We start from the raw sequence: 51,844 nt of genomic DNA, 5'->3' as shown, positions 1-51,844 counted from the left end.
CACGCCCCACAGACACAAGGTCGGCGCGCCGATCTCGCCATGCCTCTCGACCAGCATGGTCGTATGGTTGGTGTTGAGGCTGCTGGCATTGCGGATGATGGAGATCTTGCCTTCTTCGTCGCTGTACGGCGCGACGATGCCTGCCCTGAACTCCGGCGTCAGGCGATCCTTGTTGTACAGTCCATCGGGTAGGCCGGACGCGAGAAAGTCGGCAACCTCCTTTGGCAACTTGCTGCGCCAGTTGGGATTGCCGAGGGCGATCATGTCGTCGATTGGCCAGGAATCGTAGGCGACCACGTTGGTCAGCACGAGGCGGCCGACGCGCTCGGGATGATTGATGGCCATGATCAGGGCGACGCCGCCGCCGGTGTCGTGACCGACGAAGTCCGCGCGCTCGATGCCGAGATGATCCATCAGCCTGATGACCATGCCGGTTTGCGCGAGCAACGAGCGGTCGAAAAAATCGCGCCGATCTGAATAGCCGTGGCCGAGGAAATCCGGCGCGATGACGCGGGCCGTCTCGGCGAGCGGCGGTATTACCTCGTTATAGAGAAACGACCAGGTGGGAATTCCGTGCAAAAGGATGACCGGCGCGCCGTCACCGAGGTCGGTCCAAGCGACCCGAAGCGGTTTATAGCTCAGACCGTCCAGCTCGACCGATCTCTGCCTCTGCCGGAAAGCGTCATGGGTGAGAGGCGCCGGCGCGTGACCCGTCGGCATATGCAAGCTCCTCCCTTTTCGCGGAGGTCAGTATTGCTCTGACTTCTCCGAGACCTCCTGGTACCAGCGGCTCCTGGTGCCGATCTTCGAGCGCATCTTCCAGCCGATCGTTTTTGGCGCCGCCTCGATGGCTCCCAGCAGCCTTGTGATGCGGTCGCCAATGACGCCGCGTTGATCCTCGCGGATCGAGGTGAACTCGCTGAAATGTTCCGGCACTCGCTTCAGGTTGGTGGTGAAAGTGTAATAGAAGCCCCAATCCTGGCGCATCATGTCGATGATGTAATCGACATCGATCGACTTTGATCCAGGTTGCTCGCTCGAGAGCGGATGCTCGAGCATGAGCACGACCGTGTCCTTGAAGTCCTTAAGGTTGATCTCGACGATCTGCATCTTCTCGAGCAGCAGGTCGGTCGTGCAGATGGTCGGGCTATCGAGGTCGAGCCGGTCCTTGAACGGAATCCGGTGACAGAAATACAGCTCGTCGGCGAACACGTCGACGTTGAGACCTGTCTGGCGATGCAGATAGGCATGGCGCGCACCTTCCGACGCCATGTAGATCCCCTCGTCCGGGACGTAGTCGCGCGCCACGAGGAATTCGCGGATGGCGCGGTTCTGCTTCTTCTCGGCTCCGAAGTCGACGTCGGTCAGCACGCGCTTGGTATCCTGAAACAGGTGCAGATTGTTTGGGCATTGCAGCCGATAGGCGATCGAGCCCAGGATTCGGAGGCGAATGCCCTTGGCTTCAGCATCGCGAACGAGATTGAGCGCCTCGTCGACGAATTCGAGATTGAGACCTGGATCGGCAGGCATTTCAGTCAAGCAGGCCTCCTCGGTCCGCGTATGCGTTCGTTTGGCGTGTGTGGGATTGCCTCGAAGGCGCACGCCGGATGAAGAGACAGGAGATCATTCTCGGCCTGACCGCTCCATCCGGCATTCGGACGCAGCATTCATTCGATCGGGATTTCCTTGAATGCCAGCGTCACGTCAATTCCTTGCGATCGGCGGATCATCTTCATGATGTAGTAGAAGGCAAATCCGAGCACGAACACGCCCGCGACGATCATCACTTGGGTTGGATCGTGACCGGCGGCGTTCGGGTCGAAGAACAGCGTCCAGAAGTAGAACATAGCCGCGATGAAACCAAGGAAGCACGCCACTGTCATGATCGGCAGCCCAAAAACCGTTTTGCCGGCGATTGGAGACTTTTCATAAAGCTCCGGCCGGAGATAGGGGAAGAACATTCCGGCGGCAAGCACCACCGCCCATGCGAGCACGGCAGCCTCGATCAGGATGACGATCTTCGAGAACCACGGAGTGAACACGAAGAGCGCCATGAAGATCAGGTTTACGATCGTCGTAACCGTGATCGCCACGATCGGCGTATGATATTTTTCCGAGATGGTTGCGAGCGGAGCCGGAGCCACCTGATCGAACGCCCAAGCGACGACGGCACGGACGCCAAATGTATGCATCGCCGGAATCCACATCCACATCCACAGCGCCAAACCGAGCGAGGTGAGCACCGTAATCAGCGGCGATTTGGTGAGAATGCCGGTCAGCAGCGCGATGGACGGGTCGGTCGGCGTGGTCAGGCCGCCGTTGGCGGTAAGAGTGTTAAACACGGCGGTCCCGAGGAACTCGAACCCGAACACCCTGTAGGCCAGCCACACCGTGATCACGAAGGCCAAGGTGGCGACGAACACTGCGCCGAGCATGCCCACGGTCTGCGATTTTTGCACGGACTTGATTTCGCCGCCGATGGCGATGGAAAAGGCTGCGCCAATCAGCGGCAGGAACGGCCAGTTGGACATCAATATTGTCTGCCAGAGATCGAATCCAGCCTCTCCCCAGCCCTTTTCCTTGCCGCTGGCTATGATGGCGTTATAGGCGTCGGGCACGCCAAGCGAAGGGCCGATCAGCTCGTTCAGATTGGCGACGAACTGCTCGCGCGTCGACATGGCGAGCACCACGATGAGGAACACCGTGCTGGCCATGGCCAGGATGAAAACCCACTTGTTGAGAGTGAGATAGAACCGCATCCCATAGGAAAGCACGACCTGAGACAGGAGCAGGATCGCTGCGCCGATCAAGAACGTCGCCCACGGCTCGAGCATGGTTTTCGAGATGGTGAGGAACGTTTCGTTGCCGGTGAGCAGGTTGAGTCCGGCGAACATCGGGGCCAAGGCCAGGATGACGATCCAATAGGCGGCGATGGCGCAGTAGAACAGCCAGGCGGTAATCTCCACCAAGCTCATGGTCAGCGCGAGTGCCGGCGGCAGGATGCGAGATCCGAACACGTAGATGCCGCCCGACCGCGGCAAGGTGATGGTCCAGGTAATGAACCCGAAGGAGATCATGGCCATCGCCACGCCGGCGATGATCGAAGCCCAAACGAGATCGCCTTGCGGGTAGAAGGCCGGGCCGTAATACAACATCGAGCCGACGCCGAGCCCGATACTGACGACACCGAGATTGTAGATAAACGTGTCGGCTAGGCCGGCGGTCCTGATCAGCCCGGACGCCTTGCGTAGGAATATTCGCTTGTCAGCCCCTATGTCAGTGACGGACATGTTGCCCTCCCTCTCTGGAGATCAGTCTCGCATTTACCAAACTGCTTCCGTTACCCTTGCATGAGATTTGCCTGCGTAACCTGGCCGTCCCGAAGCGTGATCAGGGCGCCCTGTAGAATCCCTTCGGGGTAGACGCTCCCCGGATTGATGCAGATCGTCTTGCCGATATTGATCTTGGCGCGACCTTCGTGGACGTGCCCGTGCAGGCCGAGCAGCGGCTGATGCTCCTTGATGATGTCGATCAGCGTCTGACAGCCGGCGTGAACCTGCGCTGGGAGCCCCATCTCGTAGACGACCTTCAAATTCTTATCGAGCTTGGGGCAAGCATCGAGCGCCGTGCCGAATGGCGGTACGTGCACATTGAAGATGCAGCGGCTCATATCTGTGACCTGGGGAAGAAGCTCAGCGAAGCGCGCGACGTACTGCTGCTCGGTGTACTCGCGCTCGGTATCCCAGGGCGTCGGCGTCGAGCCTCCGCAATAGAGCATCTGATAGCCGCCCCTGAATGCGCACACCTGCATTTCGTGGAAATCGAATACCGGCGCTTGGGTCAGGATCTCGTCGATTTCGACGAAGTCGTCGTTGCCGGGAACGGTGACTAGCAGGACATCGGTTCCTTTCAGCTTTTGCGCGGCGAAGCCGGCCCATTCCCGCACGCGCTCCAGAACGAGCTTTTTGAACAGCGCCTGCTGCGCGTCCGGATCAGCCCTCAGGCGCTGGTACTCAGACTCAGACATGATCGCCGGATAGAAGCCCATGTTGCCTTGCCGCTTGACGAAGTCGTCGAGTTCGTCCTTGCCGGCAATCTGCACCGCCTCTCCATGCTGCAGCGCCACAAACGTCCCGTCCTCTTGCTCGGCGATCGGAATGACGGCCTTGCCGGTCAAATCGCCGCCGAGGACAAGCACGTCCACGCCGTAGAATTTGGCGCTGTTGACGAATTTCTTGAAGCAGACATTCGAGCCGTGGAGGTCTGAGGCGAAGAACATCTTCACCTCCCCGTTTGCGTCCTTGCCCTTCTTGCGCCAGAACACGACGGCACCCTCGGCTCAGAACTTGGTCAAATACTCGTCGATTTCCCATTGCGAGATTGAGTTGTGGTAGGACCACCACTCCGACGTCTTCAGATCGATGTAAGACCGGTAAAGCTCATCCCCCATGACGCGGCGGCCGAGATCGTCGGCCTCGAAGGCCGTCACGGCTTCCAGTAGCGTCCGCGGCAATTGCCTGATGCCGCGCGTCTCGAGTTCCTCTTCGGAGAGCTCATACATGTTGACAAGCTGCGGATCGCCCGGATCGAGATCTTGCTCGATGCCGTCGAGCCCGGCGCCGAGGAACATGGCCGCAGCCAGATAGGGATTGGTCGACGGATCGACGGCACGGCATTCCCACCGCGCGCTGGAGAGGTAGACGTGACCTGGGTTGTGATCGCTGCCTTCGATATGCGGCCGGAGCAGCGGAACGCGGAACATATGGGTCCGGTTGTTGCCGCCATAGGAAATGAAGATCGGCGCCCAGGTGTATCCGGTCATCGAGCCGGTCTTGATCAGGCGCTTATAGGAATTGACGGTCGGACAACTCACCGCGACGATCGCCGCTGCGTGCTTCCGCAAGCCGCCGAGGAACTGGTAGGCGCGTTTTGACAGGCCGCAGCCGCGTTTGTCGCTTCCATCGCCTGAGACGTTCTTGCCGGTGTTGACGTCGGCGAGCGACATGTTGAAGTGCGCGCCCGATCCGGTTCGGTCGGCGTAGGGCTTGGCCATCATGGTGGCTTCAAACCCGTGCTTGCGCGCCAACTCCTTCATCATCAAGCGCCAGACGACGAAGCGGTCAGCCATGGTCATGGCGTCGGCATAGGCAAAGTCGAACTCGAACTGGCCGTTGGCGTCTTCATGATCGAAGGAATGCACCTCCCAGCCGAGCTTGTTCATCGACGTCACGATGTCGTTGAGGAGCTCGAGGTTGAGCAGGGTGAGGCTCGCGTCGTACGCCGCCTTGGCAATCGTATCCCTGGGATCGTTCGGCGCGATGCCGTTATGCGCCGACGGATCGCGCCTCACGATATAAGTCTCGCATTCGATGCCGATGTTGAATTTGAGCCCGAGCTTGGCGGCGCGCTCTATTTGCTTTGCCAGCACCGTGCGTGAGCACATCGGGTACGGCTGCTCGTGATAGGTGAGCTGCCCCGGGATCACGGCGACGTTGGGCCGCCAGGGGAGCTGCATCGCCGCGCGCGGATCCGGCAGCACCGCCAGCTCGTCGTCATGCGGCCCCTGGCCGAGACCGTCGAGGGCTGCGCCGGTAAACAGCTCCGAGCCGCGCATCATCCGTTCGAAATGACCGACCGGCACGGTCTTGGTCTTGGCGATGCCGTGCACATCGACGTAGAGCGGCATCAAATACTCGACGCCCTTGTCGATCAGGCGTTGCATCGTCTCGCGGTCGGAATTCTCCGCTGACCCTTCGATCCTCGCTCCGGCCGATATCTCGTTCATGGGCAGATCGTCTCCTCAGAGGCTTGTGGAAGCCGGGGCGCGTGCATTGATCTTTGCTGAGGTGAGTTCAAAGTCACGCCGTAATCCCCGTTCGCTTCGTGCCGTTTCCCCCGTCACTTTCGCCCAAGTTGAATAATGGCCGTTCCGTGACGGGGCTCACTCTGCGCGTGTCTAATTAAACAGTCAATTAGATTTCTGTAACGGCATTGTTGCGGGCAATTGAATGTATTGGGATGGGCAATGCATAGGCAGTCTTTGCCTAGCACGTAGTCGAAGCGGCTTAAATTTGCTCAGATGCGAAGTGTACGAGCGCAGGCCCTGTGCGCACCACAGCGCCGGCCGGCGAATATCAGCCGAAGTTCGAAAGGGGCTTTGTAGGTTCAGCGCCGCTGCGACTTGCCGCGCGTCTTTCCCGAATAGCCAAGCATCTCCAGCACGCGCTGATGCAGATCGCGAACCGCGCCTTTCAGATCGAACTCGGGCAGGATCACCGAGCGCACCATGCAACCGTCGAGATAGGTGGAGATGAACTGCGCCATACGGTTGGGGTCGACCGGCTTGAACATGCCCTGCCGGATGCCCTCGCGAATGACCCGCGACAGCAGCTTGCGCTCCTCGATGTAGAAGCTTTCGATCGTGCTGGCGATGTCCGGATCGGCCTCGTGCGAGCCCCTGAAATCGAGGGCGATCTTCACAAAGCGATGGATTTCGGCGAATTTGTTCACGTGGTTGGCGAGCCAGGCAGCGATGATGGCGGGAGGATCGGCGCTCTTGTCGTCCAGCGCGCGCACGTTCTCGAAGGCCCCGGCTACGGCGTACTCGATCGTCGCCCGGAACAGATCGGTCTTGCTATCGAAGTAGTAGTAGATGAGCGCGGTGTTGACGTTGAGCGCCTTGGCGATGTCCTTGATTGTCACCGAGGCGAAATTGCGCTCGGCGAAAAGGTCCAGAGACACGCGGAGGAATTTGTTGACGCGGCTGGCGCTGTGTTCCTCGCGCGCCGGGGCCGCTGGAGCAGCCCTGCGCACGGTCCTGTCGCCGCGCTTCTTGCGCTCGATATCCCTGTTCAGCTCGTGGGTCATCCGCCCCTTCTCAGACTTCATCCATCGGTCCGGCGCAAGCGCCGCATGCGGAGGCTTGGCCGCCATGACCACATCCCCTGCCACATTAACGCCGAACCCCGAGGGGCACCTGCACCATCTCTGGCGACGCTGTCCGACGCATTTCTACCGGACACATATCGACCTTAAGTCCGGTTGCGAGTGCGATGCAATCAACATAACACGTACTTGCATTAGCGCGGCGGTTAAGGCAACACTCTTTTGCCGCTAATTAATCGACCAATTAGGAATAGGGGGTATGCGGGATGCAGTTTGCCCCAGACCGACGGGTTGAGGCCAACAAGCTTGCCTTCGAGCGACTCACCAAGTCGGACCCCGTGCTGGTTGATGTGCGTCCGGCCGGCAAATTCATCCCTGGCTTCACCCGCAACATCATCCTCACCTCAGGTCCGCCGACGCCGTGGTCCGACTATACGGGCGGCCAGCGCGACGCCATCATCGGCGGCGCCCTGTTCGAGAACCTTGCCATGGATCGTGCTGAAGCCGTCGCCAAGCTCGATGCCGGCGAGATCAAGGTCGGGGGCTGCCACGATTTCGGTTGCGTCGGATCTTTGGCCGGAATCTACACCGCATCGATGCCGGTGTTCGTGGTGGAGAACCGGGCATTCGGCAATGTTGCCTGCTGCAACATCTACGAGGGGAGCAATCCGCGCCGACTGAATTACGGTGTGTATGACGAGGGCGTCAGGGAGAGGCTCCTGCTTGTGCAGAACGAGATCGTCCCGGTGATCGCCGAGGCGCTCCGCCAAAGTTCGGGCATTCCGCTGAAGCCCATCATCAAGCGCGCGCTCGGTATGGGCGATGAAATGCATTCGCGGAACAGCGCGGCGGCACTATTGTTCCTGCGCGAGCTCGTGCCGAGTTTCCTCGGACTCGCTTCATCCGGCAGCGACCGGATCGTGCGGGCCGTCCAGGCCATGGTTGACGACCAGTATTTCTTCCTGCGCCTGTCCATGGCGGCCGCCAAAGCCACCGCCGATGCGGCACGCGGCATCGAGGGCTCGAGCGTCGTCACCGCCATGGCGTTCAACTGCCGCGGCTTCGCTTTGCGCGTAAGCGGTCTCGGCGATACCTGGTTCAAGGGGCCGCACGCCTCGGTGGAAGCCAAGCTGTTCGAGGGTCACAGCGAAGACGAGATCACCTGGATGGGTGGCGAGAGCATCATCGCCGAGACCATCGGGCTTGGCGGATTTGCCCAAGCCTCCGCTCCGTCGCTCCAGGCCTACCAAGGCGGCTCTTACGAGACCATGATCGCCCGCAACAAGGAGCTTTACGCCATCACCGTCGGGGAGAACTCCGATTACCTGGTTCCGGCCCTCGGCTTCCGCGGCACGCCGACCGGCATCGACATCTTCAAGGTGGTCGAGAGCAAGGTGCTTCCCGTCCTCGACGTCGGCATCGCCGGAAAAGGCGGCGGCCAGATCGGCGCCGGCGTGGTGCGGCCGCCGCTTGCCTGCTTCGAGACCGCGGCCGAGGCGTATCGTCAGCGTTATGGCTGATGCCGGGATCGAGCATCCGACAGGGCGGCGATGGACATCGCCGATGACAGGTCATAAGACCTACGCGCTCGGCGATTTGCGCCTCCAATCAGGCGCAGTGCTGAAGAACGCCAAGCTCGCCTATGCGACCTATGGCACGCTCAACGCTACTGCCGACAACGCTGTCCTGCTGCCGACCTTCTATACCGGCACCCATCTCCGCAACGAAGCTCTGTTCGGGCCTGGACGCGCCATCGATCCCGCACGCCATTTCGTCATTTCGGTCAATCTGTTCGGCAACGGCTACTCGTCATCGCCGAGCAATTCGAGCGCGCCGCAGGACGGTCCGCGCTTTCCCGAAATGACGCTGTTCGACAATGTCGCCTGCCAGCACCGCCTGCTCACCGGACATCTGGGCGTCCGGCGCATGGCGCTCGTTCTCGGCTGGTCGATGGCGGCGATGCAGGCCTATCAATGGGCCGTACAATATCCAGACATGGTCGCGGCCATCCTTCCTTATGGCGGCGCTGCGCGCTGCTCCCCCATAAACTACGTGTTTCTCGACGGCCCGAAGGCCGCGCTTCAGGCCGATGCCGCCTGGAACCGGGGCAACTATCCAAGCCCGCCGGAAAAAGGCTTGCGCGCCTTCGGCCGCATCTACATGGCCTGGGCCTACTCGCACGACTTTTTTCGCGATGGCCTCTATCGCCAGCTCGGCTTCGCCACCTTGGAGGATTTCGTGCGCGATTGGGAGGAAGATCACCTGAAATGGGACGCGAACGACCTTCTCGCCAAGATCTGGACCTGGCAGCACGGCGATATCAGCGACAATCAGGTCTATCGCGGCGATTTCAGCCGCGCCTTGCAGTCCATCGAGGCGCGGGCGATCGTCATGCCCTGCTCGAGCGACATGTATTTTGCACCGTCTGACAACGAAGCTGAAGTCGCTGCCATGCGGCGCGCCGAGCTCCGCGTGTTCACTTCGCCCTGGGGCCACTGCGTGGCTTCGCCGGGCCGCGTGCCTGAGTTTCAGCGGGCGCTCGATGAGGCCGCTGCCGAATTGTTGAGAGGATGAGACATGAAGGCTCTGGTGCTGTCATCGAGTCCGCGCCGCAACGGCAACTCTGCGCTGCTGGCGGAGGCCGTCAGCCAAGGGCTGGCGGAAGCCGGCCACGAGGCTGAGCTTCTGTTTGCCGACGACTTCTTGCACGCCTTCCTCAGGGATTGCCGCAAATGCCGGAAGCCCGATGGCGAGTGCTCGATCGAGGACGGCTTTCGCTCCGTTTTCCTCGACCGCTATTTGCCGGCCGATGGTTTCATCGCGGCAACGCCCATCTATTGGTACGGCAGCTCGGCCCAGCTCAAGGCCTTCCTCGATCGCACCTTCTGTTATTACGCCGCCTCTTATCCCGGCTCAGAGGAGGTGATCAGAGGCATGCAGGGAAAGCGCATCGGGCTCGTGCTGAGCTCGGAGGAGACCTTCCCCATGGTCTCCGGCGCGGTAATCTGCCAGATCCAGGAATTCTCCCGCTACACGCGCTCGGACTTCGTCGGCGTCGTGCATGGCTACGGCAATGCCCGCGGCGACGTGTTGCGCGATCCTGGCGAGCCGATGAAGGCGGCACGCCGCTTCGGCAAGGAGTTCTTTACGAGGCACACAAGTGACTATCAGATCGACACGGTACGCTCCGGACGCGTCTGGGGCTGAAAGTTCAAGTCGCGCTCAGCACTACAGTGCCGCCGGCGATCAGCGCGATCGCCGCCCATTGCATCTTGCTCACCGGCTCATGGACGATCAACCGTGCCAACAGAACCGCGACCACGCTGAACGCGGACGCAACGACCATGGTGATGTAGGGCGCGGCACTGTTGGACCCAACGAGGAAAGCGATATAGCCGAGCGTGTCGAGGCCGGCCTGGAGGCCGACAAAGGGGACCCACTCGGCGGGGATGCGCAGCGGCACCCGCTGCACGAGAAGCACGCCGGCGATGAAAACGAGGCCCGCCCAGCGGCCGATCCACATGGTTTGCGCCGCGCCTATCAGCGGCGTGGCGGCTTGGCCCGTCAGCACGATGGCGACGTAGGCGATACAGGCGGCGATGGCGATGAGCACCGTGATCCGATTGCTCTTGGCTTCGGGGGCATCCGGTTCGGCCACTGCGCTCCGCGCAATGAAGACGCCGCCGGCGATGATGGTGGCCATGGCTGCCCATTGCGCCACGCTTGGCCGCACGCCCATCAGCACGTTCACGACGAGCACCAAAGCCGGATGAGCCGCGACGATCGGCACCACGACGGCGATGGGCCCGCGCGCGATTCCCATGTAGAGCAGGATGCACATGACCGCCACGGCGATGCCGTGGGCAACGGCGATTGTATAGCCAAGCGGCGACCACACGAGCTCGGTGCCAGCCGCCAGCAGCCAGATCGTCGTCGCAAGCGCCCCGATCAGCAGCACCGCGGCATAGTTCAACGGTGCGCCGAGCGCCCGGGCGCTGAAGCGCGCCATGAAGTCTGCCGCGCCGAGACCGAGTGCACTCCCAAGTCCGAGAAGGGCGGAGATCATGCGGCCTTCGCCCTGTAGAGTCTTTGCGAATTTCGCAAAGTCGTAGTTGAATTGGCGCCAGGCTTTTTCTCTCGCGCCACACACACCAGCAGAGGTGTCTGCCAATGCTTCGTGTCAGCCCCAACTTCTCGCGCAACGTCGATTGGAATCTCCTGAAGACGTTCCACGAAATCGCCGAGGCCGGCGGCGTCAGCCGCGCCGGGCGCGCGCTCAGGCGCAAGCAGCCCGCGCTCAGTCTCGCGCTGAAGCGGCTCGAGGCCGAGCTCGGCGTGACGTTGTGCCGGCGCGGACCGCGCGGCTTCGAGCTGACCGATGAAGGCATGCTGGTCGCCGAGACCTGCAGGTCGCTCAACTCTCTCGTGCGCAATGTTCCGAAGCGGCTCGGCAACCTCACCGAGGAGGTGCGCGGGCGGATCTCGATCCAGGTCATTTCCAGCCTGGTGTGCGAACGCTTCGATGCCGCGATCTCGCGCTTCCACGGCCGGCATCCCAAGGTCGAGATCCTGATCGACATCACTACGTGGGATTCGGTCGCCGCCGCGCTGCTCCGCGACGAGATCGATATCGGCGTCGCTTCGGCGCAGACGCTCCGCTCCGATCTCACCTACGATTTCCTGTTCGATGAGGCGCACGGCGCCTATTGCGGCCAGTCGCATCCGCTTTACGGCAAGACGTTCGATGACCCTTCCGCGCTCGCTGGCCAGGCCTTCGTGCTCACCGGCGCCGATGAACCAGACGAGCTCACTGCCTATCGCACGCGTCATGGCCTCGGCCTCGAGGTGGCGGGCCTCTCCGAGCATCTCGACGAAGCAAAGCGGCTCACCATGCTCGGCGTCGGCATTTGTTTCCTCCCCGAAGCCTTCGCCGCGCCCGATGTCGAGGCCGGCAGGTTGTCGCCGCTGCTCCGGCATGAGGATCAGCCCTGCATGCCCGTCTTCGTGATCACCAACCCGCGTGCGCCCGGTAAGCTTGCCCGCCAGTTGCTGCTTGCCGAGATCGCCGTCCCTGGAGGCACGAAGTGAAGCGCCAAATTTCATTATGCGGGCGCACGATTTCGGCGCGTTTTGCGCCGGCAGCATTGATTTGATCAATGCTGGTCAATTGAAGGAATTTGCCTTTTTCCGGGTCTTACCCGGACGCTAAGGTCGTCATTGGCTGGGAAGCGAGGGCTTGGATCATGGCCGGAGGAAAGAAGGTGGGAGCTAAGGGTAAGGGTCGCGCGCGCCGTCCCACCCATGGCGTGAAGCGCTCGGAGACCTATGGCGCCAAAACTATTGAGACGCTCTCGCGCATCTCGCAGAAGAAGCAGGACGAGGAGGTCAAGAGGTCGCTCAAGCTTGGGCTCGAGGCGGCGGACTCGGTCATCGACCGCAACATCTCTCTGTTCAGCCGCGGCCATCAGCCCGCCTTCGCCGGCATCAACACTTTCATGAAGGCGCCCTATTGCGAGGACATCCGCAAGGTCGGCGACTTCGAAGCGGCCTTCGTCGGCGCGCCCTTCGATTCGGCGACCACCTACCGGCCAGGAACGCGCTTCGGCCCGCAGGCGGTGCGGCGCATCTCGGCGCTCTATGACGGCTATTGGTTCGATGGCGGCGTCGACATCTTTGAGGAGCTCGATCTCTGCGACGCCGGCGACATCTTCGTCATCCCCGGCAACATCGAGAAGACCTTCGACCAGGTGACCAAGGCCGTTTCGCATATCTATACCGCAGGCGTGTTCCCCATCATCTGCGGCGGCGACCACAGCCTCGGCTTCCCCAATGTGCGCGGGATCGCGCCGCATATCGATGGCAATGTCGGCATCATCCATATCGACCGCCACATCGATATCCAGGAGAAGGACATGGATGAGCGGATGCACACGACGCCGTGGTTCTGGACCACGCATGAGGGCACCGTCACCACGCATCGCGACCACAGTCATATGCACGACATTGGGCTCCCCAACTGCCATCCCAAGAACCTGGTGCAGGTCGGCATCGGCGGCTGGTACGGCAACCGCCCCGGCACCGCGGTCGCCAAGCGGCGCGGCACGAGCGTGCTCACCATGCAGGACATCGAGAAGCATGGGGCCAAGAAGGCGGCCGAGATCGCGCTCGACATGGCCTGGGAAGGCTGCAAGGCGGTTTACCTCTCCTTCGACATCGATTCGATCGATCCAGGCTTCGCGCCGGGAACTGGATCGCCTGAGCCCGGCGGACTCCTGCCGCGCGAGGCCTTGCAGATGATCCACACCATCGCTGCCGAAGGCCTGTGCGGCATGGAAGTGGTCGAAGTCTCCCCGCCTTACGACGTCAACGATAACACCGCGCAGCTCGCCGCCCGCGTCATCCTCGACGTTCTCGGCACCCTCGTGGCGCACGGCCATCTCGGCCACCGCAACAAGGTGATGAGCTGAGGAGGGGGATGGTAATTCGTCTCCATTCACCTCCATCGCGCCTCGCGTAAGGGGTTCTTGATGGTGTCAAAGCGGCCTCTCGTCGGCGTCAGCTGTTGCACGCGCCTGCCGGAGGATCCGGTGCAGGCCGTCGCCGAACGCTATCTGCGCACGGCCCCGTTCATGGGCGCCGATGTCGTATTGGTGCCTGCTATGAGCGACATCATAGACATCGGGTCGATTGTCGGCCGTTTGGATGGCGTACTGCTGACAGGCAGCCCCTCCAATGTTTCGCCGGACCTCTACCGCGGCAGTGATCCTGGCATCGGTCCCTTCGATCCGGCGCGCGACGAGACCACGCTGCGGCTCATCACGGCGGCAGTGGAACAGGATCGGCCCGTCCTTGGCATTTGCCGGGGATTTCAGGAGGTCGCCGTAGCCTATGGCGCCACGCTCAGACGTGATCTCGGGGAACCCGAGCGCGAACAAATACACCACACGCCGCCCGGCCTGCCCTTGGAGGAGATGTTTGCGCTTGAGCATCGCGTCGCTCTCTCCCCAGGGGGGATCTTGGAGCGCGCCATGGGTGCATCATCGATCACAGTCGTCTCGGCGCATTTTCAGGGCATCGCCGAAACCAGCGCGAAGCTCATGGTCGAGGCCACGAGCTCGGACGGCGTCATTGAAGGCGTTCGTCCCGAGAGCGGCGAGCGCGTGCTTGCCGTGCAGTGGCATCCTGAGTGGCGTGTCGCCGAGGATGCGAATTCACAGAGGCTGTTTGCCTGGTTCGGAATGCTGCTCCGGGGCGCACGCCTCGAGGAAGCCGCCGATCGCGTTGCCGAGCTTGCGTCATGAACCCCCAACGGACATTCGCTGCGGTCTGCTTCGATTGCGACAGCACTCTAAGCCGGATCGAGGGGATCGATGAGCTCGCCTCGCGCCGCGGTCGCAGGCAAGAGGTTTCGCGCCTGACCGAGGCGGCCATGAGCGGATCGCTCGCCATCGACGCTGTCTACGCCGAGCGCCTCTCCATCGTCTCCCCCGACCAAGCTGCGATGGCCTGGCTTGGCGAGCTCTACGTGCGGGAGCTGGTGCCTGGCGCGAGAGAGACCGTGCAAGCGCTGCACAGCCTGGGCAAGGTCGTCTACCTCGTCAGCGGGGGGCTCTTGCCGGCGGTACGGCATCTCAGCCGGGCGCTCGCGATTCCCGACACGCACGTCTTTGCGGTGGCCGTCGATTTCGATGGGGCAGGGGCCTATCGGGGGTTCGACTCAACCTCTCCGCTCGCGCGCGCTGACGGCAAGGCGGTCGTGTGCAGGCGCCTCGCTGCCCGCCACGGCTCTATCGCCATGGTCGGTGACGGAATGACGGATATTGCCGCGCGTGCGGGAGGCGCTTACGTCGTCGGCTTCGGCGGCGTGGCTTATCGCGAGCAGGTGGCCAAGAGCGCCGACTGCTACATCGCCGGCCTCGAGCTCACGGCGACACTTGAGGCGCTGTTAACGGATGCGGAACGCGAAGCTCTGGCGCTCGCGTAAGTTCGCCAATTGGCCGCCGTGTCCGCGAATTTAGCCCGCCTACAAGCAGAATAGGCGCTCCCCGTCCTACTCTAGAAGCAGAGACGGTGAGCGCGCGTCACATGAGGCAAGGTTTTGATCGTGTCCAGTACACCATCAGGAATTGGCCCGTCGACTTCCAACAGCGCGATCGCCTTCTCCCCTGGAGCGGAACGGCCAAGACTGAAAGTCGCAATATTCACCTGGGCCGCGCCGAGTGCCGTACCAAGCGCTCCGATGTAGCCAGGCTTGTCGGCATTTTCCGTGTAAAGCATATGCGGGCCGAGCTCCGCCTCCATATCGATGTTTCCAACCTGCACGATCCTGGGCTTGCCGTCGGAGAACACCGTGCCCGCCACCGATCGCCCGTCGAACTCGGTTCCCACCCGAAGTCTTATATATGTCTCGTAAGCCCCCTCCTGGCCGCGGGTCACCTCCTCCACCATGATGCCGCGCTCCTTGGCGAGCGAGGGCGCGGAAATCATGTTCGCTTGCTCGAGGAACGGCGTAAGCACCCCCGACAAAGCCGCGGCGGTGAGCGCCTTCGTGTTCAGGTCGGCCACAGCGCCGGCATACTCGATGCGCACGGATTTGAGCCCGGTCTCGATAGTCTGGCCGGCGAACGAGCCGAGTTGCTCGGCAAGCTTGAGGAACGGCATCAGCTTTGGCCTTTCCTCGGCCGAGATGGACGGAAAATTGAGCGCATTGGTAATGGCGCCGTCGAGCAGGAAGTCAGAGATCTGCTCGGCGATCTGCATGGCGACATTCTCCTGCGCTTCGCGCGTCGAGGCGCCGAGATGCGGCGTGCAGATCACATTGTTCGACGCGAACAGGATGTTGTCGGTGGCTGGTTCCACTTCATAGACGTCGATCGCCGCGCCTGCGACCTTGCCCACTTGCAGGGCGTCGAACAGGGCCTTCTCGTCGATCAGTCCGCCTCGCGCGCAATTGATGATGCGCACGCCGTCGCGCATCGTGCGGATGGCGTCGGCGTTGATGATCTTGCGCGTCTTGTCGGTGAGCGGCGTGTGCAGGGTGATGAAATCGGCCCGCCGGAGCAGGGCATCGAGCTCGACCTTCTCGACGCCGAGGTCGGTCGCCCGCTCAGGCGACAGATACGGGTCGAAGGCCACGACCTTCATCTTCAACCCTCTAGCGCGGTCGGCCACGATGGCGCCGATATTGCCGCAGCCGATGATGCCGAGACACTTGCCGGTGATCTCGACGCCGATCAGCTGCGACTTCGCCCATTTGCCGGCCCTGGTGGTGAGGTCGGCCAAAGGAACCTGACGCGCCAGCGCCAGCATCAAGGCGATGGCGTGCTCAGCCGTGGTAATGGAGTTGCCGTACGGCGTGTTCATGACGACGATGCCGCCCGCCGTGGCGGCCTTGAGGTCGACATTGTCCACCCCGATGCCGGCCCGCCCGATCACCTTGAGGCGGTCCGCGGCGGCGACGACCTTCTCGGTCACTTTGGTGGCCGAGCGCACCGCGAGCCCGTCATAATCGGGGATGATCTCGATCAGCTCGTCGCGCGAAAGATCGGTCTTGACCTGAGCATCGATCCCGCGCCTGGCGAAGATATCGAGAGCCAGTCGGCTGAGTTTGTCGGCAACAAGCACCTTAGGCGCCATCGTTTTTCTCCTTTTGCGCCGGGATTGCTGAAGCGAAGGTCAGGCTGCTTGCGTGGAGCTTTCGAGCTCCTTACGCAGCGTGGCGAAAGCCCAGTCGAGCCAGGGCAGCAGCGCCTCGAGGTCGCCGGTCTCGACAGTAGCGCCGCACCAGAGCCGCAAGCCTGGCGGCGCGTCGCGATAGGCGCCGATGTCGAACGCCACCCCTTCCTTCTCGAGCAGTTTGACAATCTTGCCGGCGAACGCCGCCTGCTCTTGCTGACCGCGCGACGAAATCGCGGCGTCAACCACCCGCAGGCAAACCGAGGTGTTTGAGCGTGTCTCGGGACCCCCAGCGAGAAATTCGATCCATGGCGTGCGTTCCACCCAATCGCTCACCGCTCGCGCATTACGGTCGGAGCGTGCGATCAGCGCATCGAGGCCGCCAACGCTCTCCGCCCAGGCAAGAGTGTCCAGATAATCCTCCACGCACAACATCGAGGGCGTGTTGATGGTCGCCCCCTCGAAGATCTCCCGGTTGAGCCTACCGCCTTTGGTCAGCCGGAAGATCTTTGGCACCGGCCATTTCGGCGTGTGGCTCTCCAAGCGCTCGACCGCGCGCGGAGACAGGATGAGCATGCCATGCGCCGCCTCGCCGCCGAGAACCTTCTGCCAGGAATAGGTGATCACATCGAGCTTCGCCCAATCCAGGCTTTGCGCGAAAATGCCGGAGGTCGCGTCGCAAATGGTGAGGCCCTGCCGGTCCGCCGCGATCCAGTCGGCATTCGGCACCCGCACACCTGATGTGGTTCCGTTCCAGGTGAAGATGACGTCGCGAGCAAAGTCGACCTTGGTGAGATCGGGCAATTGACCGTAAGCGGCCTCCATGACGCGGACGTCGCCGAGCTTCAACTGCGCGACGACATCGACCACCCAATCCTTGCCGAAGGATTCCCAAGCCAGGATGTCGACGCCGCGCGCGCCCAACAGCGACCAGAGTGCCATCTCCACCGCACCGGTATCCGAGCCCGGAACGATGGCCACCAGGTAATCGTCAGGCAGCTTGAGCAGAGCGCGGGTTCTGTCGATGGCAAGCTTGAGCCTGGCCTTGCCTGCAGCCGAGCGGTGCGAACGGCCGAGCATCGCGTTCTTGAGGCAATCGAGAGACCAGCCTGGGCGTTTTGCGCAAGGGCCGGAGGAGAAGAAAGGATTTTGCGGCCGCGTCGCGGGCCGCTCGAGTACGGTCATCTTCGTCTACCCTTCCAGATAGACGCCCCTCGGTGGGGAGGGGTGTCCCGTCTATCCGGGTATGAAGGAATCGCGGCGAAGTCAAGGGAGCCGGCCCCGGCGAAATGCCGCTTCGGCCGAAAGTACAATTCCTGGCGATGATGGTCTGTGAAAAAAACATGAAGTCAGTTCGCTCAGGGACTCCCGCGCAAAAACCAGTGGCGCGGGAGCACGGAGCGAAGACGAAACAGGGGGAAGAAAATGGATCGGAGACACAAAGGCGCGAACAGGCCGACCGACCCAGGACCTAGAGGTGGCGATCTTCGAGGCTCCTTAGGCCGGCATCGCGGGTCAGCCGCCAACATTGTGCTTGGCGTAATAGGCTCTCACCCCAGGCTCGTTCTTTATCCGCTCATAATGCTCGGCGAGCTTGGGAGCGATGCGTTCCGGCAAATCTGTCGGCACATGGTCCAGCATGCCAGACTTGAGGTGGCGGATCAGCACGAAGACCTTGAGATCGGCAACGGAAAGGCTGTCTCCGGCGAAGTACCGGCCGCCATGCGCTTCGAGCCGCTGCTGCAACCTCCCGAGATAGAACGGAATCGGGCCTTCCACCAGCGCCTTGCGCTGCTCCTTCTTTTGCTCGTCGCCAAGAAACATGGTCGCCGCGATCTTGGTGCCGAGGTCCTCCACGGCCTCCATCGTCTCGTCGCACAGCGCAGCCTGCCAAGGGTCTGACGGATAGAGGTTCGCGAGCCGGCCGACATAGCGATTGATCGCGTTCGACTGCGCGAGGATCTCCCCGTCTTTCTCAAGCAGGGGCAATGCGCCGTACGGCGTGTCGGGCTTGAGGCGCTCCCAATCGGTTCCCTTGACCCGGACGTCCTCGAACGGGATACCGCCAATGGACAGAGCGAGCCTCGCCGGTTCTCCGCGCCCTCCGTGAAAGTCGAAATAGGTGAGTTTTAGCTTGGCCATGCGGCTTGCTCCTTGTTCGATCGTTGCTCGCGGGTCACCGGAAAAAGCATCCCATGCCGGTCCCGGCGCGGCAATTCACGAACGCGTTCCGAAACATTCGCCCTATTCTGTGGGCAACATGAGGTGCTCGTACGGCGTTCCGGGCCACATGACGTAGGGCTTGGTCGGGCGTCGCGTGGATAGGTCTCAAGCGTCTCTTTGGCGGGACCCACGATCCTACTTTAGTCCTAAAGGAAGGCTCGCTGATTGAGCAATCGACCGATGGGCATGTAGAACACCAAAAGGCCCAGGGCCTTATACTGAAACCATGACGTGCCGCACGACGCACTCGCCTCGGTCCGGCGAAGCCGACGATGTCTCGCGCGTTCTTGCAAGGAATAGACATGAGCGATTTCAAAGCGCTGGTCATTGAGAAAAACGACGGTGCGCAGAGCATAAGCCTCAAGAGCCTAGGCGACAGCGATCTGATGGATGGCGACGTTACCGTTCACGTCAGCCACTCGACGGTGAATTATAAGGACGGATTGGCCATCACGGGAAAAGCGCCTGTGGTGCGCCGGTTTCCCATGATCCCTGGCATCGATCTCGCCGGCGTCGTCGAGTCATCGAGCCATCCTGACTACAAGCCCGGCGACAGCGTGGTCCTCAACGGATGGGGTCTCGGCGAAACCCATTTCGGCGGCTACTCCGAGAAGGCCCGCGTCAAGGGCGACTGGCTCGTGCCGCTGCCGCAAGGATTGCGCGCCGATGAGGCAATGGCCGTCGGCACCGCGGGCTACACGGCAATGCTCTGCGTCCTGGCTCTCGAGGCGCACGGCTTGGAGCCGTCGATGGGCCCTGCGGTGGTGACGGGTGCCGCGGGCGGCGTCGGGTCCATAGCCGTGGCACTTCTCGCCAAGCTCGGTTGGCAGGTGATTGCGGTCACGGGGCGAACCGGCGAAAAAGACTATCTTGAGGGCCTCGGCGCTTCCGAGATCATCGATCGCAGCGAGCTCTCGGGACCAGGAAAGCCGCTCGGCAAGGAACGCTGGATTGCAGGAGTCGACGCGGTCGGTTCGCAAACGCTCGCTAATCTTCTCAGCATGACCCGATACGGCGGCGCCATCGCGGCCTGCGGTTTGGCGCAAGGCATGGATCTGCCGGCGTCGGTCGCGCCGTTTATCTTGCGCGGCGTGTCGTTGCTCGGGATCGACAGCGTCATGTGCCCGCGGCGGCGGCGGCTCGTAGCCTGGCAGCGCCTCGCTCGCGATTTGGATCGCGACAAGCTCGACGCGACGCGCACCGACATCAAGCTGGCGGATGTTCCGGCTACGGCGCAGGCGATCATCGAGGGACGGGTGCGCGGCAGGATGGTCGTGAACATTCCAGGGTGAGCGATGCTCATGAGTCGGGATAACAGGTCTCGAGCGACACGGCCAAGCGCCTAGGAAAGAGACAGATTCGCGACCAAGATAGCGCAAAGTGGGGAGGGGTTGGACGAAGAGAAACGTCCATGCTAATTGGCGTGGGTGCCAGAAGAGGTGCAAGAACGATGACAACGATCAGAACTTATCTTGCAGCGGCGGCCTTGCTGCTCGGCGGAGCCACGCTCGCCGCAGCGGCGACGCCCGGTGAGTTCGATAGCGAATGTGTGATGGGACTTGCTCTCGGCAAGGATATCGAGACCGACTGCTCCGTGAATACGGTGTTTAACGGCAAGACCTATTGCTTTGGCAACGAGCAGGCCAAGACCATCTTCCTCAAGAAGCCCGAGGAGTTTCTGACCAAGGCTCAGGTCTACTACTCGAGCAAGGGCCAATAGGCGCAGAGCGCGTGACATATCTGCCTGTTCGTTGGACTCGCCGCGCCGCGAACTGATTCTTGTACGCGGTTCGCGGCGACCGCCGGCTAGAAGCGGCACGATCGAGGACTTTCCTCCCCCCGCGGACGCGGCGGACGCCAATCGATGCGCTTGATCAAGACCGCTCGAAACCGCGCTTCAGCTCCCAGTCGGTGATGCGGCGGTCATATTCGAACTGCTCCCACTCCGCGTTATGCACGTAGTGGTCGATGACCGCATCGCCGAAGGCTGCGCGCAGCATTTTCGAGCCGCGCATCAGATCGGTGGCCTCGCGCAGCGTCTTCGGCACCTCGCGCAGAGCCTTGTCTTGATAGGCGTCGCCCACGTAAGCCGGCTCAAGCTCCAGCTTTTGCTCGATGCCGGCAAGCCCCGCGGCGACCAGCGCGGCGAAGGCAAGGTAAGGATTGAGATCGGCGCCGCCGATGCGGCACTCGATGCGAATGGCCTTGCTGTCGGCGCCGCACAGCCGGAAGCCTGCGGTGCGATTGTCCAGCGACCAGATCGCCCTGGTCGGCGCGAAGGTGCCGACCTGGAAGCGCTTATAGGAATTGATGTAGGGCGCGAGGAACCAGGTGATCTGCCGCGCATAAGCGAGCTGCCCAGCCACAAACTGGCGCATCAAGGGAGACATGCCGTGCTCGCCGTTATGATCGAGGAACAGCGGCGTCTTACCTGAAGCATCCCATAGCGAGGCGTGGATATGGCTCGACGAGCCGGCAAGGTCATAGCGCCATTTGGCCATGAAGGTCACCGCCTTGCCGAGGCCGTAGGCGATCTCCTTGCAGCCGTTTTTGAGGATGACGTGCCAATCGGCCATGGTTAGGGGATCGGCGTAGCGGACGTTGACCTCCTCCTGGCCTGGTCCCCATTCGCCTTTTGAATTCTCCACCGGAATGCCCGCGCCCTGCAGCCCGTTGCGGATGGCCCGCATCACGCTCTCTTCCTTGGTGGTCTGTAGGATATGGTAGTCCTGAATATAGCTGCCGGCGGTCTTGAGATCGCGCCAGCCCTTGGCGTCCACCGATTCATAGGTCTCGTCGAACAGATAGAACTCGAGCTCGGAGGCGAAATAGGACGCCATGCCGAGCGCGTCGAGCCGCGCGATCTGAGTGCGCAACATGGTGCGCGGGGCGTGGGCAAGCGGCTCGTGGGTGTGATGATCGAGGATGTCGCAAAGCACCAGCGCCGTCGCCGGCAGCCACGGAATGCGCCTGAGTGTGGCGAGGTCCGGCTTCATCACGAAATCGCCGTAGCCCTTTTCCCAATTGGCGACCGCGTAGCCAGGAACCGGCTCCATATCGATGTCGTTGGCGAGCAGATAGTCGCAGCCATGCGTCTCCTCGTGGGCGCCGCCGAGGAAGAACTCAGCCTGGAAGCGCTTGCCGACGAGCCGTCCCTGCATGTCGGGGAAGCAGGCGATCACCGTGTCGATCTCGCCCGCGCCCACAGCCTGCTGCAATTCCTTGAAGGTCAACATGCCGGGCATGATGATGAGGCCTTGCTGTTAAAGGGATGCCGGCCCGTTCGAAAACGGGCCGGCTTTGTTGAAGTTCTGCTTCGCGCGCCGCTATACCTTGACGGCACCTTCGCGGTGCTTCACCGCGAACTCCTCCTCTGGCGAGAAGACGAGCGTTTTCCGTCCATAGGCCGCGAAGTAGAGGATGGCAAGCGCGTACCAGATCGCCACCCCAATGACGCCGGTGCGGTAGACCGGGTCGGCGAGTTGGAAGCCAATGGTCACAAGCGCGATGATCACCGTCAGCGAAGCGCCGATGATGCCGAACGGGCTGCGATAAGGCCGCTCGATATTCGGGAAATCCCGGCGCAGTTTGATGAAGGTGAGCGCTTGCAACAGGTACGAGAACATGGCTCCGAACACGGCCATATTCAGCAGCGTGCCACCAATGAACGAGCCGGCCGCCTCGCCGCCCATGGCGAACCATACGATCAGCATCACCGCCAACCCCAGCACTCCGCCGGCAATCAACGCCGTGTTGGGGGTCTTGTGGGTGCCGTGGGTGACCGATAGGAAATGCGGGAAATAGCCCGCTCGCGACAGCGAGAAGATCTGCCGGCCATAGGCAAAGATGATCGCGTGAAAGCTTGCGATCAGTCCAGCCACGGCGATGAGCGCCAGCACCTTCGCCCAGCTCGATCCGAAGATCGCGCGGAAGCCGTCAAGGATCGGTTCGCCCGACGTGCCAAGAGCAAAGGCGCCCGTGGCAGTCGTCGTGGCGCCCGCGGCATCGGCGATTTCACGCGTGATCGGGATTGCCGGGTTGAGGATGAGAACCAGGAACCCCAGTGCGATCAGCGTGAACATGCCGAGCATAATACCTTTCGGCATGTCGCGTTTCGGATCGGCCGCCTCTTCTGCCGCGAGCGGAATCTGTTCGATAGCAAGGTAGAGCCAAACCGCAAATGGCAGCGCGGCGAGGACGCCATGGATGCCGAAAGGCAGGAACGGACCATTGCCCTCAGGCAGTTCCACGGCCGCTCCCGTCACCGGATCGGCTCCGATATTCATCGCGTACTTGCCGAAATCCACGAGCGGAATCGCGCTCACGAAGAAGACAATCAGGATCGCGATGGCGAGCAGAGTGACGATGACGGTCACCGTGAACGACAGCTCCACACCCCGTGCGTTCAAGCCCACAAAGATGATGTAGCCAAGGACCCACCAGATCGGCTGGAAACTCGCGGGCGTCTCAAAAATCCCTGTGAGATAGCTGCCGATGAAGAACATGATCACCGCCGGCGTCAGCACATATTCAATGTTCTCGGCAATGCCGGTGATGAAACCGCCCCAAGGCCCGAAGGCGGTGCGGGCGAAGGAATAGGCGCCGCCGGTATGCGGCAAGGCGGGGCTCATCTCGGCGATGGAATAGGTGAGGCCGAGATACATGATGGTGATGACGACGGTGGCAACGAACATGCCGCCCCAGCCACCGACATTGAATCCGAGGTTCCAACCCGAGAAATCTCCGGAGATAACCGCGCCGACGCCAAGAGCCCAAAGCGCGAAGACACCGGCATGGCGTTTCAGCTGGCGTTTTTCGAAATAGTCCTTGCCGGGGATATGATACGAAACCCCGCCTTCATGTCGCTTCTCAGCCATTTTCCAACCCCCTCTGTCATTGTCACCGTTCTAACGGCAAGGTTCACACCATGGCATGACTAGATTCGAACAGCGCCGGTGTTGCTGCAAAAAGAATACTGGCCAGCCGGTAGGCCCAGTCTCGTTGACCTGCCTCATCGCCGATCTCGTCGTTGCGAATTTCGATCATCGCCGAGGGAAGGTGCTGCGGTTGGGCATGGCGGCCGAGCGTGTAATAGACGCCGTCGGCCGGGGAATAGGGTTGGTTGATGCCGACGGTAAGCGCCGGATCGGTCTCAAACCCACTGATCAGGAGATCGGCTAGTCGGCGATCGTCGTCGAACAGGATGCCCACCTGCCAGGGGCGGGCCTTGCCGAAATAGATCGGGGTGAAGGAGTGGATGGCGATCAGCGCCGTTGGCCGTCCATCGGCCATGCGGCGCTTAAGGCAGCCGTCGATCGCATCATGATAGGGGGCGTGGATGCGGCCGAGCCGTCGCGAGCGCTCTTCCTCGCTTAAGTCGCGATTGGCGGTCACCGGCCGCCCCTCGCTTTCGGTGACGATCAGGCTGCCCGCGTCGGCTGCGCGATTGCAGTCGATGATGAGGCGTGAGGCGTCGGGCCAGAACAGCGGCGCGTCCAGCTTTGCCGAAAGGAGCCGCGCCACCGCGAGCGCGCCTGGATCCCAGGCGATGTGCGTCTGCAACGCGTCCTCGGCAAAGCCAAACGACTGATAGGGTTCAGGGATACGATTGGAGGCGTGATCGCAGAGGATCACGAACGCTCCTCGACCTTTAGGATTCTCCGCAACGACCAGGCTGCGATCGGAGTCCTTCATCCGCCCCCGCCTCATTCCGGACCCGCGAGTGGACGTCCTGCTCCACCATGGCTCGGAGCGATATTTATAACACCCCCACAGATTTGACGAGAGTGTCAATCGGCGTCCCAAGAGGTCGAAATTCGGCCTAATTGCGCGATGCTTCGCGACGAATCCATCGACGCACTGTCATAAATCTCCAAGGCCCGCGCTAGGCTTGGAAATTTAGGGGATGATGGAAGGCGCGAAATATGGAAAATGGCGAAGGTGAAGCCGGGGGCTTCTCTTTCTGAATCATGACGCCAACCACGCCGATGACGCCAGCCGAGCAACCTATTCTACAGGTCCGCGATCTGGTTCGCGCCTTTGGCGGCATTGTGGCCGTCGATAATTTCAGCCTTGACGTGTATCCGGGCACCATTCACGGCCTGATCGGTCCGAACGGCGCAGGCAAGACCACCACCTTCAACGTCATCAGCGGCTTCTATGCGCCGTCGAGCGGCAAGGTCATCTATCTTGGAGAGGACATTTCCGGCCGGGATACCAGCGCGCTGGCCGAACTTGGGCTGATACGGACCTTTCAGGGCACCACCCTTTTTCATCAGTTGAGCGTGCTCGATAATGTCCGCCTTGGGTGTCACCGCAGCGCCAAGGCCGGTGTGGTCAGCCGTATTCTCGGCCGCGACCGCGCCACGGAAGACGCCGCCGACGAGAAGGCGAGCGGCATCCTCCAGTTCTTCGCCTTGCAGCATCTGGCCGAGGAACTCGCTGCCAATCTGCCCCATGGTTATCAGCGGGCGCTGGGCATGGCCGTGGCGCTCGCCGCCGATCCGAAGCTGATGCTGCTCGATGAGCCTTTCACCGGCATGAATCCGGAAGAGACCAAGCGGATGGCCAAGCTGGTGCGCCGCCTGCGCGACGAGCAGGGCGTGACCGTCATGCTGATCGAGCACGACATGCAAGCTGTGATGGGCCTGTGCGAGATCATCACGGTGATGAATTTTGGCACGCGGCTCGCGGAAGGAACGCCTGACGAAGTGCGCGCCAATCCCGCTGTCATCGAGGCTTATCTGGGAAGCGCGGTCGATGCTGCTTGAGATCGACAACGTCCATGTCCACTACCACAAGGTGGCGGCTCTGAAGGGCATCGACATGGCCGTGCCAGAGGACGGCATCGTCACCATCATCGGCGCCAACGGCGCCGGCAAGAGCACGACCTTGCGCTCCATTTCCGGGCTGGTGCGGATCAGCAAGGGTGAGATCAGGTTCGCCGGAAAACGCATCGACGGGCTGCCGCCGGAGAAGATCGTGGCGCTCGGCATTGCCCACGTGCCCGAAGGCCGCCGCGTGTTTCCCAACCTGACGGTCGAGGAAAATCTGCGTACCGGCGCCTTCCTGCGCTCCGACAAGGCGGGCATCGACAAAGATCTCGACGAGGTGTTCCAGCACTTCCCGCGGCTGAAGGAGCGCCGCAAGCAATGGGCGCGGTCTCTCTCAGGCGGCGAGCAGCAGATGCTCGCCATCGGCAGGGCGCTCATGTCGCGGCCGAAGATGCTGGTTCTCGACGAGCCGACCATGGGCCTGTCGCCGGTTTTGGTGCAGGAAATTGCCCGCATCATCCGCGACATCGTCGCCCGCGGCGTGCCGGTGGTGCTGGTGGAGCAGAATGCCGAGCTCGCGCTCAAGCTCGCGCGGTTCGCCTATGTGCTCGAGACCGGCCGCATCGCACTGCAGGGCTCGGCGCACGAGCTGCATGACAACGAGCATGTGAGGCGCGCTTATCTTGGTGGCTGAGACCTGGAGCGCCCGAGAGCTCCTCAACGCCGGCTGGAGCGAAGCCGATCTCGCCTGGGAGGCCGCTTCCGAGCGGGCGGCCGAGGCGATCGCCAAAGAGGACTATGCACGCGCGAAGGATGAGGCGGGCAACGCGCTGCAACTCGCCCGGACCGGCTTCGAGCCGATCGACCCTCGCCTCGGCACAAGCCTCGCCAATTACGGCCTATGCCTCAGCCTGTCCGGTCACAGCGGGGCGGTCGCGCCCTTGTTCCGGGAGGCGCTCGACGTGTGGCGGCGCGCCGACCCGTGGATCGCCCGCATGGACGCGCCGCGGGTCGCGCGCAGCTCGCTCTTCCACATGCGCATGGAGGCGCTCCACCGCGACACCTACCGGGCGAGGTGGCAGCAACGCTGGCACGAGATGGCGGGCGAGGCCAAGGCGCGCATCAAGGCGCGCATCGAGGGCTTGAGCGCGGGCAACGGCGCCGCCGGCGCGACCGGGGCCGAGGCACTGGCGCGGTGGCGGCGCGAACGTCCCGCCATGCTCAACGACACGCGCAAATTGATGGCGGCCGCCTTCCTGCTTCTCGCGCCTCCGGCGCCAAAGGCGGACGACGCAGCATAGGCGCCCTTAGGCAGAGTCCAGCCTATTCCGCCGGCTGTTCCGCTTCCGCCGTCGGCTCAACCGCTTGCTTGCGCTTTCGTCCGGCAATCCACGCTTTGATCTTGGGCACCAGGCTCTCGAGCCCGTTCGGCAGGAACAGAATGAACAGGATGAGGATGGCGCCGTAGAACATCGGCCGCATCACGTCGACGCCGAGCGCGCGCAACACCACTTCATTGAGAATCGTCAGGGTCACCACGCCGAGGATCGGGCCGTAAAACGTCGCGGTTCCGCCGACGATGGCCCAGATCAGGACGTAGGTCATCTCCTCCACGCTGAACCGGTTCGGATTCACCGTGCCGACATAGTGGGCATAGAGCGCACCGGCCAGCCCGGCGAAGAACGACGAGATGACGAAGGCGAGCGTGCGGTAGCGGAACGTGTCGACGCCGACGGATTCGGCGAGCTTGTCCTGCCAGTGGATGGCGTGGAAGGTGAGGCCGATACGCGAGCGCTCGACCCGGTAGAGAATGACGAGCGAGATCGCCACTACGATGAGGCAGAGATAGTAGTAGTTCACCGGATCGTAGAAATCGATGTCGAGCGAGAACAGCTTGATGTTGGGGAAGGGGGGAATGAGCTTGATGCCCTTCGGGCCGCCGAACAGCCAAGTCATCTCGCTCCACTTCCACACGAGCCTGATGACCTCGCCTGCGGCGAAGGAGCCGATCAAAAAGTAGAAACCCTTCATGCGGAACAGGGGGAAGCTCAACAGAAAGGCGACGAGTGCCGCGATCGATGACCCCGCCAGCATTGCAAGCGGGACCGGCCAGCTCAGCTCTTTGGTGATGAGCGCCGAGCCGTAGGCGCCGACGCCCATGATGACCACATGGGCAAGCGACCATTCACCGGTGAGCGTCAACAGCCGGTAGCTCGTAACCAACAGCACGTTGATCACGAGCAGGACCAGGATCTCCTTCTGCGACAGGGACACCAGATGCGGCAGCACGATCAACGCCGCGAGCAGGACAAGTCCGAGCGCGAAAGACAGTCCGTTGCTCATGCCGCGCTCAGGCACGTTCCTTGGCTCCGAACAGGCCGGTCGGTTTCACGATCAAGACGATGAGCATCAACAACAGTCCCACGATGTTGGCGAGCGTCCCGTCATAGATGGTGGTGACGAAGGTGCTCACGAAGCCATAGAGAATGGCGGCGAGCACCGCGCCTTCCAGAGATCCGACGCCGCCGACAATGATGATGATGAACGCGGTGATGATGACCGGATGCCCCATTTGCGGCGTCGGCGCGACGAGCGGCGCGGTAAGGGCGCCGGCGACGCCAGCAAGTGCCGCGCCGATGAACATGGCGAGCCTCGCGGTGTCGTTGATCGAGATGCCCTGAAGGGCCGCCGCCTCGCGGTCCTGGGCGCAGGCGCGGAGCGCCCAGCCGAACTTGCTCTTGCGCAAGAAGAGCCACAGCGCCGATAGCAGCACCACCGTAGCGACGATGACGTAGAGCCGCTGATAGGTGAGCACCACGCCGTCCGAGAACACGATCTTGCCTTGCGTCGAGGGCGGCACATGTTCCATCTGGACGCCGAAGCCGAGCACGGCAATGGTCTGCAAGATAAGGAGAAATCCGATCGAGGCGATCAGCCCTCCGAGCGGATTGTCGCGCAGAGGCCTGAACAGGCCGTATTCCATGAGAAGCCCGAGCAGACCGACAAAGATGAGGCCAAGGGCGACGGTGACGAAGAACGGAATGCCGAGGTCGGCGTAAAGGGCGACGACCGCATAGCTGCCGGCCATGTAAAGCTCGCCATGGGCGAAGTTGATGACCCCCATCACGCCGAAAATGAGGACCAGGCCCACGGCAATCAGCGCCATGTAGCTCGCGGCATAGGTCGCGTTCACGACGGTCTGGAGGAACAGCTCAGTTGTCATCGCCAAGTCCCGCGATCCGCCCGGCCTCGGACGCTGTCCGGACATTCTTATGACAGGCTGGCGCGAAGCGCGGCATTCTTCAAGTCATCCATGCGCCTCGGCGCGGGGTGCGGCAAGATGTGGCCGCGCGGCGGCATCACGCCACCGCGCTTGAAGAGCCACGAGCTTACTTGCGCTGGAAGTACATCTGGTTCAGCGCCGTCATGTGCTTGATCATCAGATCCTTGTTCTTGGCCCACCACTCGGGGATGGATTTATATTGCTGGATCCTGGCCTTGCCGTCCTTGATGACGACCACCGGCCAGTTGCCGACCAGCGCGTTGTCGATGCCGAACAGCTCCTTGCCCCACCACTCGGCCTCGCCGAAGATGTGCTTGCCCTTGCCGTCGTCCTTCATGGCCGTGAGCACTGGCTCCGGATCGGCGGTGCCGGCCTTTTGCGCGGCGTCCGACCACAAATTCATGATCGAGGAATATTCCCACGACACGGCGCTCCATTCGCCTTCGCCGTAGCGCTTCTTGTATTCCTCGTAGAATCCGTTCGGGTCCTTGAAGTTGATCTGCGGCTCGTTCAGCGCTGGATCGTCGAAATCTGGGAACTGGAAGATAAATCCCTCCATGAATTCCTTGGAGGTCTTGTCGATCATCTTGCCGTAGAAATCGGCAGTGCACGAGATAATCTGGCCCTTGAAGCCCTGCTGGAACGCCTGCTCGGTGAGAGGATGCACATAGTCGGCGTAGCAGGTGTCGAGACAGAGGATGTCGGGCTTCTCGGCCAGCATCTTCGACATGATCGGGGCAAAGTCGGTGGTCGCCGGATCGAAGAAGATCGGATCGCCGAGAACCTTGATGCCGGCCGCCTCGAACGCCGCGAGATAGGTCGCCACCGATGGCTTGCCGAGGGAGTCGTCCTGGGCGCAGATGACCGCGGTCTTGAGGTCTGGCTTGTTCTCTTTCAGCCACTCGACGCCCGTGACGTTGTAGATCGGATGCACTTCGCAAGGGGCGACCAGCATGGTGGTGTCGGGAGTCAAGTCGCTCGGCAGGAGCGTTGAAACCAGCATCTTTTCCTTGGACGCGACCGGGAAGACGCCGGGCCAAGGATCGCCTCCGAGCATCATGATAAATTTGACGCCGTCTTCCTTGATGAGCTTCACCGCTCCGGTGCGCGCCTTGCCCGGATCGTACTCATCGTCGTATTCGACGAACTGGACCTTGTAATTTTCTCCGCCGATGGGAATGCCGCCATCGGCATTGACCCGATCAGCCCAGATGTGAAGGCCGTCAAGGCCTGGTTTGCCCCATGCCGCGACCGCGCCGGTCAGCGGAGCAAGGAAGCCGATCTTCACCACCTTGTCGGCCGCGAAGGCGATCTTCGGCATGGAAACGCCGGCCATCAGGGCGGCTGCGGCCGTGGTCGAGAGAAATTGGCGGCGGTCGATTGCACTCGTAGAAAATTTGGTCGTCATTTGGTCCCTCCAACAGGATTGGGGGTACGACCGCAGGAACGGGCGACCCGCCTTACGCTCCATGCCCCGGGAACAGATTCCCGCCGCTTTGAGGGCAATGCAGAGGGAAGCTTAGACCTGTTGCCGATCGCTGGACAAGACCAATCCGCTTTCTTTTTGACAAATTGGTCCCAGATTGGGCTAGAATGGCCCGAATTGGCCAGGTGTTGGAGTGACCAGTCGAGCCGCTAGCGACAATGATGTAGTGTTACGGGGTTAGAGGTTGAACTAGGCGAGGGAGCGAAGTCATGACCGGTCGTGTCGCCGTTATCGGAACGGGGCCCTGCGGGCTCGGCCAATTACGCGCATTTCAGCAGGCGAAAGCCAAGGGAGCTGAGATCCCCGACATTGTCTGCTTCGAGAAGCAGAGCGATTGGGGCGGCTTATGGAACTACACCTGGCGCGCGGGCCTCGACCAGCACGGTGAGCCGGTCCATTGCAGCATGTACCGTTATCTGTGGTCGAATGGACCCAAGGAAGTCTTGGAGTTCGCCGATTACACCTTCGATCACCATTTCAAGCAGCCGATACCGTCCTTCCCACCGCGCGAGGTGCTCTACGACTACATTACCGGGCGCGCCAAGGATGCCGGCGTGAGGCCTTGGATCCAATTCAACACCGCCGTGCGCCACGTCGGCTACGACAAGAACTCAGGCAAATTCTCGGTGACCGTGGAACACCTTCCCGACCACAAGCTCAGTGCCGACACTTTCGATTGGGTGGTCGTAGCCACCGGCCATTTCTCAACGCCGAACGTGCCGCACTTCCCCGGCATCGAGTCGTTCCCCGGACGTGTCATGCACGCGCACGACTTCCGCAGCGCCGACGAATTCAAGGGCAAGAATGTGCTGATCGTCGGCGCCAGCTACTCGGCGGAGGATATCGGCCTGCAATGCCACAAATACGGAGCGAAATCCGTCACCCTCTGCTGGCGCACGGTACCCATGGGCTTCCATTGGCCGGAGACGATGGACGAGCGGCCGCTACTGACCAAGATTGAAGGCAAGAAGGTTTCCTTCAAGGACGGCTCGAGCAAGGAGTTCGACGCCATCATTCTGTGCACCGGCTATCAGCATCACTTCCCGTTCCTCGACGACGAGCTGAAGCTCCGCACGCATAATCGCATGCATCCGCCGCATCTCTACAAGGGCATCTTCTGGCTCGACAATCCGAAGCTCATCTATCTCGGCATGCAGGACCAGTTCTACACCTTCTCAATGTTCGACGCGCAGGCCTGGTACGCCCGGGACGCGATCCTAGGCCGCATCAAGCTGCCGTCGAAGGCTGAGATGCAGAAGGACGACGACGCCTGGGTGAAGCGCGAAGAGGCGCTCAAGGATGCGTTCGAGAAGATCGACTTCCAGGCCGATTATGTGCGCGAGCTATGCGACGCGACCGACTATCCGAAATTCGACATCGACATGACGGTGGATGAGTTCAGGGAGTGGGAGCACGACAAGGAACACTCCATCCTCGGCTACCGCAACAAGGCGTTCAAATCGCCCTGCACCGGAACCATGGCGCCGGTCCACCACACGCCCTGGCTCGAGGCGCTGGACGATTCCATGAAGGCGTTCCTTGCGGTGAAGGGCGGTAAGGCCGCGGCGGAATAGGGATCCCGCTTAGAGAAAACGCGAAAGGGCCGCCCAATGAGGCGGCCTTTTCCTTAGAAGCGGCGCTCCAGGATCCAGCGCGCTGCCGCGGCGAGATCCTCAACAACGCCGCTCGGGGGCGGATCCGCTCTCCTCTCGTCTCCCGGCCGGTACTTGCCGGTGCGGACCAGAAGCGCGCTGCGAATGCCGGCCAATAGCGCGCCGGCGATGTCGGCCTCAGCATCATCACCGACCATGACCGCCTCCTTGACCTCGCAGGCGGTGCTGGCGAGCGCGGCCTTGAAGAAATCGGGAGCTGGCTTGCCGAGCAAGACCGCCTCGCGTTGAGTGGCATATTCCAGCGCGGCCACGAATGCGCCGGCGTCAAGGCTGAGCTCGCCATCCTCGTCCTTGAAACTGCGATTGCGCGCGAGCGCCAGAAATTCGGCGCCTGCCAGCAGCTTGCGGAACGCTTCGTTGAGCGCGGCGTAGGTGAAGCCGTGAGCGGCGTCGCCGACCACGACGGCTTCACCCTCTGAGCCGCTAAGCCCAGCAAAGTCCTCGGCAAGCGCGGGATGGATCAGGAGGTACGGCGAAAGCTTCCTGGCCGCAAGCCACGCCCTCGCTGCTTGTGCCGGCGTGAACAGCTCCTCGTCAACGAGTCTGATGCCCATGTCGTTCAGACGCGAGTGCAGCGCCCGTCTCGGCATCCTGGTGGTATTGGTGAGAAAGCGCAGGCGCAACCCCGCCTGGCGCAAGCCAGCGACCGCATCGACCGCGCCCGGCAGCGGCACCTCGCCCTGGTAAACGACGCCGGCGAGATCGAGCAGAACTGCGCGTATCATCCCAATTACGCACGCACGCGCGTCTTCTCCGGATCGTAATGCGGGAAGCGCACGACGCGCGCAGGCAGACGCTTCTGGTGGCCGTCAAGCTTGCCGACCTCGACCTCGGTGCCGATCCCGGCGTGGCTGACATCGAGGCGTGCGAGCGCGATCGTCTTCTTCAGGATCGGCGAGCGGGTGGCGCTGGTGACTACGCCAATCTGGGCGCGGCCGATATGGATGCAGTCGCCGTGTCCCACCGTTTCGTCGCCCTCCATCTCGAGCCCGACCAGCACCTTTTGCGGGTGCTCCTTCCGCCTAAGCAGCGCCTTGCGGCCGATAAAGTCCTCGTTCTTCGCCGCAAGCGGCACGGTGAAGCCGATGCCTGCTTCGAACGGATCCGTCTGGTCGCAGAATTCATAGCCCGCAAAGGCAAGACCGGCCTCGATGCGCACCATGTCGAGCGCTTGCAAGCCTAGCGGCATCAGCCCGTGCGGTTCGCCGGCCTGCCAGATCGCGTCGAATACGGTGAGTGCATCCCTGGGATGACAGAACACCTCGTAGCCGAGTTCGCCGGTATAGCCGGTGCGCGACACTACGACCGGCACGCCCTCGTAGCCGCCGATGCGCCCGATGGTGAAGCGGAACCAGCCGAGCTCGCCGACGGTGGGCTGGGTCGACGGCGTCCAGACGATCTCGCGCAGGATATCGCCGCTCTTCGGCCCCTGCACGGCGACGTTGTGCAACTGATCAGTCGATGAGCGCACCCACGCCTTCAGCCCAAGCTTCTCGGCCTGCTCGCGCAGCCAGACGCCGCCATAGTCGTCGCCGCCGATCCAACGGAAATTGTTGTCGCCGAGGCGGAACAGCGTGCCGTCGTCGATCATACCGCCATGCTCGTAGCACATGGCGGTATAGACCACCTGGCCGACGGCGAGCTTCCGCACGTCGCGGGTGAGCGCATATTGCAGGAGCGACTGGGCGTCGGGGCCAGTCACCTCGAACTTACGCAAGGGCGACAGGTCCATGATCGTTGCGCGCTCGCGGCAAGCCCAATATTCGGCCACCGGCCCGTCATTGGAGAACCGGGTCGGCAGCCAGTAACCCCGATATTCCGTGTAGTTGCGCGTAAGCGCCGAGAAGCGCGGGTGAAACGCGGTTTCGCGCGTGAGCTGAGGCTCGGCGTCTGGGGTCATTCTATAGGCCACCGCTCTGGAGAAGCTTTGTTTGTCGGAATAGGTGCGCACATGGATGTCGGTCGGGTTCCACCCATTGGCCGGATCGATGTCGTCCGGGCAAGACGATGAGACGCAGACAAGATCGGTGACCGCGCGCAGCAGCACGTAGTCGCCCGGGCGCGACCACGGCTCGTCGAAATAGAGCACGTTATGCGCGTCGATGCCGGTATTGTAAAAGAGGTTGAGCGCCATCCAGCCCTGGCGCGGCGCGATGCCGTAAGGCGCAAGCTGTGTATTGAAATTGTCTGTGCAATTGACATGGCCGGGGTAACCCTGGTCGTCATAATAGCGCACGCTGCAGGCAAGACCGAAGGCATCATGGCGCCCGACGGTGTCGCGCACCACCTCGACGAGCGGCTGCATGTCCTGATCGAAGGCCTTGGAGGCGAGGCCTGGAAGCGGATAGCTCAGGCCGATGAGCGAACGGGTAGTGGTGAAGTCGAGCGGATGCTCCACGCCCTTGTCGAGCTTGCGCGCGGCAAAGCACTGGAAGTCGGTACATTGCTGGCCTGCGACGTCGATGATCTGAATATACTCGCCAGCACGCACAACGTAGGCCTCGGCCGTCGACTGGTTGACACGGATATCCTGAAGCGGGTCGGCGAGCGGCTCCGGCAGGTGGGTTTCGTTCGGCGCGCTGAGGCTGGAGCGCTGGATGTGGAGGCGGATCGGCGTGACTGTGTTTTGCGCGCCGGCCTCCATGACGGTCCCTGGCGCGGCCACGATCAGAAGTCCGTCGCGCGTGAGGGTGAATTCTGCCGACTCTCCCGGCCGGGAGTCGCCGCCGAACAGCGTGATAACCCGGGCGTGAGCGAGATCGATACCGCGCCGCTCGAGGCCGGCGCGCACGATGCGCGCGCTTTCGCTGTTCCCGCTCAGAATTTGCTTGAGCCCGCTCGCATCGCCGCTCCCGCGGGCGCCGAGGATGCCGGGATCGATGGCGCCGGTTGCATCGGTAGCCACCAGCTCACAAGCCTGCATGCCTTCGACATCGACGAGGCGCACGCGGTCGCCGGTATGGATGGGCACGGCAATGGCGCCGCCGCCTGGCACGGTGTAGCGCTCCTCGCCGGGAGCAAGCGAGCGCATGCCGGGCCGCAGAATAGAAGAAGGCCTTGGCGGTCCTGGCCTGACACTCTGGTCGCTGGGAAAAACCAACTCGGCGCTCCGTCCTTCAACGGATGTGCTTCAGACGGTAGCCAATGTCACGGCCCCGATCAAGGTCAGGCCGGCGCCTCTGCCCGTTCCAAGCGAACCACCGTGCTGTGCACCGTGGTGCTTTCGGCCATGTCGCTCTTGCGCCCGGCGACAAGCACGTTGACGTTGGCATCGTTCGGCGATGCGCTTGGCCATCGTCCTTTATAGATAATGCCGACGCCGGGCTGTGCCGCCTTGGAAATGGTGACGGCAAGCTTCAGGCGCCCGGCTTCGTTGACCAGGACGACGCTGTCGCCCTCGGCGAAGCCTTGGGCCGTGGCATCGTCGGGATGAAGCGTGACGGTCGCCGGCCCGAGCCGCCGCTGAATGACCTGGTCGTTCCCGTAGCTCGAGTTCATTTGCCAAGGCGACGCCGGGGAGATGATGCGCAACTGGCCGGGCTTGGTGCGCTCGTCGGCATGAGGGGTTGGCACATGCGGTAGCCCCAGCTCGACAGCACGGTCGCTTGCGAGCTCGATGCGGCCTGACGGCGTTGCAAATTTGAGATCGGCAAATTGCAGCCGGGGCTCGGCGAACAGGGTCGTGGTGCCGACCTTGGCGAGATCGGCAAAACTGCCCTCATAGGGAGCTTGCGCCAGCAACCGGTCGATCAGATCGGCCTCGCTTTCGAACAGCCCCGGATCGTTATAGCCCATGGCGCGCGCGAGCCGCCGGAAGATCTCCTGGTTGGGCAGCGCTTCGCCTGGCGGCTCGCAGGTCTTCACCTGGGCCGACAGGGTGAGGTCGAAATAGGGGAGCACGAGGTCGTTGAATTCGAGGAAGCTCGCGGCCGGCAGCACAAAATCGGCGTAGGCGGTCGTGTCGGTGTGGAAGAGATCGACCGCGACGTGGAACAGGTCTTCACGCTCGAGCGCCTTGCGCAAGCGGCCCTGCTCCGGAGACGAGGCGGCCGGATTGTTGTTCCAATTGACCAAGGCTTTTGAGCGGCGCGGGTTCTCGAGGGTCGGCGCAAGATCCATGTGGCTCATGGACTTGGTTCCCTCGCGGGCAAGCTCCGGCATGGTGATCATGCTCATATCGATGCCGCGGCCGTTGGTCCCGTTCATGTAGAGGAACCCGGCGCCCGGCTTGCCCACATTGCCGGAGAAGGCGACGAGCGCCGCCAACGCGCGGAATACGTTGCCGCCCTGCCGTTGGCGCTGCACGCCCTGTCCGAGCCAGAGCAGGGAAGGGCCGATCGCATAGGCGGTTGCCGCATTCTCGATCAGATCGGCGGGAAGGCCGCAAAGCTCTGCCGCCTTGGCGAGCGGCATGCTGTCGATGGCGGCATAGAGCGCCTCGGCGCCGAGAACGTGCTCGTCGAGAAAGGCCCGATCGACCAATCCCTTCTCGCGCATCACGTTGAGGAAGGCGAAGGCGAGTGCCGCGTCGGTGCCGGGCAACAGCTTGAGGTGCATGTCGGCGGCGAGCGCCGTGTCGTGCCCGATCGGATCGACGACGATGATCCTGGCGCCAGCCTCCGCCGCTTTTCGCACGAACACCATGTCCTGATGCGGCGCTGAGTGGGATGGATTGGCGCCCCAGATCAGGATGGTGCGGGCGTCCTTGGCGGTGCGCGGGTCGAAGCCTTCGAGCGAATTGCCGAAGGTGAGTTCAAGGGCGACGTGGCCGGCCTTGTTGCAGACCGTGTCCGGATCGACCTCGGTCGCGCCCATGCGGTTGAACAGGCGGAGCGGGAAGGCGCCGGCGATCAAGCTCACGGTTCCGGTGTAATGCGTATGCAGGATATTGGCCTCATCTCCAGCGTCGATCACGCCGCGGAAGCGTGCGGCGATTTCGGCCAGAGCCTCGTCCCAGGAGATCTCGGCGAAGGTGGCGGTGCCCTTCGCCCCAACCCGCCGCAAGGGGCTGGTGAGACGGAGCGCTGGATCGCGCCAGGCGCCGTTATAGGCGATGGCGCACTTGCCGCAGAGCTTGCCGCGCGAGATGGCGTGATCGGGGTCACCCAGAACCTTGGTGATGACCCCGTTCTCTTTATATACGGCGAGACCGCAGGCGTCGTAGCAATCACGCGAACAAGTGGTTTTGACAACGTCCTCTTGCGGCATTGTCGGCCTTGGCCTGTCTGAAGCGACGCCAGGCTACCACATTCCGGCCTGAAGCCATGCCGGTAAGGTTGACAGGGACGGGCAAAAAAAGAAGGGCGCCTCGAGGGGCGCCCTTTTAAGTGGAAGTTGCTTTAGGGAAGTTCTGAAATCGCTAGAACGTGGCCTTGACGGTACCCACCGCCCGCGCATCGCAGTTGTTCCGCCCACCGCTCTGTGCAAAGCACTGTGTCTCGTTGTAGTCGGTGTCGAAGTAGCGGATGTCAGCAGACCAGTGCTCCAGGAAACCGAGGGTCAGGCCGGCATTCCAATACGTGTAGTTGTCGGCATTGATCTCGTAGGTCTGGTAGCCGACGGTGCCGCTGACGCTGGGTGAGAAGAAATTGAAAAGCTTCGATTTGAAGGCATAGGCGACCGCGCCCTCGATCGCATTAGAGTTGCCAAAAAACTGGAAATTGTCCGGCGACCACCAGTCGTTGACGCTGAGGGTCCAGGCGCCGGTGGTCCAGGACGCTCCGCCCTTCAACTCGAAATAGTCGATATCGTTGGCGCCAGGGTAGGTGTATTCGAGAGCGGTGATGTTGAAGGTGACGTCGCCCCATTTCGGCGCGATGCCGCCATAGTAGTCGATCTCGATGTTCTCACCGAATGCGGTATTGGATCCCCAAATGCCGGCGAAGAAGATGCCGTAGGTCAAATCGAATTCGGGCTGCACCGCGGGATTCTGATTCGTGTTGGAGATACTGCGGAACATATAGTCCGTCGTGAAGCTCGCGACTCCCGTGAGCGACAGCTTCGGCGCGTCATCTGCATAGCCCGGCGCTACCGCCCCCGCGATAAGTGCCGCTGCCAGAGCGCCCGATTTCATGATCCCTGCAAGACAGCTTCCCCGTGCCATTGCTTAAGTCCCCGTTTTGTAACCCCCTGTGTGCGGAGGTCTTCTCATTGCGATAAGGGCCGAGACTCAACCCAGCCTTCCAGTCCCCCACTACAGTACAAACACCGGTCCCAGCAGCAATCAAAAAATCCCTGTTTCCTGCAAGTTGCTGAAGCACTGTGGCAGGTTTGCATCTAGACAAGCTTTTTTGCTCATTGGATTGGCAGACCATGCTTTTTTGCCCCCTGGCGATGCTTTTCGCCCCCTTTACCGCCGCCGTTTCTACTTGGACGACGGACCAATCCGGCCGCAACCCAAGAATTAGTCTATCGCGGCGAGCCAACCCGCTGTCGGCTGCCATGCATTCGCGATCCCCGGCGGGGGGCGTGAGCCTTGCACCGGCATGAAACCCCGTCAACGAAGGCGTCGACCGAGGCGTCGAAGGCCGCGTCGCGGTCAAGTGCCTTGAAAGCCGGGATCAGCGCTTGCGTCGCCGGGCAGGACAGCGGATCGAGCGCCAGCAGTTCCGCCTCGTCCTCATCGCTGATCGGGCGGAGCAGTCCTTCAGCCTCGGCCAGGGCATAACCGAGGATGAAGGCGTAGAAGGCAAGCCCAAGACCGGCCGCCTCGGCATCGCTGACCCCGGCGCTCCGCAGCGCCCGGTAGACCACCTCGCTCGAAGCATGATCGGCAGGCCCCGTGGCGTGGAAGCGGAAATGCAGGTGGAACAGGCGCGGATGACGGTGGGCAAGGTCCCGGTAGGCCACCGCGACCTTGCGCAGATCGGCGCGCCAGTCGGCGGATGGCAGCGGCAGCTCAACCGTGGCGAGCGCTCGGTCGGCGATCTCCCGCAACAGCTCGTCCTTCGATCCGAAATGGTGCAGGACCGTCATTGGATCGACGCCGATGCGCGATCCGAGCTTGCGCACCGAAAAACCGACTTCGCCGACGTGCGACATCATGTCGAACGCCGCATCCAATATGGCATTTCGATCGAGGCCACGCCGTCCGCGCGGGCGGGAAGCGGCCTTGCGCGCTGTTTGCGTTGACAATTCTACACCGTAGCCAATAAAGTCTTCGGCGTAGCCATACTCGCTCATGAACCCCTGTCAAGGCTGACTGGGGCCTCGGAGGCAGTGGAGAAGTCGCGTGACCGGTTCAAGATCGATCGCCGAGAGTGTGCGGCGGCCCACCGGCGTGCTTGCCTCCCCGACAGCACTTGCCTTGAGCGGACTGAACCCGAAAGCGCGCCTCCTCCTGCTCTGCGCCCGTATCGGTTACACCCCCCACACGAGTTCCCAGCGCTAGTTGGACGGCCCCTGGGTCACGCTCTGCTGGAGGTTTTTAGGTGACGAATCAATACCAATCCGCGCAATTGCAAGAGCTCGACGCTCTTCACCATCTGCACCCCTTCACCGATCACCAGTCGCTCCGCAGCGGTGGGGCGCGCGTCATCGTGCGCGGCGACGGGCCTTATCTCTGGGACAGCGAGGGCACGCGCATCCTCGATGGCATGTCCGGCCTGTGGACGGCTAATCTCGGCCACAGCCGCAAGGAGCTCGCCGAGGCCGGCTACCGGCAAATGCTCGAGCTGCCGTTCTCCAATACCTTCTTCCGCACCACGCATCCGCCCGTCGTGCTTCTGTCGCGCAAGCTTGCCGAACTCGCCCCAGACAACCTCAACCAGGTGTTCTATGGCTCGTCAGGCTCTGAATCGAACGACACCGCGATCCGCCTGATCCGTCACTATTGGGCGCTCAAGGGCGAGCCCAAGCGGCGCATCATCATCTCGCGCAAGAATGCCTATCACGGGTCGACCATCGCCGCTGGCTCGATGGGCGGCATGGCTCACATGCACGCGCACAGCTATCCCGTCTATGAGGGCTTCCGCCACATCATGGACCCCTATTGGTACGGCGAGTCGAGGGAGGGCGAGTCGCCGGAAGCCTTCGGCATTCGCGCCGCGCGCGCGCTCGAGGATGAGATCCTGGCGGTTGGTCCGGAGAACGTTGCCGCCTTCGCCGGCGAGCCGGTGCAAGGAGCGGGCGGTGTCAAGATTGCCCCCGAGAGCTACTGGCCAGAGGTGCAACGCATCGTCGACAAATACGGCATCCTGCTCCTTGCCGACGAGGTGATCACCGGCTTCGGCCGCCTCGGCACGTGGTTCGCATCGCAGTATTACGGCATCCGCCCCAACCTCATCACCTTCGCCAAGGCGGCGACGTCGGGCTACATCCCGCTCTCCGGCGTCATCGTCGACGACAAGATCGTCGATGTGCTGATGGCTCACGCCGACGACTTCAATCACGGCTACACCTTCTCGGGTCACCCCGTGGCCTGCGCCGTGGCGCTCAAGAATCTCGAAATCATCGAGCAGGAGAAGCTTGTCCCGCGCGTCAAGGAGTTTACCGGGCCGGCGCTCGCTAAGATGCTGGCGAAATTCAAGGACCACCCGCTCGTCGGCGAGGTTCGCTCGGTCGGGCTGCTCGGCGCTATCGAACTCGTCGCCGACAAGCGCACCCGCCGCCGCTTCGCCGATCTTGGCCGCGTCGGCCTCATCTGCCGCGATCATTTCTTCGGCGAAGGTTTCATCATGCGCGCGGTGTTCGACACCATGGTCACCGCCCCGCCGTTGATCTGGACCCAAGACCAGTTCGATGAGGCTGAGGAGGTGATCGCCCGCGCGCTCGATCTCACGCTGAACGACGTCGCCGGAGAACTCGCCGCATGAGCCGTCCAGTCGTCGTCCTCCCGGCTTGCACCACCATGATCGAAGGCTATGTTTTCGACGCCGTGGGACGAAAATACGCGACAGCCATCGCCGAGATCGCCGAGTGCCAGCCGCTGCTCGTGCCGGTCGGCCCCGGCATATCCGATGTCGCGTCCGTCCTCGATGTGGCCGATGCCATCCTTCTGACAGGCAGCGTCTCGAATGTCGCGCCCGAGCATTATGGCGACGAGGCTCCGATCCTGCCCGACGCGCTCGATCCTTTTCGCGATGCGCTCACGCTTCCGCTCATCAGGGCCGCGGTCGAGCGCAAGACGCCACTGTTCGCAATCTGCCGCGGCTTCCAGGAGCTGAACGTGGCGCTCGGCGGCAGCCTGCATCAGGCGGTTCACGACGTAAACGGGCATAAGGACCACCGCCCAAGGTTCGAGCTTCCGCTCGATGAGATGTACGGCCCAGTGCACACGGTGGCCCTTCGCGGCAAATTGCGCGATTGGGTCGGAAGCGACAGGCTGCTGGTCAACTCGCTGCACTCGCAGGGCATCGCTCGCCTCGCCGACGCGCTGAAGCCGGAAGCTTTCGCGGAGGATGGCCTGGTCGAGGCCGCGCGCGGGCCTGACGACGCGGCGTTCTGCTTGGGCGTGCAGTGGCACCCCGAATGGGGAGTGAAGTCGAATCCCGTCTCAGCCTCGCTGTTCCGCCGCTTCGGCGCGGCCGCGAGAGGCGTCGCAGCGTCATGACGGCCGCACGGCTCACCATCGATGAGGCTCAGGCCTTTCTCGAGGCAAACCCGGGGGTGCATTGGATCGACGCCTTCCTGTTCGACATGAACGGCATTCCGCGCGGCAAGCGCATCCGCCGCTGCGATCTCATCGGCGTCGCCAAAAGCGGCCTCATGATGCCGACCTCGGTTTTCATCATGGACCCGCTCGGCAATTGCGTTGAGGCGACCGGCCGCTTATGGGAGACCGGCGATCGGGACCATCACTGCCACCTTCTCTCAGGGACGCTCGTCCCGATCCCTGTCGGCGACGGCAGGCACGCACAAGTCGTGATGGTCGTTGACGCCAAGGATGAGCTCGACCCGCGTGGCGTGCTGATCGACCAGGTCGAGCGACTTGCGCGCGCCGGCCGGACGCCGGTCGCGGCCGTGGAGCTCGAGTTCTATGTCTCGCGCCGGTCCACGAATGGCGCCGCCATGCTGCACACGCCGGAAGGCGTCTCCGACGATCCGAGCCGGCCGCACACCTTCGGCTTTGAGGAGATGGACGCGCTTTCTCCCTTCATCGATGACGTCTACCGTATTTGTGACGTCCAGGGTCTTCCTGTCGACACGATCATGAAAGAATCGGGCCCCGGACAGTTCGAGATCAACCTGAAGCACCGCGCCGACGCGGTCGCCGCGGCGCTCGACGGCTTGCTGTTGAAGCGCGCGGTGAAGGCTGCGGCGCGGGCGCATGGGCTCGAAGCCACCTTCATGGCCAAGCCGCACCACGACTGGGCCGGCTCCGGCATGCATGTCCACTTGAGCCTTCTCGACAAATCGGGACAGAACCTTTTTGCCGGCGACCCGATCTCGCCGCTCTTCCGTTATGCGCTTGGCGGCATGCGCGATAGCATGGCGGATTTCATGGCGGTTTGGGCGCAGTCCGCCAACGCCTACCGCCGCTATGTGCCGAAGGCCTATGTCTCCATGGCCGCGCATTGGGGCTTCAACAATCGCACGGTGGCCTTGCGCATTCCCTGTGGCAACGGCAGCGCGACCCGCATCGAGCATCGCGTCGCCGGCGCCGATGCCAATCCCTATCTCGTGGTCGCGTCGATTCTTGCAGGCGTAAGCCACGGCATTGCCAACCAGATCGATCCCGGGCCGGCCGTCGAAGGCAACTCGGAGGCGGTGGAAGCGCCACCGCTGCCCACTGCCTGGGTCAACTCGCTCGAACGCTTCCAGCGCTCGGAGATCGTTCGCGGCGCTTTCGGCGCGCCCTTCCAGGACGTCTATTCTCGCCTGAAACATGCCGAGCGCAGCAACTTCGAGCGTATCGTCACCCCGCTCGATCACCTCTGGTATTCGCGTGTCGCATGAGGTTCTCATTACGATACGCTGACGGAGATTGAACATGACCATGATCGCCAGGAAGTTTCCGACCGCGGCCCTGATCGACGGGCAGTGGGTCACGTCCAACAGGACCTTTTCTGTCACCGATCCGGCGACGGGTGGCGAGGTGGCCACCGTCCCTAATCTCGGCGCCGACGATGCGGCCCGCGCCATCGACGCTGCTGCTCGCGCGCTGCCGGCCTGGTCCGCCAAGACCGCAAAGGAACGCGCCACCATCCTCAGGCGGTGGTTCGATCTCGTCACCGCCGAGACCGAAGCCCTCGCCCAACTGATGACCACCGAGCAGGGCAAGCCGCTCGCAGAGTCTCGCGCCGAGGTTGGCTATGGCGCCTCGTTCATCGAGTGGTTCGCCGAAGAAGGCAAGCGCGCCTACGGGAAAACGATTCCCACCACCGTGGCGTCAAAGCGCTACCTCACCATCAAGCAGCCGATCGGCGTCGTCGCCGCAATCGCGCCCTGGAATTTCCCGATCGCCATGATCACGCGCAAAGTGGCACCGGCGCTCGCTGCCGGATGCACCATCGTGGTCAAGCCCGCGGCGGAGACGCCGCTCTGCGCGCTCGCCATCGCCAAGCTCGCGCTCGATGCCGGTGTGCCTGCGGGCGTGCTCAACATCGTGACCACCAAGGATGCGGCGGCCGTTGGCAAGGTCTTCTGTGAGGATGGCCGGGTGCGCAAGCTCTCCTTCACCGGGTCGACCGGCGTCGGCAAGATGCTCTACCGGCAATGCGCCGACACGGTGAAGAAGCTCACGCTTGAGCTCGGCGGCAACGCGCCGCTTGTCGTGTTCGACGACGCCGATCTCGGCCAGGCGGTGGCCGGCGCCATGGCCTCCAAATATCGCAATGCCGGCCAGACTTGCGTCTGCGCCAATCGCATCCTCGTGCAGTCCGGCATCTACGATCGCTTCGCCGCAGCGCTGGTCGAGGCGGTGAAGAAGCTTGCCGTCGGCCCAGGCATGGAAAGCGGCACCGCGATTGGCCCGCTGATCAACCAGGACGCAATCAAGAAGGTCGAGGCGCTCGTCGGCGACGCCGTCGACAAGGGCGCGAAGGTCCTGACCGGCGGCACGCTCGACGCGGCCGGCCCGCTCTTCTACCGCCCGTCCGTCGTGGGCGACGTGACCCCCGACATGGAGATCGTGCGCGAGGAGATCTTCGGCCCGGTCGCGGCACTGGTGCGCTTCGACACCGAGGCCGATGCGATCAGGCTCGCCAACGACACGCCGTTCGGCCTTGCCGCCTATTTGTTCAGCCAGAATTTGAGCCGCGCCTGGCGCGTCGCCGAGAAGCTCGACGCCGGCATGGTCGGCGTCAACGAAGGCATCTTCTCCAACGAGGTCGTGCCCTTCGGCGGCGTCAAGGAATCAGGTCTCGGCCGCGAGGGCGCCGCCGAGGGCTTGGAAGAGTACCTCGAAATCAAATACATCTGCCTGGGAGCCATCGATGCATAATCGGTCTCGCCCAGGCCCACAGTGGCTATCAAATGCGCTGGCGACGTCAGCCGGTAGCGGCCATACTTGGCGGCGCACGAACCACAACCAGCAAACTGAGAGGCCGAGCGAGACCACCACCAGCAAGCATATGGGAGAGTGAGTATGACCGACGCGCACGCCAAATCTTTCACCAAACCCACTTCACGCCGCTCCCTTCTGAAGGGTCTCGGCGCTGCCGCTGTCGGCATCAGCCTCCTCGGTAAGAAGTCTCCCGCCTGGGCCAAGGAAGAGCCAAAGCTCAATTTCTACAACTGGGACACCTATATCGGCGAGACGACGCTCGAGACCTTCAAGGAGGCGAGCGGCATCGACGTCAATATGAGCCTGTTCGCCACCAACGACGAGCTCTTTGCCAAGCTGCGCGCCGGCAACCCTGGCTTCGACGTCATCGTTCCGGGCAGCGAGTTCGTCGAGCGCATGATCCAGGCAAACCTGCTCGAGCCGCTCGACCATGCCAAGATCCCGAACATCAAGAATATCGCGCCCGAGTTCATCAAGGACGCACCCTTTGATCCAGGCCGCAAGTTCAGCATGCCCTATACCTGGCTCGTCATCGGCATCGGTTACCGCAAATCCAAGGTCAAGGAGACACCGGACAGCTGGAAGTGGCTGTTCGATTCCGACGTCTACAAGGGCAAGATCGCGGTCATGTCTGACGCGAGTGAGCTGTTCCGCAACTGCTTCAAATATCTCGGCCAATCCCTGAACTCGACCTCGCCGGAGCTGCTGAAGCAGGCTGAGGAAATGCTCATCAAGCAGAAGCCAAACATCAAAGCCTTCCACGAGGACAACGGTCAGGACCTTCTGCTGTCGGGCGAGGTCGACGTGGTGATGGAGTACAACGGCGACATCGCCCAGATCATGACCGAGGATGAGGACATCAACTTCGTCGTCCCCAAGGAAGGCGCCATGAGGCAGCAGGATACCCTGGCCATCCCGAAAGGTGCGCCGCATCCGGAGAACGCGCTCGAATTCATCAACCACATCTTGGACGCGAAGGTCGGGGCCGAGATCTCCACGACCATCAAATACCCATCGCCGAACGCGGCGGCCGTGGCGCTGATGCCCGCGTCCTACAGGGACAATCCGGTGATTTTCCCGCCTGCCGACATCATCGCCAAGTGCGAGTACCCGAATTACCTCGGCCCTGAATTTACGCGTCTTCTCGACGAAGCGATGACGCGGCTACGCGCGGCCTGATCGAACAGGCGCGCTTGTGAGGTAGCGAACGACAGATGGCAACGCAGACGCAAGAACGCCGGATGGCCTTCTTGGCAACGGCACTCCCACCCATCGTCTGGGTAGTAGTGTTCTTCCTCGCTCCGCTCGCCATAGTCTGGGCCTACAGCTTCGGTCAAAACGCGGGCCTGACCGAAGTCGATATCAGCGGCACCTTCGCCAATTATTTGCGCGCTCTACAGCCGCTCTATCTCGGCATCTTCGTCAAGTCGATTTTCGTGGCCGGCGTCACCACGCTGCTCTGCCTCATCGTCGGCTTTCCGGTGGCGCTCGCCATCGTCTTCGCCAGCGAGCGCTGGCGGCCGTGGATGCTGCTGCTCGTCATGCTACCGTTCTGGACCAATCTCTTGATCCGCACCTACGCATTGATCGCGGTGTTGCGCACCGAGGGTTACGCCAATTTCACGCTCGAGTGGTTTTGGAACAACGCGAGCTGGCTCATGACGCTGGTGGGCTTGCAGCCGCTCGGCGATTTCACGCCCCTTCAGCTGCTCTACAACAATTTTGCCGTCGTGGTGGGGCTCGTCTACGTGCATCTGCCGTTCATGGTGCTGCCGCTCTACGCAGCACTCGATCGGCTAGACAAATCTCTCATCGAAGCGAGTCTCGACCTTGGCGCCGGTCATCTCCGCACGCTGTGGTCGATCGTGGTGCCGCTCGCGCTGCCTGGCATCATCTCCGGTATCATCATCACCTTCGTCCCGGCGCTTGGAGCCTATCTCACGCCGGATCTGCTCGGGGGGCCCGACAGCCAGATGATCGCCAACGTCATCGAGCGCCAATTCAAGAAGGCCAATGACTGGCCGTTCGGTGCAGCCCTATCCTTCCTGTTGATGTATGCGACCTTCGCGGCGATCGCGCTGCGCGCCTATTTCAGCCGCGGCAAACCCGCCGAAGGTCACGGGGTCTGACCATGGCTCAGAAACGCGCGCCCCTCGAATACAACCGCATGTGGCAGATGCGTCTCTGGCTGTTCGGCGTCTTCTTCTTCCTCTACGCGCCGCTCGTTGCCCTGATCGCCTTCAGCTTCAACGACTCCAAGCGCAACATCGTTTGGCGCGGATTCACCCTCGATTACTACCGGAAGCTGTTCAGCAACCAGGACCTGATGATCGCCTTCGCCAATTCACTGACCATCGCCTTCTTCGCCACGATCATTTCGCTCGCCATCGGCGCGCTCGCCGCGGTTCTGTTGTGGCGCTACCGTTTCACGGGCAAGACTGTGGTTGAGGGCGCTTTCACCCTGCCGCTGGTGGTGCCGGAAATCTGCATGGGCGTCTCCATGCTGCTGTTCTTCACCCGCGTCATACCGTGGCCCAACAATCTGATGTGGCCGCTCAGTCTCGGCTCCATCATCATCGCCCACGTGTCGTTCTGCTTCCCCTTCGTCGCGCTCGTCGTCGGCGCGCGGCTTGCGAGCTTCAACAAGGAGCAGGAGGAGGCCGCCCGCGATCTCGGCGCCAACGATTGGCAGGCATTCCGCGACGTTCTTGTGCCCCATATGCGCCCGGCTCTGGTCGCCGGCGGCCTACTCGCTTTCACTCTGTCGCTCGACGACTTCGTGATCACGTTTTTCACCTCGGGGCCTGACACCATCACCTTCCCGGTCAAGGTCTATTCGATGCTGCGTTTCTCGGTGACGCCGGAGGTCAATGCCGCATCGACCATGCTGATCCTGCTCACCATCCTGCTCATGGTCGTGATGATGGTGATGCAGAGCAAAGCTCAGAAGAAAGGATGAGTGCCGTGGACCAAGCGTTAGCCAAGGACGCCGAAACCACCGCCAAGCCCATCATCAGCTTCCGCAACATCTCGAAGCGATGGGGCTCCACGGTCGGGGTGGACAATGTCAGCCTCGACATCATGCCGGGAGAGTTCTTCGCCCTGCTCGGGCCTTCGGGCTGCGGCAAGACGACGTTGCTGCGCATGCTTGCCGGCCTCGAAGTGCCGAGCGACGGTCACATCATGATCGACGGGCAGGACATGGCGGAGATCCCGCCCAACCGGCGCGCCGTGAACATGGTGTTCCAGTCCTATGCCGTCTTCCCGCATATGACGGTCGCCGACAATGTCGCCTATGGTCTCAAGATCGATGGCGTGCCTCAGCCCGAGCGGGACCGGCGCGTGCAGGAAGCTCTCGACCTCGTGCAGCTCGGCCACCTTGCCGCGCGCATGCCTGATCAGCTGTCTGGTGGCCAGCGCCAGCGCGTGGCGCTCTCCCGTGCTCTGGTGAAAAAGCCGAAGGTCCTGCTGCTCGATGAGCCGCTTTCGGCGCTCGACGCCAAATTGCGCGAAGCCATGCGCTTCGAGCTGTCGCAGCTGCAGCAGAAGGTCGGCATCACCTTCATCATGGTCACCCATGACCAGACCGAGGCTCTGGCGATTGCCTGTCGCGTCGCCGTGATGAACAAGGGCTCGATCGCCCAGCTGGGCACGCCGTCTGACCTCTACGAGTTTCCCGCCTCACGTTTCGTCGCCGACTTCATCGGTTCGGTGAACATGTTCGAGGGCAAGCTGATTGACGACAAACCCGACGAAGCCGTCGTTGCCTGCCCTGAGCTCGACCCGTATCCCGTTCAGGTCCCTCATGGCGTGGCCGGCAAGGAGGACTCTTCCGTCTGGGTTGCGATCCGCCCCGAGAAGATGAACCTGCACAAGGATGCCGACACGCCGCCCGCAGTGCCTGAGTGTCCGGCCGCCCACAACGTCGCCAAGGGAGAGATCAAGGACGTCTCTTATCTCGGCGATATTTCGATCTACCATGTCCTGTTGACCAACGGCCGGCTGATCAGGATCTCGCGTCCCAACCGCTCCCGTTTCGACCAGGACGATTTCGGCGCCGGCGAGAAAGTCTGGGTGAGCTGGGTCGGATCGAGTCCGGTCGTGCTCCAGTCCTGAACGCCTTGCGCTTCACAAGAAGACTCTTGAACAAGGGAATGGAACGTCCACATGCCAACATCCGCTGAGCTTCATGAGCGGAGGATAGCGGCCGTGCCGCGCGGCGTCAGCCACGCGACCGCCATCTACGCCAAGCGCGCCAAGAACGCCGAGATCTGGAGCGAGGACGGCAAGCGCTATATCGACTTCGGCTCGGGCATCGCCGTGGTCAATACCGGCCATCAGCATCCGAAGGTCGTTGCCGCCGTCGAGGAGCAGCTGAAGGCGTTCAGCCACGTCTGCTTTCAGGTCACGCCTTACGAATCCTATGTGAGCCTGGCCGAGCGGCTGAACGCGATTGCCCCCGTTCCCGGGCCTGCCAAGACCATGCTGGTCTCGACCGGCGCCGAAGCCGTCGAGAATGCGGTGAAGGTCGCGCGCGCCTTTACCGGCCGCCCGGGGATCGTCTCGTTCAGCGGCGGCTTTCATGGCCGCACCCATATGGGCATGGCGCTGACCGGCAAAGTCGTTCCCTACAAGAAGGGCTTCGGACCGTTCCCCGCCGACGTCTACAACGTCGCCTTCCCCAACACCTATCACGGCGTGAGCAGCGAGCAGAGCCTCGCTGCGCTGAACGCTCTGTTCAAATACACGGCCGACTCCTCGACCATTGCCGCCATCATCGTCGAGCCGGTGCAAGGGGAGGGCGGTTTCTACATCGCTCCCTTCGATTTCCTCCGAAGCTTAAGGACGCTGTGCGACGAGCACGGCATCGTTCTGATCGCCGACGAAATTCAAACCGGCTTTGCCCGCACCGGAAAAATGTTCGGGCTCGAGCACTCGGGCATCAAGGCCGACGTCGTGGCGATGGCCAAGGGACTGGCCGGCGGCCTGCCTCTGTCCGCCATAACCGGACGCGCCGATGTGATGGATGCCTCAGGCCCAGGCGGACTCGGCGGCACTTACGCCGGCAATCCGGTCGCCTGCGCCGCCGCCCACGCCGTGCTCGACGCGATCGAAGAGGAAAATCTCTGCGACCGCGCCAATGCCATCGGCAAGATCATTCTCGACCGTTGCCATGCGCTGAAGGCCCGTTCCAACCTCAATTGCGTCGGCGATGTGAGAGGGCTCGGCGCCATGTGCGCCATCGAGCTCGTGAAGGACACCGCGAGCGGCGAGCCCGCGCCGCACCTGACCCAGGCCTTGATGAAGGTGGCCAACGAGAACGGGCTCATTCTGCTATCTTGCGGCACCTACGGCAACGTCATCCGCTTTCTCGCGCCGCTCACCGCGAGCGATCAGATCGTTCGCGACGGCATGGACATCTTCGAGACGAGCCTCACCGAAGCCGTGACCAGGGTCGCGTGAGCTCTTCTAGATTTCAACACCGGATATCAGGCAGTGACATGAGCGCCAAGCTCGCCACCAACGACCTCGAAGCATTCTGGATGCCGTACTCGGCGAACCGCGAGTACAAGAAGGCGCCGCGCCTTTTGGTTCGCGCCGAAGGCATGTACTACACCACTGACGACGGACGCCGCGTGCTCGACGGCACCTCCGGCCTGTGGTGCGTCAACGCCGGCCATTGCCGGCCCAAGATCGTCGAGGCGATCCGCAAGCAGGTTGGCGAGCTCGATTTCGCCGGCACCTTTCAGATGGGCCACCCGCGCGCCTTCGAATGCGCCTCGCAGCTCGTCAACGTCGCCCCGCCCGGCTTCAATCATGTGTTCTTCACCAACTCAGGCTCGGAGTCGGTCGAGACCGCGCTCAAGATTGCGCTCGCTTATCAACGCGCCAAAGGCAACGCCTCGAAAGTGCGCTTGATCGGCCGCGAGCGCGGCTATCACGGCGTCAATTTCGGCGGCACCTCGGTCGGCGGCATCGCCAACAACCGCAAATGGTTCGGCACGCTCTTGAGCGGCGTCGACCATCTGCGCCACACCCACGATCTCGCGCGCAACGCCTTCAGCCGCGGCGAGCCGGAGCATGGCGCCGAGTTTGCCGACGATCTCGAGCGTCTCGTGACGCTACACGACGCCTCGACCATCGCCGCCGTTATCGTCGAGCCTGTCGCCTGCTCGACCGGCGTTCTGGTCCCGCCCATAGGCTACCTCAAGCGGCTCGCCGCGTTCTGCGCCCGCCATGACATCCTGCTCATCTTCGACGAGGTGATCACCGCCTTCGGCCGCCTCGGCACCCCGTTCGGCGCCGACTATTTCGGCGTCTCGCCTGACATCATCACCACGGCCAAGGGCATCACCAACGGCACCATTCCGATGGGCGCGGTGTTCGTAAAATCGAAGATCTACGATGCGTTCATGGCCGGCCCCGAGGAGGCCATCGATCTCTTCCACGGCTACACCTATTCCGGCCACCCGGTCGCCTGCGCCGCCTGCATCGCCACGCTCGAAGTCTACAAGGAGGAGGGGCTGCTGACCCGCGCTGCAGAGCTTGCGCCCTATTGGCAGGACGCCCTCCACTCGCTGAAAGGCCTGCCGCACGTCATCGACATCCGCAATATCGGGCTGATCGGCGCCATCGAGTTCGATCCCATGCCTGGCGAGCCGATGAAGCGGGCGCACACGCGCTTCGTCGAAGCCTTCAATCGCGGCCTCCTGGTACGCGCCACCGGCGACACCATCGCGCTGTCGCCGCCGCTCATTATCGAAAAGAAGGAGATCGACCAGCTTTTCGATATTTTCGGAAGCGTCCTCAAGACGGCGAATTGAGGCTTAAGGCGCCGCCGCCATGCAAACCATTCAGAACGCCATCGACGGCCGCAAGCTCACCTCCTCGTCGCGGCGGATGGCGCCCGTCTACAACCCCGCGACCGGAGAGCAGACCGCTAGCCTCCTGCTCTCGACCGTGGAAGAGGTCAATGAAGCCGTCGTCGCCGCCAGGAAGGCGGCGCTCGGCTGGGGTGCCACGCCGCCGCTCAAGCGCATCGCCCACATGTTCCGCTTCAAGGAGCTTCTCGATCGTCACGCCGAGGAGATCGCCCGCACCATCTCCAAGGAGCACGGCAAGACCCACGCCGACGCAAGCGGCGAGCTCGCCCGCGGCATCGACGTCGTCGATTTCGCCTGCGGCATTCCGCATCTCCTGAAAGGAGAATACAGCCGCAATGTTGGTCCCGAGATCGACTCTTGGTCCGACCGCCAGCCGCTCGGCGTGGTCGCCGGCATTACCCCGTTCAACTTCCCGGCCATGGTGCCGATGTGGATGTATCCTGTTGCAATCGCTTGCGGAAACACCTTCGTGCTGAAGCCGTCCGAGCGCGATCCCTCCACCTCGATGCTGATCTGG

Annotated in this window: 46 protein-coding genes; 25 read left to right on the top strand and 21 right to left on the bottom strand. The window is 62.5% G+C overall.

The window, feature by feature from the left end:
• The 6 genes from ACREC7_RS03405 to ACREC7_RS03380 form a co-directional block, all read right to left on the bottom strand.
• Nucleotides 1-720: alpha/beta fold hydrolase (locus ACREC7_RS03405; RefSeq protein ID WP_431554286.1), on the bottom strand; the 720-nt coding region annotated here is incomplete at its 3' end.
• 27 nt (nucleotides 721-747) lie between these two features.
• Nucleotides 748-1,539 carry a hypothetical protein gene (locus ACREC7_RS03400; RefSeq protein WP_431554285.1) on the bottom strand — a complete coding sequence of 264 codons (792 nt, stop codon included), beginning with the start codon at nucleotides 1,537-1,539 and terminating at the stop codon, nucleotides 748-750.
• Nucleotides 1,540-1,667: 128 nt separating this feature from the next.
• Nucleotides 1,668-3,290 (bottom strand): amino acid permease, encoded by a 1,623-nt coding sequence (locus tag ACREC7_RS03395; protein WP_431554284.1) that lies wholly within the window; start codon nucleotides 3,288-3,290, stop codon nucleotides 1,668-1,670.
• 50 nt (nucleotides 3,291-3,340) lie between these two features.
• Entirely contained in the window at nucleotides 3,341-4,324 is a 984-nt protein-coding gene (locus ACREC7_RS03390) for a metallophosphoesterase family protein (protein WP_431554283.1), read from the bottom strand.
• Nucleotides 4,325-4,339: 15 nt separating this feature from the next.
• Entirely contained in the window at nucleotides 4,340-5,785 is a 1,446-nt protein-coding gene (glnT, locus tag ACREC7_RS03385) for a type III glutamate--ammonia ligase (RefSeq protein ID WP_431554282.1), read from the bottom strand.
• 380 nt (nucleotides 5,786-6,165) lie between these two features.
• The gene (locus ACREC7_RS03380; protein WP_431554281.1) at nucleotides 6,166-6,933 is read right to left on the bottom strand and encodes a TetR/AcrR family transcriptional regulator; all 768 of its coding nucleotides are present in this window, start codon (nucleotides 6,931-6,933) and stop codon (nucleotides 6,166-6,168) included.
• Between the two features lie 218 nt (nucleotides 6,934-7,151).
• On the opposite strand from ACREC7_RS03380, the gene ACREC7_RS03375 reads away from it, so the two are divergent.
• From ACREC7_RS03375 to ACREC7_RS03365, 3 genes are read left to right on the top strand one after another with little or no spacing between them, the layout of a single operon-like run.
• Nucleotides 7,152-8,405, top strand: coding sequence for a DUF1116 domain-containing protein (locus tag ACREC7_RS03375; protein WP_431554280.1), 1,254 nt, complete (start codon nucleotides 7,152-7,154; stop codon nucleotides 8,403-8,405).
• Nucleotides 8,406-8,448: 43 nt separating this feature from the next.
• On the top strand, nucleotides 8,449-9,459 hold the full coding sequence (locus ACREC7_RS03370; protein WP_431554279.1) for an alpha/beta fold hydrolase: 1,011 nt from the start codon (nucleotides 8,449-8,451) through the stop codon (nucleotides 9,457-9,459).
• Between the two features lie 3 nt (nucleotides 9,460-9,462).
• On the top strand, nucleotides 9,463-10,092 hold the full coding sequence (locus ACREC7_RS03365) for a flavodoxin family protein (RefSeq protein ID WP_431554278.1): 630 nt from the start codon (nucleotides 9,463-9,465) through the stop codon (nucleotides 10,090-10,092).
• A 4-nt stretch (nucleotides 10,093-10,096) separates the two neighbouring features.
• On the opposite strand, the gene ACREC7_RS03360 is transcribed toward ACREC7_RS03365, so the two are convergent.
• Entirely contained in the window at nucleotides 10,097-10,951 is an 855-nt protein-coding gene (locus ACREC7_RS03360; protein WP_431554277.1) for a hypothetical protein, read from the bottom strand.
• Nucleotides 10,952-11,055: 104 nt separating this feature from the next.
• On the opposite strand from ACREC7_RS03360, the gene ACREC7_RS03355 reads away from it, so the two are divergent.
• From ACREC7_RS03355 to ACREC7_RS03340, 4 genes are all read left to right on the top strand, one after another.
• The gene (locus ACREC7_RS03355; RefSeq protein WP_431554276.1) at nucleotides 11,056-11,973 is read left to right on the top strand and encodes a LysR family transcriptional regulator; all 918 of its coding nucleotides are present in this window, start codon (nucleotides 11,056-11,058) and stop codon (nucleotides 11,971-11,973) included.
• 155 nt (nucleotides 11,974-12,128) lie between these two features.
• Nucleotides 12,129-13,352 carry an agmatinase family protein gene (locus ACREC7_RS03350; protein WP_431554275.1) on the top strand — a complete coding sequence of 408 codons (1,224 nt, stop codon included), beginning with the start codon at nucleotides 12,129-12,131 and terminating at the stop codon, nucleotides 13,350-13,352.
• 60 nt (nucleotides 13,353-13,412) lie between these two features.
• Nucleotides 13,413-14,186, top strand: coding sequence for a gamma-glutamyl-gamma-aminobutyrate hydrolase family protein (locus ACREC7_RS03345; protein ID WP_431554274.1), 774 nt, complete (start codon nucleotides 13,413-13,415; stop codon nucleotides 14,184-14,186).
• A complete protein-coding gene (locus ACREC7_RS03340; protein ID WP_431554273.1) occupies nucleotides 14,183-14,869 on the top strand; it encodes an HAD-IB family phosphatase in 687 nt (228 codons plus the stop codon). Before ACREC7_RS03345 ends, ACREC7_RS03340 begins: the two co-directional genes overlap by 4 nt.
• Before the next feature lie 71 nt (nucleotides 14,870-14,940).
• Here the strand turns inward: ACREC7_RS03340 and serA are convergent, their stop codons facing one another.
• The 3 genes from serA to ACREC7_RS03325 form a co-directional block, all read right to left on the bottom strand.
• Nucleotides 14,941-16,521 (bottom strand): phosphoglycerate dehydrogenase, encoded by a 1,581-nt coding sequence (gene serA, locus ACREC7_RS03335; protein WP_431554272.1) that lies wholly within the window; start codon nucleotides 16,519-16,521, stop codon nucleotides 14,941-14,943.
• A 39-nt stretch (nucleotides 16,522-16,560) separates the two neighbouring features.
• Nucleotides 16,561-17,745: a phosphoserine transaminase gene (locus ACREC7_RS03330; RefSeq protein ID WP_431554271.1), complete on the bottom strand. Its 1,185-nt coding sequence runs from the start codon at nucleotides 17,743-17,745 to the stop codon at nucleotides 16,561-16,563.
• A gap of 330 nt (nucleotides 17,746-18,075) precedes the next feature.
• Nucleotides 18,076-18,702, bottom strand: coding sequence for a glutathione S-transferase family protein (locus ACREC7_RS03325; protein ID WP_431554270.1), 627 nt, complete (start codon nucleotides 18,700-18,702; stop codon nucleotides 18,076-18,078).
• A gap of 383 nt (nucleotides 18,703-19,085) precedes the next feature.
• Between ACREC7_RS03325 and ACREC7_RS03320 the strand changes: the two genes are divergently transcribed.
• Both ACREC7_RS03320 and ACREC7_RS03315 read left to right on the top strand, forming a co-directional pair.
• Complete coding sequence (locus ACREC7_RS03320) at nucleotides 19,086-20,075, top strand: MDR family oxidoreductase (RefSeq protein ID WP_431554269.1); 990 nt, start codon at nucleotides 19,086-19,088, stop codon at nucleotides 20,073-20,075.
• Between the two features lie 158 nt (nucleotides 20,076-20,233).
• Complete coding sequence (locus ACREC7_RS03315) at nucleotides 20,234-20,503, top strand: hypothetical protein (RefSeq protein ID WP_431554268.1); 270 nt, start codon at nucleotides 20,234-20,236, stop codon at nucleotides 20,501-20,503.
• 154 nt (nucleotides 20,504-20,657) lie between these two features.
• Here the strand turns inward: ACREC7_RS03315 and ACREC7_RS03310 are convergent, their stop codons facing one another.
• The 3 genes from ACREC7_RS03310 to ACREC7_RS03300 form a co-directional block, all read right to left on the bottom strand.
• Complete coding sequence (locus ACREC7_RS03310; protein ID WP_431554267.1) at nucleotides 20,658-22,028, bottom strand: glutamine synthetase family protein; 1,371 nt, start codon at nucleotides 22,026-22,028, stop codon at nucleotides 20,658-20,660.
• 81 nt (nucleotides 22,029-22,109) lie between these two features.
• Complete coding sequence (locus ACREC7_RS03305; protein WP_431554266.1) at nucleotides 22,110-23,660, bottom strand: amino acid permease; 1,551 nt, start codon at nucleotides 23,658-23,660, stop codon at nucleotides 22,110-22,112.
• A 43-nt stretch (nucleotides 23,661-23,703) separates the two neighbouring features.
• Nucleotides 23,704-24,477 carry an N-formylglutamate amidohydrolase gene (locus ACREC7_RS03300; protein WP_431554265.1) on the bottom strand — a complete coding sequence of 258 codons (774 nt, stop codon included), beginning with the start codon at nucleotides 24,475-24,477 and terminating at the stop codon, nucleotides 23,704-23,706.
• Nucleotides 24,478-24,752: 275 nt separating this feature from the next.
• Between ACREC7_RS03300 and ACREC7_RS03295 the strand changes: the two genes are divergently transcribed.
• Genes ACREC7_RS03295 through ACREC7_RS03285 form a run of 3 tightly spaced genes read left to right on the top strand, consistent with a single transcriptional unit; the run spans nucleotide 24,753 to nucleotide 26,857 of the window.
• A complete protein-coding gene (locus ACREC7_RS03295) occupies nucleotides 24,753-25,553 on the top strand; it encodes an ABC transporter ATP-binding protein (protein WP_431554264.1) in 801 nt (266 codons plus the stop codon).
• On the top strand, nucleotides 25,546-26,250 hold the full coding sequence (locus ACREC7_RS03290) for an ABC transporter ATP-binding protein (RefSeq protein WP_431554288.1): 705 nt from the start codon (nucleotides 25,546-25,548) through the stop codon (nucleotides 26,248-26,250). Before ACREC7_RS03295 ends, ACREC7_RS03290 begins: the two co-directional genes overlap by 8 nt.
• Nucleotides 26,240-26,857 carry a hypothetical protein gene (locus ACREC7_RS03285; RefSeq protein ID WP_431554263.1) on the top strand — a complete coding sequence of 206 codons (618 nt, stop codon included), beginning with the start codon at nucleotides 26,240-26,242 and terminating at the stop codon, nucleotides 26,855-26,857. Before ACREC7_RS03290 ends, ACREC7_RS03285 begins: the two co-directional genes overlap by 11 nt.
• 22 nt (nucleotides 26,858-26,879) lie before the next feature.
• On the opposite strand, the gene ACREC7_RS03280 is transcribed toward ACREC7_RS03285, so the two are convergent.
• The 3 genes from ACREC7_RS03280 to ACREC7_RS03270 all read right to left on the bottom strand — a co-directional run bounded on the left by ACREC7_RS03280 (nucleotide 26,880) and on the right by ACREC7_RS03270 (nucleotide 30,247).
• On the bottom strand, nucleotides 26,880-27,899 hold the full coding sequence (locus ACREC7_RS03280; protein ID WP_431554262.1) for a branched-chain amino acid ABC transporter permease: 1,020 nt from the start codon (nucleotides 27,897-27,899) through the stop codon (nucleotides 26,880-26,882).
• A 7-nt stretch (nucleotides 27,900-27,906) separates the two neighbouring features.
• A complete protein-coding gene (locus ACREC7_RS03275; RefSeq protein ID WP_431554287.1) occupies nucleotides 27,907-28,779 on the bottom strand; it encodes a branched-chain amino acid ABC transporter permease in 873 nt (290 codons plus the stop codon).
• Nucleotides 28,780-28,945: 166 nt separating this feature from the next.
• Nucleotides 28,946-30,247, bottom strand: coding sequence for an ABC transporter substrate-binding protein (locus ACREC7_RS03270; RefSeq protein WP_431554261.1), 1,302 nt, complete (start codon nucleotides 30,245-30,247; stop codon nucleotides 28,946-28,948).
• A 287-nt stretch (nucleotides 30,248-30,534) separates the two neighbouring features.
• Between ACREC7_RS03270 and ACREC7_RS03265 the strand changes: the two genes are divergently transcribed.
• The gene (locus tag ACREC7_RS03265; RefSeq protein WP_431554260.1) at nucleotides 30,535-31,899 is read left to right on the top strand and encodes a flavin-containing monooxygenase; all 1,365 of its coding nucleotides are present in this window, start codon (nucleotides 30,535-30,537) and stop codon (nucleotides 31,897-31,899) included.
• A 53-nt stretch (nucleotides 31,900-31,952) separates the two neighbouring features.
• Here the strand turns inward: ACREC7_RS03265 and ACREC7_RS03260 are convergent, their stop codons facing one another.
• The 5 genes from ACREC7_RS03260 to ACREC7_RS03240 all read right to left on the bottom strand — a co-directional run bounded on the left by ACREC7_RS03260 (nucleotide 31,953) and on the right by ACREC7_RS03240 (nucleotide 39,180).
• Nucleotides 31,953-32,723, bottom strand: coding sequence for a TIGR01458 family HAD-type hydrolase (locus ACREC7_RS03260; RefSeq protein WP_431554259.1), 771 nt, complete (start codon nucleotides 32,721-32,723; stop codon nucleotides 31,953-31,955).
• A 5-nt stretch (nucleotides 32,724-32,728) separates the two neighbouring features.
• On the bottom strand, nucleotides 32,729-35,029 hold the full coding sequence (locus ACREC7_RS03255; protein ID WP_431554258.1) for a DUF1989 domain-containing protein: 2,301 nt from the start codon (nucleotides 35,027-35,029) through the stop codon (nucleotides 32,729-32,731).
• A 134-nt stretch (nucleotides 35,030-35,163) separates the two neighbouring features.
• On the bottom strand, nucleotides 35,164-37,206 hold the full coding sequence (locus ACREC7_RS03250) for a molybdopterin-containing oxidoreductase family protein (protein ID WP_431554257.1): 2,043 nt from the start codon (nucleotides 37,204-37,206) through the stop codon (nucleotides 35,164-35,166).
• Nucleotides 37,207-37,357: 151 nt separating this feature from the next.
• Nucleotides 37,358-38,101 carry a TorF family putative porin gene (locus ACREC7_RS03245; RefSeq protein WP_431554256.1) on the bottom strand — a complete coding sequence of 248 codons (744 nt, stop codon included), beginning with the start codon at nucleotides 38,099-38,101 and terminating at the stop codon, nucleotides 37,358-37,360.
• Nucleotides 38,102-38,406: 305 nt separating this feature from the next.
• Entirely contained in the window at nucleotides 38,407-39,180 is a 774-nt protein-coding gene (locus tag ACREC7_RS03240) for a TetR/AcrR family transcriptional regulator (protein ID WP_431554255.1), read from the bottom strand.
• A 49-nt stretch (nucleotides 39,181-39,229) separates the two neighbouring features.
• Here ACREC7_RS03240 and ACREC7_RS03235 point away from each other — a divergent pair, with 49 nt between their 5' ends.
• The 12 genes from ACREC7_RS03235 to ACREC7_RS03180 form a co-directional block, all read left to right on the top strand.
• Nucleotides 39,230-39,388 (top strand): hypothetical protein, encoded by a 159-nt coding sequence (locus ACREC7_RS03235; protein ID WP_431554254.1) that lies wholly within the window; start codon nucleotides 39,230-39,232, stop codon nucleotides 39,386-39,388.
• A 40-nt stretch (nucleotides 39,389-39,428) separates the two neighbouring features.
• Nucleotides 39,429-40,811: an aspartate aminotransferase family protein gene (locus tag ACREC7_RS03230; protein ID WP_431554253.1), complete on the top strand. Its 1,383-nt coding sequence runs from the start codon at nucleotides 39,429-39,431 to the stop codon at nucleotides 40,809-40,811.
• Entirely contained in the window at nucleotides 40,808-41,548 is a 741-nt protein-coding gene (locus ACREC7_RS03225) for a gamma-glutamyl-gamma-aminobutyrate hydrolase family protein (protein WP_431554252.1), read from the top strand. Before ACREC7_RS03230 ends, ACREC7_RS03225 begins: the two co-directional genes overlap by 4 nt.
• On the top strand, nucleotides 41,545-42,894 hold the full coding sequence (locus ACREC7_RS03220) for a glutamine synthetase family protein (protein ID WP_431554251.1): 1,350 nt from the start codon (nucleotides 41,545-41,547) through the stop codon (nucleotides 42,892-42,894). The genes ACREC7_RS03225 and ACREC7_RS03220 overlap by 4 nt, the downstream gene beginning before the upstream one ends.
• A gap of 34 nt (nucleotides 42,895-42,928) precedes the next feature.
• A complete protein-coding gene (locus tag ACREC7_RS03215) occupies nucleotides 42,929-44,380 on the top strand; it encodes an NAD-dependent succinate-semialdehyde dehydrogenase (RefSeq protein WP_431554250.1) in 1,452 nt (483 codons plus the stop codon).
• A gap of 144 nt (nucleotides 44,381-44,524) precedes the next feature.
• Nucleotides 44,525-45,622 carry an ABC transporter substrate-binding protein gene (locus ACREC7_RS03210; protein ID WP_431554249.1) on the top strand — a complete coding sequence of 366 codons (1,098 nt, stop codon included), beginning with the start codon at nucleotides 44,525-44,527 and terminating at the stop codon, nucleotides 45,620-45,622.
• 62 nt (nucleotides 45,623-45,684) lie between these two features.
• Nucleotides 45,685-46,572 carry an ABC transporter permease gene (locus ACREC7_RS03205; protein ID WP_431554248.1) on the top strand — a complete coding sequence of 296 codons (888 nt, stop codon included), beginning with the start codon at nucleotides 45,685-45,687 and terminating at the stop codon, nucleotides 46,570-46,572.
• Between the two features lie 2 nt (nucleotides 46,573-46,574).
• Nucleotides 46,575-47,402: an ABC transporter permease gene (locus tag ACREC7_RS03200; RefSeq protein ID WP_431554247.1), complete on the top strand. Its 828-nt coding sequence runs from the start codon at nucleotides 46,575-46,577 to the stop codon at nucleotides 47,400-47,402.
• Nucleotides 47,399-48,559 (top strand): ABC transporter ATP-binding protein, encoded by a 1,161-nt coding sequence (locus tag ACREC7_RS03195; RefSeq protein WP_431554246.1) that lies wholly within the window; start codon nucleotides 47,399-47,401, stop codon nucleotides 48,557-48,559. Before ACREC7_RS03200 ends, ACREC7_RS03195 begins: the two co-directional genes overlap by 4 nt.
• A gap of 51 nt (nucleotides 48,560-48,610) precedes the next feature.
• Nucleotides 48,611-49,906 (top strand): 4-aminobutyrate--2-oxoglutarate transaminase, encoded by a 1,296-nt coding sequence (gene gabT / locus ACREC7_RS03190; RefSeq protein ID WP_431554245.1) that lies wholly within the window; start codon nucleotides 48,611-48,613, stop codon nucleotides 49,904-49,906.
• Nucleotides 49,907-49,944: 38 nt separating this feature from the next.
• Complete coding sequence (locus ACREC7_RS03185; RefSeq protein ID WP_431554244.1) at nucleotides 49,945-51,267, top strand: aspartate aminotransferase family protein; 1,323 nt, start codon at nucleotides 49,945-49,947, stop codon at nucleotides 51,265-51,267.
• 19 nt (nucleotides 51,268-51,286) lie between these two features.
• A partial coding sequence (locus tag ACREC7_RS03180; RefSeq protein WP_431554243.1) for an aldehyde dehydrogenase family protein occupies nucleotides 51,287-51,844 on the top strand: 558 nt, incomplete at its 3' end.

The sequence above is a fragment of the Methyloceanibacter sp. genome, from assembly GCF_050728395.1.
Classification (GTDB): Bacteria; Pseudomonadota; Alphaproteobacteria; order Rhizobiales; family Methyloligellaceae; genus Methyloceanibacter.
Note: the sequence above shows the minus strand (reverse complement) of the source record. Positions and strands in the feature narration are given on the sequence as shown.

Coding starts and splice junctions, on each gene's coding strand:
- ACREC7_RS03395 (WP_431554284.1), bottom strand. CDS start 3,290: ATGTCCGTCACTGACATAGGGGCTGACAAGCGAATATTCCTACGCAAG.
- glnT (WP_431554282.1), bottom strand. CDS start 5,785: ATGAACGAGATATCGGCCGGAGCGAGGATCGAAGGGTCAGCGGAGAAT.
- ACREC7_RS03380 (WP_431554281.1), bottom strand. CDS start 6,933: ATGGCGGCCAAGCCTCCGCATGCGGCGCTTGCGCCGGACCGATGGATG.
- ACREC7_RS03375 (WP_431554280.1), top strand. CDS start 7,152: ATGCAGTTTGCCCCAGACCGACGGGTTGAGGCCAACAAGCTTGCCTTC.
- ACREC7_RS03370 (WP_431554279.1), top strand. CDS start 8,449: ATGACAGGTCATAAGACCTACGCGCTCGGCGATTTGCGCCTCCAATCA.
- ACREC7_RS03365 (WP_431554278.1), top strand. CDS start 9,463: ATGAAGGCTCTGGTGCTGTCATCGAGTCCGCGCCGCAACGGCAACTCT.
- ACREC7_RS03360 (WP_431554277.1), bottom strand. CDS start 10,951: ATGATCTCCGCCCTTCTCGGACTTGGGAGTGCACTCGGTCTCGGCGCG.
- ACREC7_RS03355 (WP_431554276.1), top strand. CDS start 11,056: ATGCTTCGTGTCAGCCCCAACTTCTCGCGCAACGTCGATTGGAATCTC.
- ACREC7_RS03350 (WP_431554275.1), top strand. CDS start 12,129: ATGGCCGGAGGAAAGAAGGTGGGAGCTAAGGGTAAGGGTCGCGCGCGC.
- ACREC7_RS03345 (WP_431554274.1), top strand. CDS start 13,413: ATGGTGTCAAAGCGGCCTCTCGTCGGCGTCAGCTGTTGCACGCGCCTG.
- ACREC7_RS03340 (WP_431554273.1), top strand. CDS start 14,183: ATGAACCCCCAACGGACATTCGCTGCGGTCTGCTTCGATTGCGACAGC.
- serA (WP_431554272.1), bottom strand. CDS start 16,521: ATGGCGCCTAAGGTGCTTGTTGCCGACAAACTCAGCCGACTGGCTCTC.
- ACREC7_RS03330 (WP_431554271.1), bottom strand. CDS start 17,745: ATGACCGTACTCGAGCGGCCCGCGACGCGGCCGCAAAATCCTTTCTTC.
- ACREC7_RS03325 (WP_431554270.1), bottom strand. CDS start 18,702: ATGGCCAAGCTAAAACTCACCTATTTCGACTTTCACGGAGGGCGCGGA.
- ACREC7_RS03320 (WP_431554269.1), top strand. CDS start 19,086: ATGAGCGATTTCAAAGCGCTGGTCATTGAGAAAAACGACGGTGCGCAG.
- ACREC7_RS03315 (WP_431554268.1), top strand. CDS start 20,234: ATGACAACGATCAGAACTTATCTTGCAGCGGCGGCCTTGCTGCTCGGC.
- ACREC7_RS03310 (WP_431554267.1), bottom strand. CDS start 22,028: ATGCCCGGCATGTTGACCTTCAAGGAATTGCAGCAGGCTGTGGGCGCG.
- ACREC7_RS03305 (WP_431554266.1), bottom strand. CDS start 23,660: ATGGCTGAGAAGCGACATGAAGGCGGGGTTTCGTATCATATCCCCGGC.
- ACREC7_RS03300 (WP_431554265.1), bottom strand. CDS start 24,477: ATGAAGGACTCCGATCGCAGCCTGGTCGTTGCGGAGAATCCTAAAGGT.
- ACREC7_RS03295 (WP_431554264.1), top strand. CDS start 24,753: ATGACGCCAACCACGCCGATGACGCCAGCCGAGCAACCTATTCTACAG.
- ACREC7_RS03280 (WP_431554262.1), bottom strand. CDS start 27,899: ATGAGCAACGGACTGTCTTTCGCGCTCGGACTTGTCCTGCTCGCGGCG.
- ACREC7_RS03275 (WP_431554287.1), bottom strand. CDS start 28,779: ATGACAACTGAGCTGTTCCTCCAGACCGTCGTGAACGCGACCTATGCC.
- ACREC7_RS03270 (WP_431554261.1), bottom strand. CDS start 30,247: ATGACGACCAAATTTTCTACGAGTGCAATCGACCGCCGCCAATTTCTC.
- ACREC7_RS03265 (WP_431554260.1), top strand. CDS start 30,535: ATGACCGGTCGTGTCGCCGTTATCGGAACGGGGCCCTGCGGGCTCGGC.
- ACREC7_RS03260 (WP_431554259.1), bottom strand. CDS start 32,723: ATGATACGCGCAGTTCTGCTCGATCTCGCCGGCGTCGTTTACCAGGGC.
- ACREC7_RS03255 (WP_431554258.1), bottom strand. CDS start 35,029: ATGCGCTCGCTTGCTCCCGGCGAGGAGCGCTACACCGTGCCAGGCGGC.
- ACREC7_RS03250 (WP_431554257.1), bottom strand. CDS start 37,206: ATGCCGCAAGAGGACGTTGTCAAAACCACTTGTTCGCGTGATTGCTAC.
- ACREC7_RS03245 (WP_431554256.1), bottom strand. CDS start 38,101: ATGGCACGGGGAAGCTGTCTTGCAGGGATCATGAAATCGGGCGCTCTG.
- ACREC7_RS03240 (WP_431554255.1), bottom strand. CDS start 39,180: ATGAGCGAGTATGGCTACGCCGAAGACTTTATTGGCTACGGTGTAGAA.
- ACREC7_RS03225 (WP_431554252.1), top strand. CDS start 40,808: ATGAGCCGTCCAGTCGTCGTCCTCCCGGCTTGCACCACCATGATCGAA.
- ACREC7_RS03220 (WP_431554251.1), top strand. CDS start 41,545: ATGACGGCCGCACGGCTCACCATCGATGAGGCTCAGGCCTTTCTCGAG.
- ACREC7_RS03215 (WP_431554250.1), top strand. CDS start 42,929: ATGACCATGATCGCCAGGAAGTTTCCGACCGCGGCCCTGATCGACGGG.
- ACREC7_RS03210 (WP_431554249.1), top strand. CDS start 44,525: ATGACCGACGCGCACGCCAAATCTTTCACCAAACCCACTTCACGCCGC.
- ACREC7_RS03205 (WP_431554248.1), top strand. CDS start 45,685: ATGGCCTTCTTGGCAACGGCACTCCCACCCATCGTCTGGGTAGTAGTG.
- ACREC7_RS03200 (WP_431554247.1), top strand. CDS start 46,575: ATGGCTCAGAAACGCGCGCCCCTCGAATACAACCGCATGTGGCAGATG.
- ACREC7_RS03195 (WP_431554246.1), top strand. CDS start 47,399: ATGAGTGCCGTGGACCAAGCGTTAGCCAAGGACGCCGAAACCACCGCC.
- gabT (WP_431554245.1), top strand. CDS start 48,611: ATGCCAACATCCGCTGAGCTTCATGAGCGGAGGATAGCGGCCGTGCCG.
- ACREC7_RS03185 (WP_431554244.1), top strand. CDS start 49,945: ATGAGCGCCAAGCTCGCCACCAACGACCTCGAAGCATTCTGGATGCCG.